General features: G+C 46.2%; 39 protein-coding genes and 1 pseudogene. 11 read left to right on the forward strand and 29 right to left on the reverse strand.

Features of this window, described 5'->3' with window-relative positions:
• The first annotated feature begins 403 nt into the window (after positions 1 to 403).
• Entirely contained in the window at positions 404 to 2827 is a 2424-nt protein-coding gene (locus ACRBG0_RS21100; RefSeq protein WP_431488832.1) for a T9SS type A sorting domain-containing protein, read from the forward strand.
• A gap of 710 nt (positions 2828 to 3537) precedes the next feature.
• Entirely contained in the window at positions 3538 to 5943 is a 2406-nt protein-coding gene (locus ACRBG0_RS21105) for a T9SS type A sorting domain-containing protein (RefSeq protein ID WP_431488833.1), read from the forward strand.
• A gap of 351 nt (positions 5944 to 6294) precedes the next feature.
• Here ACRBG0_RS21105 and ACRBG0_RS21110 read toward each other — a convergent pair whose 3' ends face one another.
• The 3 genes from ACRBG0_RS21110 to uvrA all read right to left on the reverse strand — a co-directional run bounded on the left by ACRBG0_RS21110 (position 6295) and on the right by uvrA (position 13963).
• Complete coding sequence (locus ACRBG0_RS21110) at positions 6295 to 9876, reverse strand: M1 family aminopeptidase (protein WP_431488834.1); 3582 nt, start codon at positions 9874 to 9876, stop codon at positions 6295 to 6297.
• A 12-nt stretch (positions 9877 to 9888) separates the two neighbouring features.
• A complete protein-coding gene (locus ACRBG0_RS21115) occupies positions 9889 to 10767 on the reverse strand; it encodes an ABC transporter ATP-binding protein (RefSeq protein ID WP_431488835.1) in 879 nt (292 codons plus the stop codon).
• A gap of 301 nt (positions 10768 to 11068) precedes the next feature.
• Positions 11069 to 13963 (reverse strand): excinuclease ABC subunit UvrA, encoded by a 2895-nt coding sequence (gene uvrA, locus ACRBG0_RS21120; protein ID WP_431488836.1) that lies wholly within the window; start codon positions 13961 to 13963, stop codon positions 11069 to 11071.
• Between the two features lie 258 nt (positions 13964 to 14221).
• Between uvrA and ACRBG0_RS21125 the strand changes: the two genes are divergently transcribed.
• Together ACRBG0_RS21125 and ACRBG0_RS21130 are read left to right on the forward strand one after the other, a co-directional pair.
• Positions 14222 to 14398 (forward strand): hypothetical protein, encoded by a 177-nt coding sequence (locus ACRBG0_RS21125; RefSeq protein WP_431488837.1) that lies wholly within the window; start codon positions 14222 to 14224, stop codon positions 14396 to 14398.
• Positions 14399 to 14451: 53 nt separating this feature from the next.
• Entirely contained in the window at positions 14452 to 15363 is a 912-nt protein-coding gene (locus ACRBG0_RS21130; RefSeq protein WP_431488838.1) for a hypothetical protein, read from the forward strand.
• Positions 15364 to 15424: 61 nt separating this feature from the next.
• Here the strand turns inward: ACRBG0_RS21130 and ACRBG0_RS21135 are convergent, their stop codons facing one another.
• From ACRBG0_RS21135 to ACRBG0_RS21155, 5 genes are all read right to left on the reverse strand, one after another.
• Positions 15425 to 16090, reverse strand: a complete 666-nt coding sequence (locus ACRBG0_RS21135; protein ID WP_431488839.1) for an NAD-dependent epimerase/dehydratase family protein — start codon at positions 16088 to 16090, stop codon at positions 15425 to 15427.
• Between the two features lie 24 nt (positions 16091 to 16114).
• Positions 16115 to 18379 (reverse strand): DUF5682 family protein, encoded by a 2265-nt coding sequence (locus tag ACRBG0_RS21140; protein WP_431488840.1) that lies wholly within the window; start codon positions 18377 to 18379, stop codon positions 16115 to 16117.
• Entirely contained in the window at positions 18372 to 19031 is a 660-nt protein-coding gene (locus ACRBG0_RS21145) for a CBS domain-containing protein (RefSeq protein ID WP_431488841.1), read from the reverse strand. The genes ACRBG0_RS21140 and ACRBG0_RS21145 overlap by 8 nt, the downstream gene beginning before the upstream one ends.
• A 21-nt stretch (positions 19032 to 19052) precedes the next feature.
• Complete coding sequence (locus ACRBG0_RS21150) at positions 19053 to 19865, reverse strand: TPR end-of-group domain-containing protein (protein WP_431488842.1); 813 nt, start codon at positions 19863 to 19865, stop codon at positions 19053 to 19055.
• A gap of 131 nt (positions 19866 to 19996) precedes the next feature.
• Positions 19997 to 22366 carry an amino acid permease gene (locus ACRBG0_RS21155; protein WP_431488843.1) on the reverse strand — a complete coding sequence of 790 codons (2370 nt, stop codon included), beginning with the start codon at positions 22364 to 22366 and terminating at the stop codon, positions 19997 to 19999.
• Positions 22367 to 22483: 117 nt separating this feature from the next.
• On the opposite strand from ACRBG0_RS21155, the gene ACRBG0_RS21160 reads away from it, so the two are divergent.
• Complete coding sequence (locus ACRBG0_RS21160) at positions 22484 to 23815, forward strand: flavin-containing monooxygenase (RefSeq protein ID WP_431488844.1); 1332 nt, start codon at positions 22484 to 22486, stop codon at positions 23813 to 23815.
• 308 nt (positions 23816 to 24123) lie between these two features.
• Here the strand turns inward: ACRBG0_RS21160 and ACRBG0_RS21165 are convergent, their stop codons facing one another.
• Positions 24124 to 24828, reverse strand: coding sequence for a glycoside hydrolase family 25 protein (locus tag ACRBG0_RS21165; protein WP_431488845.1), 705 nt, complete (start codon positions 24826 to 24828; stop codon positions 24124 to 24126).
• A gap of 221 nt (positions 24829 to 25049) precedes the next feature.
• Between ACRBG0_RS21165 and ACRBG0_RS21170 the strand changes: the two genes are divergently transcribed.
• Positions 25050 to 26234 (forward strand): aspartate aminotransferase family protein, encoded by a 1185-nt coding sequence (locus ACRBG0_RS21170; protein WP_431488846.1) that lies wholly within the window; start codon positions 25050 to 25052, stop codon positions 26232 to 26234.
• A gap of 525 nt (positions 26235 to 26759) precedes the next feature.
• Entirely contained in the window at positions 26760 to 28529 is a 1770-nt protein-coding gene (gene aspS / locus ACRBG0_RS21175; RefSeq protein ID WP_431488847.1) for an aspartate--tRNA ligase, read from the forward strand.
• Between the two features lie 112 nt (positions 28530 to 28641).
• Here aspS and ACRBG0_RS21180 read toward each other — a convergent pair whose 3' ends face one another.
• The 7 genes from ACRBG0_RS21180 to ACRBG0_RS21210 all read right to left on the reverse strand — a co-directional run bounded on the left by ACRBG0_RS21180 (position 28642) and on the right by ACRBG0_RS21210 (position 35221).
• On the reverse strand, positions 28642 to 28947 hold the full coding sequence (locus ACRBG0_RS21180) for a cytochrome P450 (RefSeq protein ID WP_431488875.1): 306 nt from the start codon (positions 28945 to 28947) through the stop codon (positions 28642 to 28644).
• Complete coding sequence (locus ACRBG0_RS21185) at positions 28929 to 29705, reverse strand: amidohydrolase (RefSeq protein ID WP_431488848.1); 777 nt, start codon at positions 29703 to 29705, stop codon at positions 28929 to 28931. Before ACRBG0_RS21185 ends, ACRBG0_RS21180 begins: the two co-directional genes overlap by 19 nt.
• A 93-nt stretch (positions 29706 to 29798) precedes the next feature.
• The gene (locus ACRBG0_RS21190) at positions 29799 to 30398 is read right to left on the reverse strand and encodes a 50S ribosomal protein L25 (RefSeq protein WP_431488849.1); all 600 of its coding nucleotides are present in this window, start codon (positions 30396 to 30398) and stop codon (positions 29799 to 29801) included.
• 115 nt (positions 30399 to 30513) lie between these two features.
• Positions 30514 to 31449: a ribose-phosphate pyrophosphokinase gene (locus tag ACRBG0_RS21195; RefSeq protein ID WP_431488876.1), complete on the reverse strand. Its 936-nt coding sequence runs from the start codon at positions 31447 to 31449 to the stop codon at positions 30514 to 30516.
• Between the two features lie 176 nt (positions 31450 to 31625).
• On the reverse strand, positions 31626 to 32438 hold the full coding sequence (locus ACRBG0_RS21200; RefSeq protein WP_431488850.1) for a pseudouridine synthase: 813 nt from the start codon (positions 32436 to 32438) through the stop codon (positions 31626 to 31628).
• A gap of 218 nt (positions 32439 to 32656) precedes the next feature.
• A complete protein-coding gene (locus ACRBG0_RS21205) occupies positions 32657 to 34183 on the reverse strand; it encodes a gliding motility-associated C-terminal domain-containing protein (RefSeq protein WP_431488851.1) in 1527 nt (508 codons plus the stop codon).
• A 54-nt stretch (positions 34184 to 34237) separates the two neighbouring features.
• Complete coding sequence (locus ACRBG0_RS21210) at positions 34238 to 35221, reverse strand: T9SS type A sorting domain-containing protein (protein WP_431488852.1); 984 nt, start codon at positions 35219 to 35221, stop codon at positions 34238 to 34240.
• A gap of 647 nt (positions 35222 to 35868) precedes the next feature.
• Here ACRBG0_RS21210 and ACRBG0_RS21215 point away from each other — a divergent pair.
• From ACRBG0_RS21215 to ACRBG0_RS21225, 3 genes and pseudogenes are all read left to right on the forward strand, one after another.
• On the forward strand, positions 35869 to 36193 hold a 325-nt coding region (locus tag ACRBG0_RS21215), incomplete at its 3' end, for a hypothetical protein (RefSeq protein WP_431488877.1).
• A 506-nt stretch (positions 36194 to 36699) separates the two neighbouring features.
• The coding region (locus tag ACRBG0_RS21220; RefSeq protein WP_431488878.1) for a CarD family transcriptional regulator at positions 36700 to 36908 on the forward strand (209 nt) is incomplete at its 3' end.
• Between the two features lie 2 nt (positions 36909 to 36910).
• Positions 36911 to 38749: pseudogene (locus ACRBG0_RS21225) on the forward strand (TRCF domain-containing protein); the annotation flags it as partial.
• A 145-nt stretch (positions 38750 to 38894) separates the two neighbouring features.
• Here the strand turns inward: ACRBG0_RS21225 and ACRBG0_RS21230 are convergent.
• The 6 genes from ACRBG0_RS21230 to ACRBG0_RS21255 all read right to left on the reverse strand — a co-directional run bounded on the left by ACRBG0_RS21230 (position 38895) and on the right by ACRBG0_RS21255 (position 49225).
• Entirely contained in the window at positions 38895 to 40031 is a 1137-nt protein-coding gene (locus tag ACRBG0_RS21230) for an NTP transferase domain-containing protein (protein ID WP_431488853.1), read from the reverse strand.
• 3 nt (positions 40032 to 40034) lie between these two features.
• A complete protein-coding gene (moaC, locus tag ACRBG0_RS21235) occupies positions 40035 to 40511 on the reverse strand; it encodes a cyclic pyranopterin monophosphate synthase MoaC (protein ID WP_431488854.1) in 477 nt (158 codons plus the stop codon).
• 13 nt (positions 40512 to 40524) lie between these two features.
• The gene (locus ACRBG0_RS21240) at positions 40525 to 41097 is read right to left on the reverse strand and encodes a Uma2 family endonuclease (protein ID WP_431488855.1); all 573 of its coding nucleotides are present in this window, start codon (positions 41095 to 41097) and stop codon (positions 40525 to 40527) included.
• 51 nt (positions 41098 to 41148) lie between these two features.
• Positions 41149 to 42147: a GTP 3',8-cyclase MoaA gene (gene moaA, locus ACRBG0_RS21245; protein WP_431488856.1), complete on the reverse strand. Its 999-nt coding sequence runs from the start codon at positions 42145 to 42147 to the stop codon at positions 41149 to 41151.
• Between the two features lie 8 nt (positions 42148 to 42155).
• Positions 42156 to 42521, reverse strand: a complete 366-nt coding sequence (locus ACRBG0_RS21250) for a DUF3127 domain-containing protein (RefSeq protein WP_026211430.1) — start codon at positions 42519 to 42521, stop codon at positions 42156 to 42158.
• Positions 42522 to 42724: 203 nt separating this feature from the next.
• The gene (locus tag ACRBG0_RS21255; RefSeq protein ID WP_431488857.1) at positions 42725 to 49225 is read right to left on the reverse strand and encodes a PKD domain-containing protein; all 6501 of its coding nucleotides are present in this window, start codon (positions 49223 to 49225) and stop codon (positions 42725 to 42727) included.
• A gap of 268 nt (positions 49226 to 49493) precedes the next feature.
• On the opposite strand from ACRBG0_RS21255, the gene mnmG reads away from it, so the two are divergent.
• A complete protein-coding gene (gene mnmG, locus ACRBG0_RS21260) occupies positions 49494 to 51359 on the forward strand; it encodes a tRNA uridine-5-carboxymethylaminomethyl(34) synthesis enzyme MnmG (RefSeq protein ID WP_431488858.1) in 1866 nt (621 codons plus the stop codon).
• A gap of 258 nt (positions 51360 to 51617) precedes the next feature.
• Here the strand turns inward: mnmG and ACRBG0_RS21265 are convergent, their stop codons facing one another.
• From ACRBG0_RS21265 to ACRBG0_RS21295, 7 genes are all read right to left on the reverse strand, one after another.
• Positions 51618 to 53021 (reverse strand): S41 family peptidase, encoded by a 1404-nt coding sequence (locus tag ACRBG0_RS21265; RefSeq protein WP_431488859.1) that lies wholly within the window; start codon positions 53019 to 53021, stop codon positions 51618 to 51620.
• 197 nt (positions 53022 to 53218) lie between these two features.
• The gene (locus ACRBG0_RS21270) at positions 53219 to 54037 is read right to left on the reverse strand and encodes a DUF2306 domain-containing protein (protein WP_431488860.1); all 819 of its coding nucleotides are present in this window, start codon (positions 54035 to 54037) and stop codon (positions 53219 to 53221) included.
• A gap of 171 nt (positions 54038 to 54208) precedes the next feature.
• Complete coding sequence (locus tag ACRBG0_RS21275) at positions 54209 to 55189, reverse strand: SDR family NAD(P)-dependent oxidoreductase (RefSeq protein ID WP_431488861.1); 981 nt, start codon at positions 55187 to 55189, stop codon at positions 54209 to 54211.
• A 100-nt stretch (positions 55190 to 55289) separates the two neighbouring features.
• Complete coding sequence (locus tag ACRBG0_RS21280) at positions 55290 to 55577, reverse strand: cupin domain-containing protein (protein ID WP_431488862.1); 288 nt, start codon at positions 55575 to 55577, stop codon at positions 55290 to 55292.
• Positions 55574 to 55975 (reverse strand): hypothetical protein, encoded by a 402-nt coding sequence (locus ACRBG0_RS21285; protein WP_431488863.1) that lies wholly within the window; start codon positions 55973 to 55975, stop codon positions 55574 to 55576. Before ACRBG0_RS21285 ends, ACRBG0_RS21280 begins: the two co-directional genes overlap by 4 nt.
• A 3-nt stretch (positions 55976 to 55978) precedes the next feature.
• On the reverse strand, positions 55979 to 56566 hold the full coding sequence (locus ACRBG0_RS21290; protein WP_431488864.1) for a TetR/AcrR family transcriptional regulator: 588 nt from the start codon (positions 56564 to 56566) through the stop codon (positions 55979 to 55981).
• Positions 56567 to 56687: 121 nt separating this feature from the next.
• Positions 56688 to 57353 (reverse strand): hypothetical protein, encoded by a 666-nt coding sequence (locus ACRBG0_RS21295; protein ID WP_431488865.1) that lies wholly within the window; start codon positions 57351 to 57353, stop codon positions 56688 to 56690.
• Between the last annotated feature and the right edge of the window lie 318 nt (positions 57354 to 57671).

The raw sequence follows: 57671 nt of genomic DNA on the forward strand, positions 1-57671 counted from the left end.
GCAAGAAACGAGGGTTCTTTACGCTAAGAAATTCGGTAAGCATATTTTTTTTTAAAAAAACTACCCTCCCCCCACTTACCTCATCCCTACTATCGGACATATACCGATATACAAAACGAAAAAGCCATGTTCTACACCACTTGTTTGTGTTTGCTTTTAGCTGGCTTCAAGCTACTAAATCGCTGTCTGGCTGTGCAGCGCGTGAAATAGTTCACTCACTATTCATAGAAGGTGGAGCGCATTACAGAAGTGCTATTCCTTGCCAAACTCCTATCCCACCTTCCTCCCTCGAGAGGGAGGACCGAGGAGGGAGCTAAAACCCATATTCAAAAAAATGGAGATCGCTGAAAATCCAGAACAGAGTAAGCATTGTACCCAGTTTATTTATCAAAAAATTTTGCTGATGAGAAATTCATTTTTACTAACATTCATCCTATCACTGCTACTCTACGGAAGTACGAGTACACTCTTCGCCCAAACCCAATCCGTAGCCATCGAAGGCGTTGGCGCGGCTTATGCCTTAGCGGAAAAGGATGGCCTTATTTACGTTAGTGGGCGCACAGCAAATGCAGTGTATCGTTTTGACCCTACCGCCACTATGCCTATGCTAGAGACGGTAGCTACCTTACCTATCAATGACGCTAATGATCCTTTTGGCTTGGCTTTCTACGGTGATGTATTGTACATAGGAACCCGCGAAAATGGTATTCATAAGATCGACCTTAGTAGTAGTATGCCAATGCTGGAGCAGGTGATCCCTCACCCGGGTGGGACCAGAATAATAGGTATGACCGTTGCTGGCGATGAGCTATTTTATGCCCCTCAGACCCTTGGTCGCATCGACAAAATTGACTTGACAGCTGCCACACCAAGTCCCGTCACCGTGGTCAGTGGCCTTTCGGGCCCAGCAGGGTTAGCAGTTAGGGGCAATCAAATGTACATTACAGAGACTAATGCCAATAGAGTTTCTTCCTTTAATTATCTGGAGGCGAACCCAACCGTTACTCCGGTAGCTAGTGTTCCTGGCCAACCTGTCGGCCTAAGTATTGATGGTAGTTTATTGTTCACTGCAGTAGTCGGCGGCCTGCGGCAAGTTAACTTAAACGACGCTATGCCTACATCGACTTCCGTACCAGGGGTTTCCTTAAGTGATCCTTGGGGTACCGTGGTCTACCAAGGTATCCTATACATCACCAATGACAATCGGGTATACAAAGTAGAAGGTTTACTCCCAACTTTTTCCCTGCCCGTTACTTGTGCTAATGAAGACATGGTCACCCTCGGCGGTGCCTCCCCCACCGGCGGCGTATACAGCGGCCCCGGCGTAACTGACAATGGCAACGGGGAAGACTTCACCTTTGACGTAGCTGGCCAGGGTACGGGTAGTTTTACCGTTACCTACACTATTGGCTCAAGCATGGCCAGCTCTACATTGGAAGTAGTAGCCGCCCCCACCGTCACCTTCTCTACCGGCGGCCTCAGCGTGCAAGTAGATGCTGGTGTGCAAACTGGCCTCAGCGGAGGTATGCCTGCGGGTGGTGTGTACAGCGGCAACGGCGTAACCGACGATGGCAACGGCATGACCTACAGCTTTGATCCCGCCGCAGCGGGTGAAGGTGAAAATGTGATCACTTATACTTATTCGGATGCGAATGGTTGTGGTGGTGAGCAAGGGGCTATCATTACGGTAACGGCACTAGCTGTACCCGGCGACCTTTGCGATGAGGCGATTGACATCTCTGCTCAATTCGGGCAAGCTTTCAATGAGCCACAAACGACTGGTTTATTCGACAACACCATGTTTACTACAGGTGCAGATGACCCCGCTGCTGGTTTCGATTGCTTCTACGGAGGTGATGCGCTACAAAACTCTGGCTGGTTTTCCTTCACAGGTGATGGCAATACCTACCAGGTACGCAACGTACAATGTACTGGCCCTAATGCCGACCTCGACCTTCAGGCAGTCGCCTATAGCGGCACCTGCGGTAACCTTACCACAGTAGCCTGTAATGACGACAACCCTGCCGGAGGAACGCTAACCTTCCTTTTAGAATTTGACACCCAAGAAGGCGTAGAATACCTGATCCTCGTAGATGGTTATGATGGAACGGTTGGAGAGTTTTGTATCGAGGTGACGAACCTGACAGACCCTCTTCTACCTGGTGAAATGTGTACCAATCCCATCGACATCAGTGCCTTGATAGGCCAAGCAGAGATGGTACCGCAGGTATCGGACACTTATGACAATGCGGAATACAACACCGATGATACCGATCTCCTACCTTCTTGTTTTTTCCAACTTCAAGACGGCACCGCGACTATGTACTATGCTTTCACTGGCGATGGTAATCGCTATACGATCAACAGCATCAACAACAGCAACCTGGATGCCCCACTAGCCGGGGTCTTGTTCACTGGCACTTGCGGGATGCTTACGGAAGTAGCTTGCGCTTATCAAGGGGGCGTTGCCAATTTTGGTATCGACATAGAGACGGAAGCAGGCGTCGATTACCTCTTGATGGTGACGGAAGATTTCCCTGAGTTATCGAATACTTTCAACCTCGAATTCACCAATCAGGGTACTACCGGTGTCACCGATATCGCAAATACCGCCCTGCGCGTCTTCCCTAACCCTACCAACGGTCTGGTACAACTGCCTCAAATCGACATGGAGCGCGTAGAAGCCTACGACGCTACCGGCCGCCTAGTCGTGAGCCAGCAGCAGCCCGGTACTAGTATCGACTTGGGTGCACAGCCTGCTGGCTTGTATATCCTGAAGATGTACGCTGGCCAGGAGGTGTACTCGGCGAAGGTCGTGAAGGAGTAAGCAGGGTGTAAGGGTTAGCGCTTTTTACACGCTTATCCATCCGAAATTTCCGGGACAACGCTTACCTTTTTACATGACCCTCCCTAACCCTCCCTGGAAGGGAGGGAACTGCACCTATCCTTACCCCCTCCCTTCTAGGGAGGGCCGGCGTGGGTCCTAAAGACCACAAGAAATTAGCTTTTTTTAAGGGAGAGTGCCCGTCGTCTTCGAGAGAAGCGGCGGGCTTTTTTGTTAATTCTAAAAAAAGCGAAGGGGTCTGCTACCACGAGCAACTATGCTCATAAATATTTGACAGCTTAGTGACCGTTCCCTCCGTAATGATCGATAAACCACTAAAACCCAGCCTCCCCCCTGAGAATGTCCAATTCCGTCAAGCCCTCCACTAAGAAACAAGAGATACTTGCGCTAAGAATTTCGGTAAGAATTTTTTTTAAAAAAACAGCTCCCGCACTTACCTCTACCACTCCACCTGACATATACCCACATACGAAACGCAAAAGCCATGATCTACACTACATTCTTGTGCCTGCTTTTAGTCTGCTCTGCAGTACTGCATCGGTACTTTTCAGTGCAGCAGTTTGGATGGCCTGGCAGGGAGGATTAGGGTGGGTCAAAATGGCTAGGGTGGATCCTGAAAACCCCTATTCAAAAAAATGGAGGAAGCTGAAAATCCAGAAAAGAGTAAGCATTGAACCCAATTAAAAATTTTTATGAAAAAGTTTTATCTTTTATTTTTACTGTGCTCCTTGAGCATGATGACTGCCAAGGCGCAGGTGACGGATATTCTAACAGGCTTAACCTTCCCCTATGATTGTGCCCTGTACGGAGACGATCTTTACATTGCAGAACTAGGAGCAGGTCGTATTGTCAAGATTGACATTACTGCTCCCGCTCCACCTGCTATTGAAGTAGTGCTGACTGGATTAAGCAGCCCAGCAGCCATGACCATCAGTGGAGACTTCCTCTATTACGGCGAAAGCGGAGCCGATAGAATTTCCAGGATTGATCTTACCCAGGCTACTCCAGTACCTGAAGTAGTGCTCAGTACAGGACTTGCCACCCCGAATGACCTTTTCGTTGATGGTGACTTTCTTTACATCACCGACGAGGGAGTAAATCAATTAATACGGGTAGACCTCACGGAAGCAACCCCTACGCCTGTTGTGATAGCGAGTGGATTATCTGCTCCTTTAGGCATAGCAAAATTTGGGGATGCCATCTATCTATCTGTATTTAGTAGTTCTTCGATCGTAAAGGTCGACATTACCCAAACACCTGCAGTGGTAACAACAGTAGCTACTGGCTTTACCCAGCCTGCTGGAATAACACTGGATGGTAGCTTCCTATATATTGCCGAAGGCGGTCAAGTTTCCAGAATTAACCTTAATGCTGATACGCCTACAGCTGAAGCAGTAGTAACGGAGGGCATCGTGGGTTCTCGCAATGTCGCGTTTGACGGTATAGATATGTATATCGCCCAGACGGGTGGTACCTTTGGAGCAACAGGTAAGGTTTCTAAACTGGCGATCGGCACCCCCGCATTTTCCAACCTACCTAATGTTTGTTCGGATGATATGCCGATGATGCTCGGCGGTGCTTCACCAAGTAGTGGTGTGTACTCCGGCCCTGGTGTAACCGACAATGGCGACGGCAGTACCTTCTCTTTCAACCCTACAGCAGCGGGAGGAGTAGGAACCTTTAACGTTACCTACACACTTGGTGGCGTGATGGCTAGTACTACACTTGAAGTCGTAGCCGCCCCCACCATCACCTTCTCCACCGGCGGTCTCAGCGTACAAGTAGATGCGGGTGTGCAAGCTGGCCTCAGTGGCGGTATGCCTGCGGGTGGTGTATACTCCGGCAACGGCGTCACCGACGACGGCAATGGCATGACCTACAGCTTTGACCCGGCAGCAGCGGGCGAAGGCGAAAATGTCATCACTTATACTTACGCAGATGCCAATGGTTGTGGTGGTGAGCAAGGGGCTGTTATTACAGTAACGGCACTAGCTGTACCCGGCGATCTTTGCGATGAGGCGATTGACATCTCTGCTCAGTTTGGCGGGCCTTACAATGAGCCGCAAACGACCAACATGTTCAACAATACCAACTTTACAACGGGTGCTGACGACCCTACGGCTGGCTTCGACTGCTTCTATGGAGGTGACCAGCTCCAAAACAGTGGCTGGTTCTCCTTCACGGGCGATGGCAACACCTACCAGGTACGCAATACCGTGTGCACCGGCCCTGGTGGAATAGACCTTCAGGCAGTGGTCTACAGCGGCAGCTGCGGCAATCTTACCACCGTAGCCTGTAATGATGACGATCCTGCTGGAGGCTTGGCCTTTTTCATGGAATTCGATACCGAAGAAGGCGTAGAATACCTGATCCTCGTAGATGGTTTTGATGGAACGGTTGGAGATTTTTGTTTAGAAGTAACCAATGTGACGGAGCCGCTGCCGGGGGATGAGTGTGCGGATGCAATTGATATTAACAACTTGTTTGGTCAAGCGCAGATGGTGCCGCAGTTGTCGGAGGAATATGATAATAACGGCTACAGCGTTTCGAGTACCGATCCCACATCTACTATCTGTGGAATAGGCTTTACAGAAGCCAGCCCCATTTGGTTTACGTTCATAGGAGATGGTAACCTCTACAATATTGCTAGTGTTGATGCCACCCTCAATCTTAATAATGTTCTCTATTCCGGCGAATGTGAAAGTCTCATTGAATTGAACTGTAATTTTCCTCCAGGGGACGACTTTGGATTTGATTGGCAAACCGAAGCTGGCGTAGAGTACTCTTTATTAGTTAATAATAGTGATTTCGGTGCAACAGGTACCTTCAATATCCAAATCACCAACCAAGGCTCCGTAGGCGTGACCAACATCTCAGAAACCGCCCTGAGCGTCTTCCCTAACCCTACCAATGGTCTGGTACAACTGCCTCAAATCGACATGGAGCGAGTAGAAGCCTACGACGCTACCGGCCGCTTGGTCGTAAGCCAGCAGCAGCCTGGCACCAGCATCGACTTGGGTGCGCAGCCGGCGGGCTTGTATATCTTGAAGATGTACGCTGGCCAGGAGGTGTACTCGGCGAAGGTCGTGAAGGAGTAAGCAGGGTGTAAGGGTTAGCGCTTTTTACACGCTTATCCATCCGAAATTTCCGGGACAACGCTTACCTTTTTACATGACCCTCCCTAACCCTCCCTGGAAGGGAGGGAACTGCACCTATCCTTACCCCCTCCCTTTCAGGGAGGGCCGGGGTGGGTCCTAAAGACCACAAGAAATTAGCTTTTTTTAAGGGAGAGTGCCCGTCGTCTTCGAGAGAAGCGGCGGGCTTTTTTGGGGAACTTAAGCAAAGGGATCTGCTGCCCCTTGCGGCCAACAAATCCCTCTACCTTATACCAAATACGGTCAGATTGAAAAGCCATCAACCATAGCACTTCCAAGCCAACCTGACCAAACCTACTCTACCACCACTGTTTTCACATTGTCATCATCGACACGGTCGATCAATAAACGCAGTGGGTCTATGGCCGCTTTGGCGGGAAGTTTATCTAGTGTGAAGCTCAACTCGCCTTCTTCCTGGGTGAGATAAATCCGCTGGCGCATAATCAGCTCCTCTTCGTCGCGATCGGCATAAAAACCAATGTCGATCCAGTCGTTGAGGGTAGCTTCATTAGTATTACCGGCGCCGTCTGCTTTTAGTTTCTTGGCTAAGAAATTGACGGTCACTTCGTATTTACCATTATCCAAAGCTTTGGCGGTTGCTTCTTCCATACGCAGGTCGTACAGCGTGATGTCTTCAAACCAATCGGCTATTAGATACTGTAAAGAGTCTGGCACCTGCGGTTCCAGGTAACGCATAAAGTCATAGGCTGTTGGGTAAGGAGGTTCCTTGTAACGGAACTCTTCCAGGAAGCCACGCAGGGCAGCGTTCACTTTGTCTTCGCCGATATAATCCTGCAGCGCATAGAGGATCACCGAACCTTTTCCGTAATGAATATGCCCTTGGTTTTCGACTTTCATCAGTGGTTGCTCCTGTTCTGTTTCGCGGCTACGGCCACGTAGATAACGTTGCAAATCATACTTGAGAAAGTCTTTCATTTGCACCTCATCTGTTCCTTGTTTCATTACCATCAGAGAAGAATACTCGGCAAAGCTTTCGCTCAACATCGTTGATCCTTTCATGTTGGCTCCGATCACCTGATGCGCCCAATATTGGTGGGCCATCTCGTGAGCAATTACAGCATCTACCACATTGTTCTTGTCCTCTCCTTCCAGGTCAATGATAAAGCCAAATGCTTCGGAATACGGCATGGTGCCGGGAAAAGCCTGGGCAAACGTAGCGTAACGAGGAAACTCGATAATCCGCGCTTGCTTGTGATAATACGGACCGAAATTTTCGGTGTAATACTTCATCGACTTTTCCAAGGCGTCCAGCATCCGTTCTACGTTTACACCATGATCGGGATGATAATAGACTTCGAGGTCAATGCCTTTCCATGGTCGGGTAGCCACCTGATAATCCGCAGAAATGAAAGAGTAGAAATTCTGCGAAGGGTGGTCTACTTTGTAGTGGTAGTGGGCACGCCCGTCTTTCACTTCTTTGCTCACCAAAGAGCCCGGTGCAATAGCAATCTGATCTTCGCTAGTCGAAATAAATGTTTCGACCATTACCCAATCGGAGGTGCCGTCGGTCAAATAATTGCTCATACAGAGGTCCGAACAGTTTTCCTGTAAATCAGGCATCCGCTGGCGTTCAGGCAGGTCGTATTTGCGCCGCTTGTTTTTATCGCCCAATTCAAAATTGGGGTCATAGCCCAAGGAAGGCAAAATGCTTCCATTGTTAAAGAATGTGCCGTTTTTCAAGACAGACATATTTGAAACCTCATTTTCAAACCCTTTAGGGGTGTAATCAAAACTAACCACCATCTCCATGCTGTCGCCGGCCTGTAGCGGTTGGTTCAATTTATAAATGAGGAAGCCCAATTCTTCGTCTTCAAAAACCAGTTCGCTATTGGGTATTTCGACCTGCTGGTGGTAGCTTTCCGACACCGTAAATATCAGTGAATCCAGTGCTACTTCATTTTTATTGGTCACCAAAAGTTCTGCCCGTCCATTGGTGGTTCGTGTCTCTGGGTAAATGTCAATAAAGTATTTGGTATCCAAAATACTAATGGTTGGAGCATCAAGGTATTTGCGGTACTGCTTTTCGTAGCTAACTTGTTGTAATTCCTGTTCATGAGAAGTTTTATACGGATTGAGCACTTGCGTATTGTAATACACAAATCCAGCCACTACAATAAAGGCTACACTAAAGAATCCCAACGCTCCATAATACCTACTGCCCAGTGCTTTACGCCCGGCAGCCAAACGATCTTTAACCGTTTTACTGGTGCCGCGTGGCCAAAGCAAGGCCGCTAATATGACGGTAAGGATACCAAACAGCACCCAATAACCATTGAACCAGAAACTTCCTGTCACACCTGGGCCAAACGCATTCATATCAGAATACATCGTGCTTGGGGTACCGCCGATACTCAGCATATTGGTCTCGATTTTCAAGACCAGATAAATGATATCCAACATAAACAACAATACCACAGAAGCAAAGTAGCCGAGGTACTTGTTATTGATAACAACTTGTATAAAGATCAGTAAACCTCCCCAAGTGAGATACACCAAAAAAGCACCTGTAAAAAAGTCCCGCAGGTAAACATTCAATTCAAAATTGGTATACCCATTAAACGCTTGGTATAGAATAGCCACTACCATCAAGGTAAGGTGCAGGATACTCGCCAGAGAAACCAGCGACAAGGTTTTCGCTACCAGTGAAATTACCGACCGGTGCGGCGTGCCATCTATCACTTCGTTGATGTGGTTATCCCGGTCACGCCAAACCAGCTCCCCGCTAAAGAACACCAGGATGATAAGTACAAAAAGCGAGGAAAGATTATTGACCTCGTCCAGCATTTTGTAGGTCACCGGAAAAGATTTCAACCCAAAATATTCAAATCCCCCCCAAAGGTTAGAAACCAATAAAATGAAGGAAAACAAAAGCAGGATCACAAAGGTACTGCTCTTGAACATCGATAGAAAGTTGATCTTAAAAAAGCTCCGGAAAGTCTGCCAGCCCGATATTTCTTCAATGGTTTCAGGTATCAAAGGCTGATAGATAATTTTTTTCTCTACCGTTGCCACTTTCTCTTTCTTAGCCTTCTTTTGCTTTTTTGCTTTAGTAGCAAAGGAGAACCCAAAGTAGGAAAGCGCCAAAACGGCCAACCCAATGCCCATCCACAACAAGCGATTGATCAGCAAGTGACCGCCAAAAGCAGGCCCTGTTACATTGCGTTCTGCTGGTGTAAAATACTGGGTGTCCAAATCGTAGGCTGAAATACCAAAAACATCCACTAAGGCTGCTGTTGCCTGGTTGTCAATGTCGCTAGTAAGGCTTAAAGAGATGATGTAGCCCACGATAATCAGCAGGGTTCCTACAAAAGAAATAATAGTACTCTTGAAGCGCGTGGCCAGCAAGAAAATGATCGTTCCTGCAAAGAACATATTGGGCACTACGAATAAAAAGTAGCTGCTAAAAAACGCTCCCCAGGGCGTAGGCCCAAGTCGTTCTGGGCCGACCCATTCAAAAATAGGTGCTAAAACCCCACCAACAACAACTCCCAGGTATACGCCTACCATCACGAGGGTAGACAGTAGCCAGGCGCCCATAAAGCGACCAAAAAAGTACCCCGCCTTGCTGAGTGGTGTACTAAAAAGGATTTCGCTAAACTGGTATTGATAATCACGCAGGGCCGCATTGTTGAAAAAAGCGGTCGCAAAAAGGAGTCCAAAAATATTGAGCACACTTACAAACACCCCAATCACCGCCGGAGCATTCTTGTGTACATCACCTACTGCGCCACCAATCATCACATTGTCGCTCACCACGGCAAAAAACACCAATAGCGCCACGATAAACATAAAAATATAAATCATCGGCCGCTTGAGCGCCGAAAAGACTTCTCGTTTGAAAAAAGTAAAAAACATAGTCTGGGGGATTTAGGCAACAGTGGCGTGAATAGTAGTAAAGAACACATCTTCCAGATTAGGGGCTACTTCTACAAAGCCATCACCTGGTTGCTGATCACTCAGTACATGAATCTGTGGCTGGCCTCCCACCATTTTATCAGAGATAATGGTATGCTGCGCAGCATAAGCTGCCTTCTCCGAACGGTCTATCGTCTTGCGCCATACCTTGCCTTCCAGCGAAGTGAGAGCATCAGTCGGGGTGCCTTTATACACAATTTGCCCTAGGTTCATAATTGCCATATCTGTACACAATTCCCGCACATCATCTACAATATGAGTAGACAAGATCACGATCACCTCTTCGCCTACTTCTGCCAACAAGTTATGAAAGCGGTTGCGTTCGCCGGGGTCAAGGCCCGCCGTGGGTTCATCTACGATAATCAGTTGCGGGTTGCCAATCAGTGCCTGCGCAATACCCACCCGCTGCTTCATCCCACCAGAGAATCCGCTTACTTTCTTGTTGCGCGCTTCATACAGGTTCACTTTTTGTAGCAAATACTCTACCAGATCCTTACGGGTATTTCCATTGCTGATGCCTTTCAAAGTCGCAATATGATCAAGCAACTGAGCAGCCGTAATCCGTGGATACACGCCAAACTCCTGTGGCAAATACCCCAGTACTTTACGCACCGATTGTGGATCGTTGAGGATATCAATATCGCCAAGAAAAGCCGTACCAGAATCAGCTTCCTGCAAGGTTGCCAGCGTTCGCATCAGCGACGATTTTCCTGCACCATTGGGGCCCAACAGGCCAAACATTCCTTTAGAGAGTTCCAAATCGACATCTACGAGCGCGCGCGTGCCATTAGGATAGGTTTTATTCAGGCCATTAATCTTAAGTAAGGACATTTATCAGTAGGTTTTCCAAAAAAAATGGGTGTGATAAGAGACAACACAAAAATAATGTGCCATCCAAGTTAAGGAAAACCTGCCGAGTAACGCTATCCTACTCCGGCATTCTAGACATACAGCCGCTATTCTTAGATAAGTTGAGGGAAATTAGCCACCATTCGAAAAATAGAAACGAAGCATATGCTCGCGTAAAACACGGCTTCCCGCTGACGTAGTCGGTGCTCCGCAAGCGCAGCGCAACACACCGAGCGTAGAAGAAAACACCAAGACATCCGAAGCTATAAAATCAAAAAAAACGCTACTGCTCCCCCGCTATCGTCTCCGCCAATTCAATTTTTAAATGATGCCCAGTGTGGCTCTTCTTGTTTTTAGCAATTTTTTCCGGGGTGCCGCTGGCCACTAAAGTCCCACCACGACGACCACCTTCCGGCCCCATGTCAATAATATGATCGGCGACCTTGATGACGTCGAGGTTGTGTTCGATAACAATTACCGTATTACCTTTATCTACCAGCTTCATCAGTACTTTCAGCAGGTAGCGAATATCTTCAAAGTGAAGACCAGTGGTTGGTTCATCCAGGATGTAAACCGTATTTCCAGTATCTCTTTTTGATAGTTCCTCCGCAAGTTTTACCCGCTGTGCTTCTCCGCCAGAAAGAGTAGTGGCCTGCTGGCCCAAGGTAATGTAACCCAAGCCTACCTCTTGCAAAGTTTTTAGCTTACGGAATATCTTTGGGATAGGCTGGAAAAACTCCACGGCTTCGTGTACCGGCATTTCGAGTACATCATTAATGGATTTTCCTTTGTAGATAATTTCCAGCGTTTCGCGGTTATAGCGACGGCCAAGGCAGGTTTCGCACTCTACGTAGACATCCGGAAGGAAGTTCATCTCTATTCGGCGCATTCCTGACCCCTGACAGGTTTCACACCGGCCACCTTTCACGTTAAAGGAAAAACGACCAGGCTTGTAGCCACGGATTTTGGCCTCCGGAAGGTTGGAGAACAAGCTACGAATATCAGTGAATACCCCCGTATAAGTGGCTGGATTGGAACGTGGTGTCCGCCCAATAGGAGATTGATCAATTTCAATCACCTTATCCACATGATCTAGGCCTTTGAAGGATTTATGAGGCAAGGGTGGCTTCAGGCTACGATAAAAATGCTGCCGCAAAATGGGGTACAGCGTTTCGTTGATCAAAGTAGATTTTCCACTACCTGATACGCCGGTCACACAAGTAAATGTGCCCAACGGTATTTTCACACTTACGTCTTGGAGGTTATTGCCACTAGCGCCTTTCAGCTCCATGAATTTCCCGGAACCTTTGCGGCGTTCCTCCGGCAGTTCGATATCTTTTTTGCGACTTAAATACTGAGCGGTTGTTGTTTTACCGGCGTTTACAATATCAGCAGGGAGGCCCTGGGCCACAAGGTCACCACCAAGTCGTCCGGCTCCCGGCCCCAGGTCGATAAGGTAATCAGAGGCCAGCATGATATCGCGGTCGTGTTCGACGACGAGCACGGTATTGCCAATGTCGGTTAATTCCCGAAGCGCTTCAATCAGGCGTTGGTTGTCACGTTGGTGCAGGCCAATACTCGGTTCGTCCAAAATATAGGTGATCCCCGTTAATTGCGAACCAATTTGAGTAGCCAAACGAATACGCTGTGCTTCTCCGCCGGAGAGTGTCCGGCCGGGGCGGTCAAGGCTGAGGTAGTCGAGTCCTACTTGCAGCAAAAACTCCAAGCGAAACCGAATTTCTTTGATGATATCACGAGCGATCAGCTTTTGGCGATCACTCAGGTGTTGGTCTACCGTTTCCATCCATTCGTTGAGGGCCACGAGGTCCAAAACGGCAAGATCAGAAATATTTTTTTCGTTGATTTTAAAGTGGAGGGCTTCTTTACGCAGTCGCTGTCCATTGCAGGTAGGGCAGGTGCTAATGGTCATAAAGTCCTCTGCCCAACGCCGGATCTTTTCCGACGTAGAGTTGTCATACCAGCGTTTCAGCATAGGCACAATACCCTCTTTGGCAAGGTTGTAAGACAAGTCGTGTGAGCTCTTGCTCTTCACGCGAAAGCTGTTGTCTCCTCCAGTCAAAATTGCCTTTAGGGCTTCCGCTGGAATGTCCTCGATAGGGGTAGCAAACGTAAAATTATGCTTCTTGGCAATGGCCCGCAGCTGCTTGAAGGTCATGTTATCCCTCACATCCCCAAAAGGCGCGATACCGGCATCATTGATGCTCTTGCTACGGTCCGGGATGACTTTGTCTTCGTCTACCTGATTCACCACACCCAAACCTTTACATTCCTGGCAGTAGCCATACGGTGAATTGAAAGAGAAGGTATTTGGCGAAGGTTCTTCGTAAGAAAGGCCACTATCAGCGTCCATTAAGCTACGGCTGAAAGCTACAACGGTATCGTCTTCATGATCGGCAATCATGACGAGGTCGCCGCCCATTTTAAGGGCTATTTGCAAGCTGTTGGCTAATCGTTCCCTACGTTCATCACTCACTTTAAGGCGATCAATCACCAATTCAATATCGTGTACTTTATAGCGGTCTACTTGCAAGCCTGGTGTGAGGTCGGTGATTTCTCCGTCGATCCGCATTTTGGTATACCCCTGCTTGCGCATCTGCTCAAAAAGCTCACGGTAATGTCCTTTACGGCCACGTACCAGTGGAGAGAGGACCGATATTTTACGATTCTCAAAATCAGAAAAAATCTGCTCCAGGATTTGCTCTTCGGTATAGCTCACCATCTTCTTGCCGGTCTCGTAACTGTAAGCTTCGCCGATCCGGGCGTAGAGCAAGCGGAGAAAATCATAAACTTCGGTTACCGTCCCCACAGTCGACCGCGGATTGCGGCCAGTGGTCTTTTGTTCGATACTGATCACGGGGCTCAGGCCGGTAATCTGTTCGACTTCAGGGCGCTCCATCTCACCAATAAATTGGCGGGCATAAGCCGAAAAGGTCTCCATGTAGCGGCGCTGTCCTTCGGCGTAGATGGTATCAAAAGCCAGCGACGATTTACCACTACCGCTGATGCCAGTAACAACCACGAGTTTGTCACGTGGGATAGCCACATTGATGTTTTTCAGGTTGTGCTCATTGGCACCGGTGACCTGAATGAAGTCTTCGTTGAATAATTCGTCGGAAATACCGACCTCTTCTGTAAGGGGTGATGCTGATTTAGCCATGTATCTAGCGCTTCAAATGAGCCCTGCTGTCTTTTTGTTACACATTGCAAACCACAAACCCTAGGTTGAGGTTTAGCAAACCGCTAAATTAGCGATATTATTCAGACAATCAATGATTGAGTAAACTATGATACCTGAAAATATGCAACTCGGAGACACAGAAACCATGATCCTCTCCGCCACCGTCATCCTTTTGCTACTAGCGTTGTTAATACTGAAGATCAGAAGTAATAAGCGTAATTTTTAAACGGAGGAAGGATGCGCAAAGGACGTTGGATTTTAATTGCACTCTTAATTTTTGGCGCGTTTACCGCTGGCTGGAAACGGGTTGAGCCTTTGTGGGATTCTGCCCGCCATGATCCGGCGCTGGGTATTATTTATCTAATTATCATTTTGTTGGTAGGGATGACTATTGCGCGGGTAGTGGGGGATTGAGTAATTATTAAGAACTTTTTATCGTAATTGTTGCGATAATTTAAAAATCAAGAATGCGTATTTTCTCATTTTTACTGATACTGTTTTGTGTAACTTCAACTAACGCACAAAGTGAAGGAACAGCTACTCAAATCCCAGGGACGAATTTTTATCTAGAAATCCCTGAAGCATACACACTTCTGGCAGAGAGTAATGGAATTACGGATGGTAATGTCACTGTAGGCATGCTCGAAATGGCAGATGTAAATTATGAAAATGAGAAAAGTGACTTTGATAATATTCAGAGTGATTACGCAGCAAAAGGAATTGAACTAAAAGAGAAGAGAGCCTTTAAATTTGGAAAATACGATGCTTTGTTTTTTGATTTAGCAACTACTCCTAAAATATACCAGGTCTTTTTTGGAGCGGAAAACTTTTGTGGCTTCTTCAATATCATCGTAAATAATGAACAAGATTTTGAACTCGCTCCGCTATTAAAAATGCTGTCATCGGTGAGTTACCGTCCATCCACATTGGATCCAATGGAAGAGCATGCTTTGTTTACGATAGGTACTGAAGAGCAAGGTTGGTCTTTTGCGAATTTTTCAATGAATAGCTTTGGATTTGAACACGAAGGAAGTGAGGACATGCTGTTGATTATGCAGCTCCCAGGGCAAGTTCTTTTACAGGCAAGACCACAGGATTTGCTCATTGAGATGAGAAATAAATTCCGCCTTAATGAGGAAATGACCATCAAAACAATGGACGAAGGGACTATTACCGTCGCTGGTGAAGAGGGATACTTTATGGAATTAGAAGTAACTACTAAAAGCGATGGCGATACAGGGTTGCTTTATTTATGTTGTTTCGGAAATAAAAACGCGGTTTTATTATTTCAAGGGATGGGAGATGCGATAGATAAATCTTCACTCGAACGGTATAAAAAACTACTGCCAACTATTACAATCAAGGGTTTAAGTGACTAATGCCCAGTTTTTTCCATCAATTCAAATTTCTATCTGCTATCGGGCTCATTCCTGTTTTCTTTTAATCATTTCCGGCCAGTTGATTAATATCTACACCTTCCAAATGCTTTAAATCCTGGTTTGCAGACACTGAATTTATCATCGCCTTACCAAACTTACTGCTAGTTGTAACAGACTTTATTTTTTTTAGCAAAGGATTTAAAGGCTTCATTAGGATATAGATGTATTTATACCAGCTGGCTCCTGAGCTTACTTCTCCTTCAGGGATAAGCGCTCCAAGTCTAAACATGTAAGCATCTTTAAATCCTTTGTTCAGGACATAGTTTTCTGTTTTTCCTTTCACCCTGGCCCACATCGTTTCTCCTTGTTCACTTGAGTCTGTACCCGTGCCAGACACATAATTAAAAACCATTTCAGGATTAGCAGAATGACACGCGTCAGCTAATGACTTTGTGATATCAAAAGTAAACGTGGTAAATTCTGCCTCGCTTTTACCTACAGATGTAACCCCCATGCAGTGAAAGCAAGCGTCAAAGCCTGAAAACTCATCGGCGATTTTACTAAAATCTGTAAAATCGGAATGGATTAATTCTTTAAGTTTTGGATGTGAAATCCCCAGTTCTCTACGATTAACGACAAGAACTTCTTTAACCTTGTCATTCACCAAGCACTCATTGAGTGTTGAACGACCAACCATTCCTGTAGAACCTGTTATTATTACTTTCATTTGAATTGTTTTTTCTTTATAAAATCACTCCATAATCCACCCCCGAATCGCCACCAACAAATCTTCCGCCAGCGGCGAAGCAACTACAGGGGGCGATTCTTGCCTTACCTTTTGCTCATCTTCCGGCTGATAGCCTTTTTGTACCAAGCCCAACATACGCTGCCGCTCGCCCGGACTAAACTGGGCGAACGTTCTCCGCAAGAGCGGCAGGAGAGGTTCCAATTCGTCCAACGGTAAGGCTTGCACCCAGCGGTCGACCAATTGCCACAGCGGCGGATGGTGCAGCAACAACAAACCACTGCCGTTTAAGAAGCCGGCCAGCCAATTGGTGACCTCCATGGGTTCGTTGCCCGGGGAAAGGGCGAAATCCAAACGCTGGCTGGTTTCTTCCAAATCCAGCCTTTCCTGATCGAATAGCAAGCGGGTAGCAAGTCCTTTCAACAGCGGTGCAATACCGGGAATATTGGCCAGTTTCTCTACCGCAGGCCACCAGTGATCATCGAGCAAAGGCAGTGCCAATTGACACAATCCACGGTGAGTCGCCAGAAAATCGCTCAACAATAATTGCGCAGCTTCTTCGTCAATATTCATGGCGGAAGCTGGCAGGGCTGCCGCTAATCTTGGCGCAATTTCTTCTACCAAAATAGCCAGCGCTGTCACATCCGTTTTACGGGCATCGCCGTACTGAATAATTTTGATGAGCGTGGGCAAGCCCGCTAGTAGCTCCTGCACATCTTTGGTCAGCGCTGATCGGTCGCGGAGTAGTTGGGTGACGACGTCTACGGCTGGGCGCAAATCGGCTTTTAGCCCCAACAGGACGGCTTGTGATAATTGCAGGATGTTAGCCGTTGGATCTTGTTGGCGCAGCTTGTTGTCGGCAGCTTCCGGCAGGGAATTGCCCCACATAGCTGCTTCCAGGATGCTCAAGCTAAACTCGGGTTGCCATTGGAGTAGCCAAAGTTCTTTGAAAGCACCGAGGTCGTTGGCGCTTACTTCTTGCTGGTGTCCCCAGCTAATATCAAGAATTTGTAAAGAATGCAGTAATTGGCTTTTTTGCAAATCATTGTCTTCCCGAAGGTCGATGCCCCCGCGCGGATTGGTTTTGGTTCCTTTGAGCCATTTTTCGCCAGTGATGCCCCAGTACTTGGTCAGGCGGGTTGTCTTTAAGCGTTGGGTGAGGTCTTTCTGAAGCGGAACGACAGAAGCATTCTCGGGCACTTGACCCACTTTTTCGCCCAGCATCAATACCTTTTCAATCAACTGTAGCCGCTCCTCGGATCCATGACAAAGAATACTGAGTGCGGCGGAATGCAAATCACCCAAATTGGGAATACGTTGCCCGCGCATACCCGCTAGTGTGTACGCCAGGTGCACGGCCTCCTGGGCATGTGCTGGCGAGGTATCCAAGCCTTCTTTGCGCAGCAGTTGGGCGGCCTTTACCATCCAGTGAATCGTCGCTTCCCGGTTGTAATCGTAAAGCAATTCATACCAGGCGGGTGATTTTACACCTGCGCCATAGCCGTTTTCCCGCGAAAGGCGGGGATAGCTCCAGGGAATCCAGGCGGCTTTTACCTTTACTTTCGGCAAACCACGGAGCACTTGGGTGTCGGCTGCTACTTTATACCTTGCCACATCGAGCAATGCCGGGCTATGCCATGCGCCACAAACGATAGCGACACGTTCGTAACCAGCGCGCATTGCTTTGCGGAGCGCTTTACGCATGAAAGCTTCTCGCAACAGTGTTTCTCGACTATTCTGGTGGGCTTCCGAGCGCAGCGTTGCGATGAGTTCATTGATGGCACTGAACAAAGCGAAGTCATCTGTTTCTTGTTCGAAAGTAAGGTCCCACCATTGTTCTCGATCAGTAAAACCAGCCAAACGAGCGACTTCCCCCAATGGGTCGCGTTGCCATGGATCGGCGACTTTTTCGCCAACTTCCAGTTGTTTTTGCTCTTTAAGTGCAAGCTGCGTGCCTACTGGTAAGTCTATAGCTTCGGAGGCGACGCCCGCCCTCGCAGCCCAGCGTAGTGCCTGCCATTCCGGTGAAAACCGGGCAAAAGGGTAATAATAAGCTTGCTGGATATTGTTTTGGTCATAGACCACCAATGCTATCGGAGGCTCCAGGGCCAGGTGCCCCATCTGTTCCAGTTCCTTCTGTGCATCAGCCGGGAACTCGACAAGTAGGCAGTCGGGTTGCCAACGCTCCAATGCTTGTAACAAACGCCGAGCAGAACCGGGGCCGTGATGGCGAATACCGAAAACTTGTAAGGAAGGTTTATTTTTAGACATTCAAATAGCTGATGAAGCTATCATAGCGCTCGCGCAGGCTGTCAAAGTATTCTACCTCGTTAAAGGTTGCTTTGATGACGAAATCGAAACGCTCAAAAGAAGCCAGAATATTGGTGATGTTTTGTTTGTTAACCTTGAGGGTCACTTCAATGCGGGGAGATTCCTGGAAGGTTTGCACATGAGCGCTCAGGATAACCGCATTTTCCGACTCGACGATCCGAGCCAACTGCGCCAGCGAATAATCCTGACGAACCATTTCCAACACGATAATGCCACCAGGTTCGCGGAAGGTGCCGTTCTCGGCAAAGTGGCGGAGCAAATCTTCGGCGGTAATGAGGCCAGCGTAGTGCCGTTTTTCATCAACAACAGGAATGGCGGTTAGTTGATGGTCAGCTACGAGCCGGATAATATCATAAAGATGATCTTTGGTACGCACAAAAGGGTGTTGCAAACTAAGGTTGTAACCGCCTACAGCTGCCTCTGCATCATTGTCAAGAATGTCATCTTCTGATAACAACCCCAGTAATTCATGCTGATTAACGATAGGCAGATGACGAACATAAAACTCGTTCATAATGCCTAGGGCTTCTTCCCCTGTATCAGAAGTACGGAGAGGAATAATAATGTCGGAGATAAGTTGTTCAGCAGTCATGTTCGTTGGGAGATTAAGCTTTTAACGCAATAGCTTTTCTTTTTGTACTTGAAATTCTTCTTCCGTCAACAATCCCTTTTCTTTGAGTTTTGCCAATTTTTGGAGTTGATCAAGTAAATCGCTCTGGGGAGCCTGCTTTGGAGCAGTCTGCTTATCCAATAGATTCTCCTGAGGAGTCTTTAGTTGCTTGGCAAGTCGAAAACCATTGGCTTCAAACGGTAAAAACTCAGGTTGAATCCGTAAAAAAGCGAGGTGGTCACGGGTTTTAATAACTTCCGTATCATCAAACCCAAGGGCTACGGCCCGGTCGAGGTGATAAAACGCTTTGTCTTTGTGTTCCATCAAGGAATGAGCACAAGCGAGGTTGAAATGAACCGCAATATTTTTAGGGTCGATTTTTAGTGCCTTGTTGAAATCGATAATAGCTCCCTCGTAATCGTAGTCTTTAAATTTGGCCTTTCCCTCTTTAAGGTGCGGGTTCTTTTTGGGAGACGAACTGCGCTTGGGAGCTACTTGCTCGTATCGACGACTATTACGATCTTCATAACGTTGGTTTCGGTTTTGTTTACGTCGTTCATTGCGGTTTTTGAACGAGCCCTGATTTCCTTCAAGGTGCTTGTTGTATTTTGCATTAAAAGCTCCTTGATCCATCGAAAAAAGGGCTATCGCGTCAATCAAGCCGATAAACAGAAAGAACCATAAGCCGGTAACAAGGAAGATGGGGAGTAATATTATATAGCCGATGCCCAATCCTACCTGCCCAAGGTAAAATCGGTGCAATCCCATGTAGCCTGCAACCAGGGCCAGAATACCGGCCACTGTTTTATTTTTCATAATAATTTATCGTGCACTGTTAATCATATCGGTACGTGCTGTGCAAGATGTAGAAAAAATCTACATTACCCAAATAGGAAGCCGACATATTCGATAGATCTAGCCAAGGGGTAGACCAAGAAGAGGTAGTGCTATTTTATTTCCTTCTGTTCTACGGCATTAACAAATAAAATGTTACCAATGTTGCTGTAACCCATAAAAACATCTTTGCCATTGTGTTTTACGGCTTCTTCTCTGAAACCAAGAATGGTCAGGTCTGCATCTCGTGATTTTTCATTGACAATACTGACGGTATCCAGATTGGGGTTCCGCGCAATGATTTGGATGTTTTGAGTAGATATTGGTAGCTGCCCGGCCTCAATCAATTGGTATAAATGTTGGCGTTCAACTTCACAGGTGTCTTGAGGGTAGAGCGCAAATATTTTTATTTCTGCTTCTCCCCAATCTTTATGCCCAAGTAAGACGTAAGCCAGCAAAATCATCAAGTTGGCGTTGTCGAAATCTTTACTGGTAAGCCAAATATGGATATCTTTCTTAAGACCAAATCCTCGCTCAGAACTCGCCAGTATAGCCACGTCAAAGTCAACAGAACGAATGAGTTTGAAGTTATCAACAATATCTTCCAGGTCGGTAGGTGCGTGCTTCGAAAACTCTAACAGTAGCAGGTTGTTTTCGGTGCCGGCAATCCCAGGTAATTGGATAACCTGAGCAACACTAGAGGTGTAGGATGGGCTGATGAGGGTATCTACATAAATATTACTGGAACTGGCCTCTCCCATCCGGATGAGGCGCTCTTTGATATCTTTTGCTTCCTGGTTGGTTTGCCGAGACAAGTAGCCTTTGATCTGGTGAATGTAAGTACCAAAACCATACTTCTGAGCAATCCAACGAAGCATATCGAATGCCCCCAGTCGTTGGAAAGAATCACTGGTAAGGGCTACGGCAGAAGGTCGCCAGTTCCCCTTTTCTTTATCAGCTTTTTGCAAAAACACCTGAAGCCTTCTACTCAATTGAAAAATTACTCCCTGGAAAATTACAGCAATACTCCTTTTGTCGGGGTTAAAAGAGGAGATCAGGAAATACAAGCCAATAATAAAAACAACAGCTAATAAAGCGTACGTCGTATTCATGAAAAACATCAAACCAAAACAAGCAATGGCACCAAACAAGGAGATGAACCACTTGGAGCGAAACTTGGGCCGGTAACTCGGGTCGGCTGCAAAGTGGTTTAAAAAAGAAATCAAACATAGCGACCCGTAAGTAACCATAAAAAACATCGAAATAACTTCTGCGACACTATCAATCGCCCCCATAGAAATAAAAATGAGCGCGATGACTACCGTGATGACAGAAGCATTGTAGGGCTCGTCGTTTTTACCTTTACCTACCGATATCCAGCGGTTGAGTGCTGGTGTGGGGAATATTTTGTCTCGGGCAATCGCCTGCAAAGTACGTGGTGCAACCATGATAGATCCGAGTGCGGAAGAAATCGTTGCAGCAGCTAACCCTACCGGAATAAGCCACCACCCTTGAATGGCAATATCAGCCATCACCAACTTGGAGGTGTCGGCTAAATCCTCAGGACTTGCAGAGACCGCTAATTTATAAGCAATCAAAAAGTAGACGAACATACCGCCAATAGTAGCTGCCAGTGTTCCAAGGGGAATAGAACGACCAGGGTCGCGTAAATCTCCAGAAAGCCCTACTCCCGCTGTCATACCCGTAAAGGCAGGAAATATGATGGCAAATACGGTAAAGAAACCAAGAGAAAGCCCTTGGGAATTAGGGGCTGCTGGAGTCGTTTGGTTCCTGATTACAGGAACTTCTTTAAACATACTAGCGCTGTCTTCTACCACAGGAGGAGGGAGAGCGATAACCGTCGTATCATCATTTGTTGCGGTATTGTAAACGGTCGCCAGCGGGTCAAATCGGTTATTGGCTTCATAATCAGTAGTTCCTGCAAAAAAAGCAATCATACTAATCGCCAGTGTTGCTACAACGACGTAAAGCGCTTTTACACCCAGGTCTGCACCTTTAGTCAATACAATCATTGTGAGTATCAGGAGCGCGGGTACACTGATGAGTTGTTTTTGTTCTAACAGCCATATTCCCCACGCTGGAATCTGAAAACTAGTGATTAGCCAGTCAATACCTGTGCTGAAAGCCTCTGTAAAAGCCATGATATAAAACGCTACACTGATAGCTTGAGAGAGGTATAGCGCTAGCCCAATAGTAGACCCAATGACCAGCCCAAAAGAGCGAGAAATAATGTAATACTCTCCTCCACCTTCTACTTTTTGGTTAGTGGCTATTTCTGCGATAGCCATTGCGGTGGGGATAGTTACAGCATGACCAATGAAGATAATAGCGAGCGTACCAACAAAACCTACGCTACCTACGGCGAAGCCAAAGCGTAAAAACATGATGGCTCCAAGAATGGTAGAAATGGCCGTAAAAAATACTGGCCCTGTACCGAATTTTTGCTTTAACTGATCATTCATTATGGCAAGGTAATGATATGTGTGATTCTTTTTAAATCAAAGCTTTGAAGCTTGATTGTAAACCAATATCTAATCTACGTTTTTATATTAGCGTAACACTTAGCAATAAAAAAAGAAATGAAAAAATCAACGCGCGTAGCAGTTATAGGAGCGGGCTGTTCTGGTATTACGGCAGTGAAAAACCTGTTACAAGCAGGTATAAAAGATGTGGTTTGTTACGAACAAAATGCTGAAGTTGGGGGGAATTGGATTTACTCACCACAGCTTTCTCACTCTAGTGTGTGTGAAACAACACATATTATTTCTTCGAAAACACTGTCTGCTTATGTAGATTATCCGATGCCGGAAGATTACCCCGATTACCCTTCTCACGAACAGGTGTTGGCTTATTTTCAGTCCTATGCTCGGCACTTTAATCTATATCCTCATATTCAATTTAATAGTAGGATCACGGAGGCTGTACTTTTGGAAAACCAGCAATGGAAGCTGCAAATCAATGGAGAAGAAACCCAGATTTTCGATTTTTTGCTGGTTGCAAATGGTCACCACAATGTACCCCGTCACCCTGAAGGAGTAGAAGAAGCGTTTTCTGGCGAATACTTACACGCTCATGCATATAAAACCAATGAGCCTTTTAAAGACAAGCGGGTTTTAGTCATCGGTTCCGGCAATTCTGGCTGTGATTGTGCCGTAGAGATTAGCCGTGTGGCTAAGCAATCAGCGATCAGTATCCGCCGGGCACAATACATCATTCCGAAGTTTTTTTTGGGCAAACCCACAGACACCTTTAATAAAATTATTACCTACCTGCCCAAGCCGTTGGGCAACCTGATACGAAGCCTTACGCTGAAGTTGATGGTCGGGAATTACGAGAGCTATAACCTTCCAAAGCCAGATTTTCCGGTCACAGCAGCTCACCCTACACTCAATTCAGAGTTATTGTACAAAATTCGCCATGGGAAAGTGCATCCCCGTTCAGGGATAACAAAAATTGAAGGCAAAGAAATTACTTTCAATGATGGTAAAAAAGAGGAGTACGACACGGTCTTAGCGGCAACGGGTTATAAAATAACGCTACCGTTTTTCAAAAAAGACTTTATCAATTACGAAGAGGCTGATCGCGTTCCACTCTACCTGCGTATGTTTCATCAAGACTATCCCAGCTTGGTCTTTATTGGCTTGTTTCAGCCACAAGGCGCTATTTGGCCACTCAGTGATTTACAGGCAAAGTTGGCAGCGAACTATATTATGGAGCGTTGGCAAAGACCAGCAGACCTTGGAGCATTGGCAGAAAAAGACAGTGATTTTATAGCTAAAGAATTTACACGCAACCAGCGGCATACCATCGAAGTACACTATCAGCGTTTTCGCAAGCAGCTTTTACGGCAAATCCCCACATCAGCTCCAGACTGGACCGGGCAAAAAAAAGCTGTGCTCCATAACGCATGAACACAGCAAAAAGGGCTACAGTATAGGATAAAAGCTTAAAGCATCGTCAAGTTTAGCTCGACTTATTTCTTATAATGCAAAGAACGTTAGAGGATGTGAAGTAAAGATTAAACACAGATTAAGTATTACCTATCTTAAAAAGGGCCAGTATATTGTTTGAGAAACAATATGCTGGCCCTGAAGTAAATCTATTCATACACACAAAAGAATAGTGTAAAGAATGGAAAAATGAATACAGCAAGAAATCAAGGATTAACACTACAAAGATGCAGTGAGTGGGTGAAGCCAGCCTTAAGGGAAGATTAACTTTAGTTTAAACTTAGAACAGTATGCTGACCAAAGGAAAGTTGGTCTAACTCCTGCCAGCTACCAGCAAAGACATTGAAATCAACATAGCCATTGATACCCATGATTTTGCCTCGGTTGCCGTATTGCCAAAACTGCCATTCGCGGCCACAGGCCAGTACGGGTTTTTCCTCACTGTAACGCGCTATCCAGAGCGGATACTCATCAAAATGGCCAGCAAGGTGTTTGTTGTAAAATTTGAGATTGGTATAGAGAATGGGGCGCACGCCGTAATATTCATAAATCGTATCCAACCATGTCTTTAAGGAAACAAGAAGTAGTGCAGGGTGGCTGTCGTCTAGTACCTCAATGTCTAAAACAGGGGGCATATCGCCATCTTGTAGTTCTACCTGGTCGATAAAATGCTGAGCCTGTGCTAGTGGATCGGTGGTGGGGCGAAAAAAATGATAAGCACCACGGCGCAGACCCGCCTCTCGAATTGCCGCCCAGTTTTCTTGGAAAAGGGTATCTAAATGCGTGGACCCTTCCGTCGCTTTTACAAAAGCAAAATGAATATCTTGCTGAGCAACCTGTGGCCAATCGATAGCCAATTGATAACGAGAAACATCAATACCTTGAATAGCAAAATCTACCCTGCGAACGGTGTCACCCTGGCAGGCAACCAGAATAAAAACAATAGTAATAATTGGAAGTAGTGACCTTAACACGAGTAGATAATTGAAGAATGTTTTTTATTGAATTCGCCCTCCATTAATCCAATAACGCTCAATATTACGGAAAAGATGCCTTTAGATTGGTTCTTTTTCCCGTTTATTATTTGGTGGCGATCAAAAGGAGAGATGCTGTATACTGGCCGACTTATTTAGAATAATACTAAGCCAGCGATTGTACCTTTGCAGCGTCATTAACTAATTTCTAGAACCGTATTATGCCCAATTTACGCCAGCTTTTTCTTGCACACGTTGCCCAAACCAGTGATTTCCCCCTCGGCCTTGAGATTGCCTCAAGCGAAGGTATGTATCTCTACGACAGACAAGGCAAGGCTTATTTAGACCTGATTGCAGGCATTGGCGTGAGCAGCCTCGGCCATCGGCACCCCAAGGTCGTTAATGCAGCTAAGGCTCAATTGGATAAATACCTGCATACCATTGTCTATGGTGAGTTTGTCCTTGCTCCGCAGGTACAATTGGCCAGCCTGATCGCCAAACAACTTCCGGCTCCGCTAGACAGTGTTTACTTTACCAATAGTGGCACCGAAGCTACAGAAGGCGCCATGAAGTTAGCCAAGCGCTATACTGGCCGGCACGAGTTTGTCTCCGCTACGCATTCCTACCACGGTAGCTCTCAGGGAGCTGCCAGTTTGATGTGGCCCAAAGATTTTACCCAGGCTTTTCACCCCTTATTGCCAGGAATAAAACATATCGAGTTTAACTCCGACGCTTGCTTGTCCAAAATTACGACCAAAACGGCAGCTGTAATCCTGGAGACCGTCCAGGCAGAGTGGGGACTGCGCCGCCCGCGCAAAGCTTGGTTGCAGGCCGTTCGACAGCGCTGCAACGAAGTCGGGGCACTCCTGATTCTCGATGAAATACAAGCCGGCTACGGTCGTACCGGTACCCTCTGGGCTTTTGAGCAATACGGAGTCGTTCCCGATATACTTCTGATCGCTAAAGGCATGGGGGGCGGCATGCCCATCGGGGCTTTTGTTGCGCCCAAAGCCATAATGCACACCCTGGCCAGCGACCCTATCCTTGGTCACATTACTACCTTTGGCGGCCACCCTGTTTCCACGGCTGCCGGGCTGGCTACCTTGCAAGCTATCCTCGAAGAAAACCTGATTGCCCAAGTGCCTGCAAAAGAGCAATTGTTTTTAGAACTATTGCAGCACCCCCGTATTGTAGAGGTGCGTAGCGCCGGACTGTGGCTCGCTGTTGAGCTGGCCAGCTTCAACGAGGTGCAAACCGTTATCAAGCACTGCCTCGAAAATGGGCTGATCACCGATTGGTTTCTCTTCAATGACCGGAGTCTGCGCATCGCCCCGCCGTTGATCATTACCGAAGAAGAGATTCGTAAAGCTTGTGCAATTGTATTAAAAGGAATTGAGCAGTTGTGATATACGAACTCAGTAGCAGAGGTAATAGATCCGGCACTAAGTGGTTTGGGACATTTTCACTTAGTAACGGGTATAGCTTTATGGGCCCTCCCCCGCAGTGGCGGGGGCGTTACGTTACGTAGCTCGCTACTCGCTCGGCCCTCAGGAAACCTGAGGTCTGGCCCTTTCAGGGCCACTACTTCACATCACTAGGCCGAGAACAGGATTGTTGACATAAAACTCTGTGTAAACGAGTATTTTTTAGAATAAAGGCTAGTGAAGAAAACAAAAACAAGGTGCTATTGATAAAGATAGCAGGAGTCCTTTTTCTTTTATTAGGTTCGATATCTCTAATAGAGGGGCTGATATAAAATGCGCCCTTATGTTTTTCATATTAATTAAGACCTTCTACATATCTCCTGCCGCTGTAAATAAACCAAAAGACATACCGCCAGAGCCCGGAACTATTCTTACTTTTGCGGTCTTTAAACTTATGACTTTACATTAATGCTGGCCACAAAATTGTCAGCAGCAAAAATATAACTCATGTATCGTACACACAATTGCGGCGAACTCCGCATGTCTGATGTAGGACAAGAAGTAACCCTTAGCGGCTGGGTACAGGTAGGCCGCGATTTCGGAGCCCTTACTTTTGTCGATTTACGAGATCGCTATGGTATCACCCAATTGGTATTTGATAGTGAGGATGATGCAGCTTTGTGTGAGCAAGCCCGTAAGCTGGGCCGTGAGTTTGTAATTACGGCCAGCGGCCTGGTGCGCGAGCGTACCAACAAAAATGCTAACCGAAGCACCGGCGACATTGAGATCGAAGTAAAGTCGATGTCTATCCTGAACAGCTCTAAAGTTCCTCCTTTTACCATTGAAGAAGAAACAGACGGTGGCGACGACCTGCGGATGAAGTATCGTTACCTCGACTTGCGTCGCAGGCCACTGCAGAGTAATATCATCTTCCGGAGCAAGCTGGCCCTGGAGACCCGAAAATTCCTCGATAGCCAAAATTTCGTAGAGGTAGAAACGCCTTTCCTGATCAAAAGTACACCAGAAGGTGCCCGCGATTTTGTGGTGCCTAGCCGGATGAATCAGGGAGAGTTTTATGCTTTGCCACAGAGCCCGCAAACCTTCAAGCAGATCTTGATGGTCGGTGGCTTTGATCGCTATTTCCAGATCGTTAAGTGTTTCCGTGACGAAGACCTTCGGGCAGACCGCCAGCCGGAATTTACGCAGATTGACTGCGAGATGGCCTTTGTAACCCAAGAAGAGGTACTTGCCACTTTTGAAGGGCTTACCAAGCACTTATTCAAGCACACACTGGGCGTAGATTTACCTGATTTCCCACACATGACTTACGATGAAGCCATGCGTCGTTATGGAATCGACAAGCCAGATGTCCGCTTTGATATGGAACTGACGGACCTCAATGACGTTGCTCAAAATAAAGGCTTCGCTATTTTCGATAGTGCGGAGTTGGTGGTAGGTATCTGTGCCAAAGGACAGGCGGGTTACTCGCGTAAGCAGTTGGATGCCCTAACCAAGTGGGTCAAGCGCCCACAGATTGGTGCCAAAGGCTTGGTATACGTCAAGTGCAACGAGGATGGAACGTTCAAGTCATCTGTTGATAAGTTCTACAGCCAAGAAGACCTGAAGGCATGGGCTGATAAATTCGGTGCGGAAGCCGGAGATCTACTCCTTGTTCTCAGCGGTGAAGAAGAGAAAACGCGCAAACAAATGGGAGAGCTCCGCCTGGAAATGGGCCGCGAGTTGAACCTGATGACGCCGGGTGTTTTCAAGCCTTTATGGGTAGTAGATTTCCCACTCTTGGAGTGGGACGAAGATGCAGAGCGTTTTCACGCAATGCACCACCCTTTCACCAGCCCAAAGAAAGCAGACATGGAGCGCATGCTCAATGGTGACCACGAAACCATGAAAGCCTTGCGTGCTGATGCTTACGATCTAGTTATCAATGGTTCGGAAATTGGTGGTGGTTCTATTCGTATCCACGACCGGGCGCTACAGGAGAAAAACTTCAAGCTACTTGGGTTTACCCAGGAAGAGGCCGAAGAACAGTTTGGCTTCTTGATGGGCGCCTTCGAATATGGTGCTCCTCCTCACGGAGGTATTGCCTTTGGCTTCGATCGTTTGTGTGCTGTTATGAACGGACAAAGTTCTATCCGCGACTTCATCGCCTTCCCGAAAAACAATCAGGGGCGCGATATGATGATCGATGCACCTTCCGGTGTAGCCAAAGAGCAGTTAGATGAACTGGGCTTGGCGCTAAACTTGAAAGAGAAAGCTTAGTAGAAGCTAAGCTGATTAGTATTAAAAAACCCGTGATTTCACTAATAGAAATCACGGGTTTTCGTTTTTAACGATAAGTTTTGCAGTTGGTCAGCACGGATTTTGATGATAATCAAAATTTGGAATGACTCATGTTAGTACCAAGCCTGATCTTTAGATTTTCAGGATGCATGGTAAATGCAAATCCCTCCTTTACCTCTTCTGGTTTGCCCATCAAAGAAATATCAAAATTACAACACAAGGCCGAGACAACGGCCACCATTTCATAAGTCGCCAAATGCTTGCCGGGGCAAAATCGAGGTCCACCTCCAAAAGCACGAATCAGCTCTGGCGTGTGTTGGTAATGAGCTGGGCAGCCACCTTTAACCTTTGTCAGAAACCTGTAGCAAAGGTAGCTGCTTAGGCATGGATGGTAAATTCATCCTGGTCTGGTAAAAAAGCTAGTTTCTCTCGAAAGTTTGTTTGCTCCTCTTTTCTAATTACAAACTGTTCTACCATTTCTCGGGGAGGGAGATGGTGCCGGATTTTTCCATCGTAATCTATCAGGCAGGAGTCGCCGGCGTAATAGGCGCCATTCCCATCTGTTCCTACCCGATTAAGGCCAATGGTGTACACTTGGTTTTCGATGGCTCTTGCTTGCAGAAGTGTGCGCCAAGCCAGGCCTCGCTTATCAGGAAAATTGGCAACATATAATAAGAGGTCATAATCAGATTTGTTGCGGCTCCAGACAGGAAAACGTAGATCATAACAGATCAGTGGCATGATTTTCCACCCCTTGTATGTAACAAGGAGCTGGTCTTGCCCAGGCGTATAGACTTTTTCTTCTCCAGCAAGAGTAAAAAGGTGGCGTTTATCATAGCTAAGTATTTCCCCTTCTGGAAATACCCACAATAAACGATTGTAATAATTGCCGTTTTCCTCAATGATAATACTCCCTGTAATCGCAACCTGCAAGTCAGCAGCTTGTTGCCGAAGCCACGTGACCGTCTCTCCCTCCATGGTTTCGGCAAGCTTGGACGGCTCCATACTGAATCCCGTCGTGAACATCTCTGGTAAGACAACTAGGTCTGTGTCAGGGGCAATGGACTGTAGAAGGTGGGTGAATTTCCTACGATTATCTGGTGCTCTTTCCCAGACAAGATCAGCTTGCAGTAATGCTATTTTTAAATGTTCCATATCTCCTGTGTTCTACCAACAAAAAAGCGAGCATACCTTTAATGGGGTATACTCGCTTTTGATATTTTGTGCCATTAACTGGCATATATATGTCTAAGCATCTGTAGCGGCAGCAGCTTTCTTCTCTGCAGTCGCAGCAGAACGAAGTGCACGAGGTACTTCAATGATACCTACAGGAGCTCCAGCAGGGCTCATGATCTCTACTCCGTCAACAGGATTGATATCACGAACACGAATAGATTGTCCTAGCTCTAAAGAAGAGATATTGACCGTTAATTCGTTAACCATCTTCTCAGGAGTGGTCTTAACTTTGATCCGACGCATCAAACGAAGTAACTTACCACCAGCACGCATACCAGGAGCAGTACCTTCAAAACGTACAGGAATCTCGAGTTTTACAGAATGGCCATCTACCAACTTAAGAAAATCCAAGTGGACGATATCGTCAGTAACAGCATCAAACTGAATATCTTTGATAATAGCACGGTGAGTGGTACCGTCTATTTCTACCTCAGCTACTTTGAACTTAGGCGTATAGATAAGTGACTTAACAGCTTTTTGCGTAGTTGCAAAATGGATAGTCTTGTCTTTGCTGTAGAGTACAGCAGGGACTTGTCCAGCATTACGAATCGCTTTGGTAGATTTTTTACCAACGTCCGTTCTTATTTGTCCTGAAACAGTTACTGCTTCCATGATAGTTATTCTTTTCAATTAACGGCCTTCGTAATGAGAGGCTCCAAAAAGGCACGCAAAGATAGGTAAATCCTAGAAAGTGTGTTAGTTATAGCATACTTTTTTTAAAAAATCCTTACTGCTCTACAAATAATGCTGAAATCGAGCGGTGTTCGTGGGTATTTCGAATAGCTCTCGCAAAGAGTTTAGCTGTAGAAAGTACCTTGATTCTGCTTGATTCTTGTGTTAATGGAATGGTATCACAAACCAATAGTTCTTCTAACACAGAGTTCTCTACATTTTCATAAGCCTTACCACTGAGTACAGGGTGGGTACACAGTGCACGCACGCTTTTGGCACCTTTCTTCATAATAATATCTGCTGCCCGGCAAAGCGTTCCTGCTGTATCAACCAAGTCGTCTACCAGAATAACATCGGCATCTTTTACTTCACCAATGACGGTCATCTCAGCAATTTCATTAGCACGCTTGCGGTATTTGTCACAAATAACGAGCGGGCGATTGAAATGCTTGGCGTAAGTTCTGGCTCTTTTTACTCCTCCAACATCAGGGGATGCAAAAATGACATTGGTCAAATCAAGGTTTTCCTGAAGGTAAGGCAGATAAATAGCCTCGCTCTTTAGGTGATCTACAGGAATATCAAAAAATCCCTGAATCTGGTCGGCGTGCAAATCCATCGTCATGATACGATCAGCACCAGCAGCTTGCAGTAAATTGGCAATAAGTTTTGCTGAGATCGGCACCCGTGGCTTGTCTTTACGATCTTGGCGAGCGTAACCAAAGTAAGGGATCACAGCCGTAATGTAACCGGCAGAAGCTCGCTTAGCAGCATCAATAGCCAATAGAAGCTCTATCAGATTTTCGTGCGGCTGGCAAGTAGAGGTGATAAAGAAAACGAAACCACCGCGCACCGATTCATTGATTACAGGCTGCATCTCGCCATCACTGAAACGTTTGATGATAAGGTCACCCAATGGCTGGCCATAATAATCGGCGATTTTTTCGCCAAGGTAACGGGAGTTGGTAGTGGTAAGGATTTTTACGTCAACCATCGTGTTAAATTGAGGCTCGTGATTTTTTGCTGAATTCAATCTCATAGCTATAGGTGTACCTGAACAATAAAAAGAGGCACCAATCACTAGAAAAAAGTGTGGCACTTGTAGATTATCAAAGCTGTATTCAGGGAACTACCCGCAAAGGTAGGAATAATAAGAGCGTTCACGAGGAATTACTTGATAAAATGCTTCAACATCGTAATTTCCTGAGTAGTCAGATAGCGGAAATAAGAACGAGGCAGGTCTTTCTTGGTTAACCCCGCCAAATAAGGGCGATCTAGCTTGACAACCTGGTAGCCCAGGTGTTCGAAAATTCGACGAACAATACGGTTGCGCCCCAGATGGATTTCGAGACTGACCACCTCTTTGTTGTCGGGTTGAAGATAATTGACCCAATCTACACTCACAGGGCCGTCTTCCAGGGTTAATCCTGCCGCAATTTTTTCCAAATCTTCAGGGGAGACAGGCTTGTCTAAAGTGGCTTCATAAACCTTGGGCACTTCATGGCTGGGGTGCATCATTTTTTTAGCCAGCTGGCCATCATTGGTCAGGAGTAAAAGGCCTGTAGTATCTTTATCCAAGCGACCCACCGGATAGATACGCTGCTTAACGGCACCCGCCAGCACATCCATAACGGTTTTGCGACCGTGTTCATCGGATAAAGTGGTGATCACACCGCTGGGTTTATTCAGCAGGATATATACGAGTTCTTCTTCTGGCTGTATCTCTTTTCCACGAAAAGTGACAACATCTCCTTCCTGAATCTGATAAGCCGGGTTGATTTCCAGCACATCGTTGACCTTCACCAGGCCGTCTTTTACGTACTCGCCTGCCTGCCTACGGCTACAGATACCGCTGTGGGCAATATACTTGTTCAGCCGCATACCGATAATCTCGGCCGGGTCACGCTGTATCTTTGGTGCAGGACCTGCATTACGGGCACGACTTTGTCGAAAACGAGGATTATTACCAGGACCCTTACTCATAGTTATTAGCTTGTTGGGGCAAAGATACGTTCTTGAAAGGACAGTTGATCTATACTTCGGCAAGCTTAGATTTGTCAAAAATTGACAACGCTATTTTTTTGACTAGTAAGGCAAAAAAACGTAGCCATAGCCTGAGCTCAGGCGAGGCTTTTTAACGCAGCTAGCCGAGAAAAGAGCAAGACAAAATTCACAAATTTAGGGTTGGCGAAGTATAACCGCTAATAAATCAGCATCACATCGCCAGAAAGACTGGTTTTTCCACCATTTTCCTGTCCTGTATCGTATTCCAGCGACCATAAAAAGACGCCTTGGTCTGCTATTTTGTTTTTCACCTTTCCATCCCAAGCTTCATCAGGGTTCTCTGTTTGGAAAACAAGCTGCCCCCAACGATCAAAAACTTGAAACTGGTAACTTATAGCTGGCCACGGGCTATTGATAAAAGGCCGGAGTTGGTCATTGACACCATCCAGGTTGGGCGAAAAAGCGTTGGGTACGAAAATCTTTGTTTCACAAGCCAGTAATTCCGCTTGCAAGGTCATCGGGAAAGCAAAGCAAGAAGTGGTCGCCCAAATCTCGTAAACAGCAGAGTTGTCTAATATACGAGTAGCCCCCGAGTAGCCATCCGCCCAGTCGAACGAGAGGTCGTTGCGCAGTACTTCAGGCGTGTAATCAAGGAGGTTGATGTTGGCGGGGCCTTCATCTGTACAAATTACGATGTTCTCAGCAATGCTTTCCGGCATTTCTTCTGTATACATCACTGCGCTGCAAAACTCATCAATAGAAATATTCAAGGTGATAGGAATGGTTATGCAAGGTAGTATCATGTCTACCTGATAAACACCTGGTCTGCGAATTACCCTTCGGGCCAAGGTGCAGCCATCTTCCCAAAGGAAGCTTGCGTAATCGAAATAAATATTGGAGACGACGCCTTGCAAATCTACCCACCCGCCATTGTCGCAAATGTTTCTGTCTGCTTCGATTTCTGTCGGCATTTCTGCCAATTGTACGGCATCCAGGCTGTAGCCAAACAGATAAACAGCACCAGGCTCCCCTTCTGCTACACAACCATTGTTGGCGGGTACTTGAAAGTTGCTACCCATAACACCGATATGTGTTTCGCCGCCAGAAGCAATAAAACAATTGGAAAAAAGATACCACTGGTTATTATAGAAATTTTCTTCTACCGTCGAAGTAGAATCGACTAAAACGAGATTGGCATTTGAGGAGATCCCCGTCGTTACATCCAGGATGTCACTTTCTCTGCGGACCTGAATTTTTTCCGACCCAACATATACTTCCATAAAACGAGGAGGTAGCGTCTGGCAAGCATTACCGGGATGCTGGCCCGCAATTCTTTCATTTTGAAAAAGTGCTGCCATCTGAAAAAAGTAAGGAACACCGGCCTGTAGAGGTTCCGTCAATTCAATACCTACCCCCTCAGAGGCAATATAACCGTTACGCGTCATCACGCCTTCCAGCGAAATATACCCTACGCCGGAGTAGGCCTCTGTAGCTGGGTTAATAAAAAACACGGATTCCGCAATGGCAGGATCCAACGGACAATCCTCGTGGAGCCAGTAAGCGTCGGCACCACTACAAGCATACCAGGTGGCAGTTTCCGTGATACTATTAATGTTATTGGTAGGGCAATCAATGATTTCAAAATCACCGTTAGGAACCAGGTTCTGAGCGTTAATCGTGAAGGCTAAAGTGAACAACAATAAGGTATACAGCCAGTATTTCATTAGAAAACGGTATTGGGAGATTACTCAACCAATAAAGGTAGTATCTTTTGGGTGCTAATACACGATCATTTTTTGCCATTGCTGAAGACCTTTGCTGTCTCGAATATTAACGAGGTAAGTTCCTTTTTGTAAGGAGATAGGGTTACTCATTAGCGCTATTGATTTACCCGACCATACTAATTGGCCATTAGCCAAATAGATGCTGACAGGAAGTGATGTACCTGTATCCCCTATGCGTAAGGGGTATCCTTGGCGAATAGGATTAGGGAAGATGGAAATAGCTTTTTGGGTAATTACATCCCCTGTTGGCGTTAGGGTCTCTGAAACCTGAGCCGCAATAGAAAGGCAATTACGAGGGTCGTCATTTTCGTAACTACAGCCACTCGTCTCATCCCGACTATAAAGCACTTCTTCATTGGTATTCAAGCACTCCACGTAAACGTAGTTTTCACAAACATCATCGACAGAGGAAACACAATCCAGGCCTTTAAAGGGATGGGTAATGTCACCAATACCTTCTACCCAAACCGTTTGGTAATAATCATAATAGGAAAAAACATCATCAGGGTCACCTATTTCGTAACCCACACTAAGATAACGTCGCTCTACCCCGCCGTAGCAGCGCGTACCTGTTTCCGTTACATGGTAAGTAATGCGGTTGTCGCTCAAAGCGGATTCGTCATAAATATCAACACTGTCACCGACACTAAGAGAAAAGTCGTACAACAAATATTCAGATTGGTTGCAATCCAGTGTTTTGCGGAAATAGATCTGTTCGCCGCTGTTACGATAATAGCCTCTTAAAAAAGGAGTAGGATAGTATTCTCTTTGGACAAAAATGGGAACCCAAGTTGTGCTACAACTATCAATAGCCGTTTCCGTATACCAAACGTTATGATTGAGCACATTTTCCTGTAGAAAGTGATCTAACACTTGCCATACAGGATTTTGGGTAGCTGTAGGAAAACTGTTTTGTGCTTCAAGAATAAGACCATTTGAGAAGAAAAGGACGAGTAAGAGAGCGTAACGGTATATCATGATTTTGGGATTTTGAGCGCCTAACTCAAAATTAAGAATATTTTATAATTTGTTCAATCTCAGAGAGGAGTAAACGCTAAATTTGGCATCCACCCAACCTATTCCCCTTTCCCTTGTTTCCAAACCGTATCTTTACATTTTCAAATTAACACAGGCCATTCTTAGTGGGGAATTTAGAAGACTTACTCCAACGGTACCGAAATGATGATCGTTTAAAGCAACTGCTCACTGCACTGGGTGGCGGGGCGGAAGGTGACCAGCCACGCATACAGCTTACAGGACTGCGAGGTAGCCTGAGTAGCTTCGTGATCAGTGCCGCGTATAAAGAAGCTAACCAGCATCACTTGGTCGTTGCAAATGATAAGGAAGAAGCGGCCTATTTGCAAAATACGGTAGCTGGCCTTTTGGAGCCGAAGCCCGTCCGATTTTTCCCTGATTCGTTTAAGCGTCCGTTGTATTTTGATGTATTAGAGACCAATCACGTTCTCCAACGTACCGAAACGGTCAATAACCTCTCGCAATCCAAGGCAAAAGGCGAAATTGTCGTCACTTACCCGGAAGCACTTTTTGAAAAAGTCGTTGCGCCGGAGGTGCTCAATGCCAACCGGATCAACATTGTCGTTGGTGAATTGGTGGATGTGAATACGATGATAGAGCTATTGACGGAATACGGCTTTAGTCGCGAAGATTTTGTCTACGAACCAGGGCAGTTTAGTATCCGTGGAGGAATCATCGATATCTTTTCTTATGGTAATGATTATCCCTATCGAATCGAGCTTTTTGATGAAGAAGTAGAGACCATCCGTACCTTCAACCCACTGGATCAGCTATCGGTACGCACGATCAAGCAAGTCTCGATTGTGCCAAACATCAATACCAAATTTAGCCAAGATCAGAAGGTTCCTTTGTTTCAGGTATTACCGCCAAATACGGTTATCTGGATTGCGGATTTACAATTGCTACTGGATAGGCNNCTGCAAGCTTGTTTTGAAAAAGCGGAAGAATTTGCGAAATCCATTACGATTCTTGATGAAGGCGATTTGGCCGAAATTTTCCGAGATCGAGCGTTTATCCACCCAGGCGAAGTAGTGGCTGATGTGGCTGATCATCCGATCATTCTATTTACAGACCACACCCAACCGATTCCCGTTCAGCAAAAGATACATTTTGATGCACGCCCGCAACCCAGTTTTAATAAGAATTTTGACCTGCTGATCAAAGACCTGCATAGTAATACAGGTGAACGGCGCGAAAATTTTCTTTTTACTGATAACCCTAAGCAGATAGAACGATTTTATGCCATTTTCAATGATTTGAATGCGCATGTGCAGTTCCATCCCATCATTAAAGCAGTCCACGAAGGGTTTGTAGATATAGATTTAGGGGTAGCGTGTTATACGGATCACCAGATATTTGAACGTTTCCACCGCTACAAACTCAAGCGCGGTTTTACCAAAGACCAGGCACTGAACCTCAAAATGCTGCGGGAGCTGGAGCCGGGAGACTTTGTGGTGCATATCGATCACGGTATTGGGCGTTTCAGTGGCTTGGAAAAATTGGATGTAAACGGCAAGAGTCAGGAATCGGTACGTATTGTTTACAAAAACAATGACCTGCTTTATGTGGGGATCAACTCCCTGCATAAGCTTTCCCGTCATTCGGGTAAAGACAGTGCGCCACCTCGCCTNNGCGCGCACCAAGAAGAAAGTTAAAGACATTGCAGCATCGCTGATTAAGCTTTACGCAAAACGTAAGGCCAGTCCCGGGTTTGCGTTTCCACAAGATGGCTATCTGCAGAATGAACTTGAGGCCAGCTTCATGTACGAAGATACGCCCGACCAGTTTACGGCCACACAGGATGTGAAAGAGGATATGATGAAGGCCTACCCCATGGATCGCCTGATCTGTGGCGATGTGGGTTTCGGTAAAACTGAAATTGCGGTAAGAGCAGCATTTAAAGCCGTGGTCGGCGGCAAGCAAGTAGCCATTTTGGTTCCAACGACCATCCTTGCCTTGCAACATTATCGAACGTTCAAAGAACGATTGGAAGAATTTGGTGCGAACGTTGATTACGTCAACCGTTTCCGAACCACCGCCGAGCGCAACAAGGTTTTCAAGGCTACCGAAGCTGGTGAAGTTGATGTATTGATAGGCACGCACGCCTTACTCAATAAAAAACTCAAGTTCAAAGATCTTGGTCTTTTGGTTATTGATGAAGAACAAAAGTTTGGTGTTGCTGCCAAAGAAAAACTTCGTAGCATCAAGGTCAATGTCGATACGCTGACCTTAACAGCAACGCCTATTCCACGGACACTTCAGTTTAGTCTGCTCTCTGCTCGTGATTTGTCGATCATCAGAACGGCCCCGCCAAATCGTCGACCTATTCACACGGAAGTGAGGGTTTTCAAAGAGGAAATGATAAAAGACGCGATCTACTATGAAGTACAACGTGGTGGGCAGGTCTTTTTTGTTCACAACAGGGTCAAAAGCTTGGCCGATATGGGTGCTTTGATACGCCGACTGTGCCCTGATGTAGATATAGCGGTAGCCCACGGGCAAATGGAACCCAAAGAGCTGGAACGGGTACTGATCGACTTTATCGACCGTCGCCACGAGGTGCTCATTTGTACAAATATTATCGAAACAGGATTGGATATTCCGAATGCGAATACCATGATCATCAACAATGCTCACCAATTTGGACTCAGTGATTTGCACCAGCTGCGAGGCCGGGTAGGGCGTTCCAATCAGAAGGCTTTCTGTTACTTGATGGGCCCGCCTATGAGCGTACTCACGCCGGAAGCACGCCGTCGTTTGCGAACATTGGAAGAATTCAACGAGCTCGGTAGCGGGTTCAATATCGCCATGCGCGACCTCGATATACGTGGTGCAGGTAATTTGTTGGGCGGTGAGCAAAGTGGTTTCATCTCAGATATTGGCTACGAAACCTACCAGCGCGTGCTGGACGATGCCGTGCGGGAATTGAAAGAAAAAGAATTCCAAGACCTCTTCCGAGAAGATTTGGAGAAAAAGAACGACTTCGTCCGTGATGTCCAGATCGATACGGATGTGGAGATGTTGATTCCGGATGCTTACATCACTAACATCCAGGAGCGACTAAATCTCTACACCAAGCTGGATGCCATTGAGACAGAGGAAGAGTTGACCAAGTTTGCCGCCTCGCTTCGAGATCGTTTCGGTCCCGTTCCGTCACAGGTCGATGAATTGTTCGATGGTCTGCGCTTGCGCTGGGAATGTAAGAAGCTCGGTTTTGAGCGAATCATTCTTAAGGGAGGCAAACTACGCGCCTACTTTGTAGAAGACCCGCAGAGCATTTATTTCGAAACCAAGCGCTTCAATAATATACTGCAACTGATCACCACTGAAGGTAAGCTACGAGGTCTCAATCTCAAGCAAGCTGCTCGTTACCTTATCATGAGCAAACAGAACGTAAACACCCTGAGCGAAGCCAAGGATGTACTACAAGGTATTCTGAAGAAAGTGGAAGCCACCGAAGCGCAAGGCTAGTATTAAGGGGGGCGACCTGTGTCGGGTGTCGGGTGTCGGGTGTCGGGTAAATTCATGAATTTACCTTATACTGTCTGCTTCTTATAATTCCTGATATGATTCAAAAAAGGAACCTCACTTTGGTGTCTTAAGTGGTTCAAAAAAACTATTGATTCAAGGTTTTCTCCACCTCTTCCCGCTCTTCCGGCGAATTGGCATTTAGTAAAACATGAGGATTTGGAGCATCCAATAGTTTAATATCCGAGTTGATGAGCACCTTGCGCGGGCAACTGTATCCTTGGGTGAGGAACTGTAACAAAACCGGGTAAGCACGCGGTTCCCATATCGTGACCAGCGGATCGGGCCAGCCCGTTTCTGGATTGTGGAAAGCCGTCGCTAATTTTGAAGGATCACGATGCTGGAGCAAAAATTTCAAGGCTTCTTGGTCGAGTAAAGGGAGGTCGCAAGCTACTACCAGCCATGCCGCTTCTGGCTGTTTGCGAAAAGCGGAAAGTATAGCACCATAAGGCCCAAGGCCCGTAAAAGTATCCCGAATAACGGCCGTTTCTTCCGGCGCTTCTTGTCCTTCCCGCAAAGAATAATAAACCGCTTGACAAATACCGCTGAGCTGTTGTGCAAGATGCTCCCGCTGAGGTAGCTCATGGTAAGTAATTTGCCCTTTATCGATGCCCATGCGCTGGCTTTTACCACCTGCCAAAACGAGCCCATTGATCGGGGCGCGTGCTGCTGTCAGTTGAGCACGGAGCCACTGGATGATGCCATTGATATCGCCAAGGGGCATCATGAATGGTCGTTGCTCCCCAAGGTGTTCCAATAGGAAATCGTAAGGTTTTTCCTGCCCGGGAGTGGTCAGAATAAGCGCAACATCCGTCAGGCGATCCAGTTTTCGGCTGAGGCTTTCTTCCTTCTTTGGGTCGAGAATGACGATCTGCTTTTTAGCTAAAAAGTGGTTGCCATTGACGAGCACCCCATCCACCGCATTGAAAAGCGGGCGGCGGTGAAATTTATTCAAATCATCAGTCAGATCATAGCGATGATAATTGATCTTATCGGTATACACCAGCGCACTGCCGCTTACGGGCATGGTCTCCGCTTGGTCACCTGCAGCGTGATCGGCATCCACGTAAGCGAGGCGATAGTGCATCTGTAAAGCCTCAATGAGTTTAGCGCTCAGCTGCTGAATCGTGCCACATGGAGCACCAATAAATCCCCATTCGCTACGGTGGAATTCGCCGTAAGCAGGACGTGTAAGTTTGGCGTGTTTTTGGTGAGTTTTGGGCATGATCTAAGCAGATTGATAATCAGACTTCCCTCCCGTCTTCTCCAACAAGCGGGTAGATTTTATCACAATATCGTGGCTGAAAGCTTTACACATATCGTAGATCGTCAGTGCAGCTACACTGGCACCGGTGAGGGCTTCCATTTCTACACCGGTTTTGCCGGAAAGGCGAGCAGTACAAGTAATAACAACTTCCTTCGCGTCATTAATATTAATATCAACGCCCACTTTTTCCAAAGCCAAAGGATGGCAGAGCGGGATCAGTTCGCTGGTCTTTTTGGCACCCATGATTCCGGCTAATATAGCTGTCTGAAAAACAGGACCTTTCTTGGTTTGAATATCCTTGTTTTCGAGCTTGCTCATGATTTCGTCTCCGAGAACGACGATGGCTTGTGCTACTGCTGTACGGCGCGTAACATTCTTGTTGCCAACATCGACCATGGATGGATTACCAGCAGCATCAAGGTGGGTGAAAGAGGACATGTATTGGAAAGAATTAGAGCCAGGGGAATAATTTACTGATAACAACTATACCAAGCAAAGGGTGCTCAAACTGATCGTTTAAGGTAAAGGTTTTGCGTTGTTGATAGGCATCATTTGCTGGTATTGCATAATGGTGTAAGGCTTGTTTTGACAAATCCACCAGCCAAAATTCTTTGATACCAAACCGGGCATAGAGAGGAGCCTTAATCTCTTGGTCTTTTTGGAGAGAGGAGTCTGCAACTTCAATCAGGAATTCAATATCGTCAGGGCCGGGAAGGTGACTGGCATAGAAATCTGCACGCCGCTTAACGACCGCAATATCTGGTTCTGGTTCAGAATGATCATCCATTTTTATAGGGTCCTGTACCCTGATAATGAAATCGGATCGTAGTTGCTGGCTCAACCAATCATTCAAAAAACTAACACAAGCGGCATGGAATTTTCCTACAGGACTCATTTTTACAATTTGACCGTGAAGTAATTCGACGTGAGCGTCTTCTTCTATAATTCCTGCTGTTACCATTTGCTGAAACTCTGAAACCGTCCATTTATAAAGGTCGGTCAGAGCGACGGTTGTTTGTTTCATTAGCAATGTCTTTATTCCTAAATATAACAATAAGTACGAAAAGAAAGTTGGTTACCCCCCAATCGTGGCCATGCTTTCCCGAGCATTGGGGTCATTGTTTTGGCGGCCTTCTGCTTCCCAGCCGTCTTTGGCCCGGTGTTGGAGTGCAGAGGTGAAGGCATCTGCCAATTGATCATTAGTAGCACCCGCCCGCATGAGATCGCGAATACTGAGCACTCCCTGGTCGTAAAGGCATGTTTTTAGCAGACCTTTCGGCGTGACTCGGATACGGTTGCAACTGCCGCAAAAAGTGCGAGAATAGGCAGCGATGACCCCCACCGTACCTTGGTGACCAGGTATACGGTAATTATAAGAAGTACTGCCAGGAGGGTCGGTCAGTTTTTCCAAAGCAGGGTAAGCAGAACGAATATGTTCCGTTATTCTACGATGATCCCAGGGCAGTTTTTGATAATGAGCGGTGTCGCCATTAAAGGGCATCTCTTCGATAAAGCGGACGCTGACGGGGTATTTCTTGGTGAGCGCTACCATGGGCAAAATATCTTCAATATTCTGCTGGTCCATCACAACGGCATTCAGTTTGGTATCAATGCCGTGTGCTACAAGTGCTTCGAAGGTGCGCCAAACTTCCGGCAGACTATCCCGCCGAGTAATCTCGTGAAAACGCTGCCGGTCTAAAGTGTCAATACTAAGGTTGACGGAATGAATACCGATTTGTTTGAGTTCCGGAACATGCTGTTCGGTAAGTGTACCGTTGGTGGTGAGGTTGATCTGCTTCAGGCCATCGATCTTGCTGATGGTCCGTAAAAAAGGCATGAAATCTTTGCGCAAAAAAGGTTCACCACCCGTTAAACGTATTTTTTCAATCCCCAGAGGTACAAGTACTTGTACTACACGAAGCATTTCTTCGTAAGAGAGAAGCTGTGTCCGGGCAACATAATTGATACCTTCCTCCGGCATGCAATAAAAGCAGCGAAGGTTGCAACGATCAGTAACTGCTAAGCGCAGGTAATTGATCTGCCGGCTATGGTTATCAAACAGTTGCCCGGGCATAGATTAGATTAGAATGGCAAATCATCATCCGCTGCTACAGTAGGTTCGTCACCTGCGGCAGGGAAGAAGTTTTCTTCACCAGCTGATGCAGACGGTGCTGTGGCTGCGGCAGGTGCTTCAATACGCCAAGCATTAAGATTGGTGAAGTATTTCTCGTTCCATTCCCGTCCACGAAGGTCGAAATGTACTTTGATTTCCTGACCTTCTTCATAAGGATCAAGTAAAGCACAACGGTCTTGTGTCAGCTGTAATTTAATGTATTGAGGGTAATTTCCACTTTCCATCAACACCACGAATTCCCGTGCCTGAAAGCTGTCTGTTTTGTTTTCAGTTGGGTATTTCTTGTGGAGTTTTCCGGTTAATTCATAAGACATATCGATAATAATATTTAGTTTCAATTGAGGAAGCCAAAGGCTTAAAAATAAGGCATGGTTTACCTTAATCTCCAAAGGTAAAAAAAGCGGATGAAAAGCTACTGCTTCCATCCGCTAAATAAGGATTTACTACTCGTCTTTTAAAAAGGAACGAAAATGTGCGTTGCTTGGCCCGGAAATAGATCCGGGCCATAGCAACACACTTAGCGAACCAATATAACTTCACCTTGCTGGACAACATCTACTACTTGTCCACACAAGTTTATTTTTGCTTTTAATTGCCAGATGTAAACACCCTGCGCTGCGCGACGCCCATTGTTGACACCATCCCATTCGTCATCACCTTGCTGGGCATCAAAAATCATGCTGCCCCAACGATCAAAAATCTGAAAGTCGATATCATCAATCTGCACATCTTGGCCAGGATAAACCTTAAAGGTGTCGTTGGCTCCATCATTATTAGGAGAGAATGCATTCGGAACATAAATAAGCGAGCCTTCTGGTGATTTTTCTGCTTCTATCGTCACAGGCAGACTTACTGTTTCACAGCCATTACTTACCTCCAGGTACAATGTCCCCGGAGTGCTTACTTGCCGGCCAAGGGTCGTAATGCCGTCGCTCCACTGGAAAAGAAGGAAGCCATCGTCACCGCTTACTATTTCCGGCAGTAATTGAACGGCTGCACTATCACACGGCAGTATCATGTCAGAGACATTGACAACAAGACTAGGGGATGCATCCACCGCAAAGCTTTCAAGGTATTGGCAACCATTGGCGTCTTCGACAATAAGGTCATAAGCACCAGCTTCAAGATTCGTAAATGCAGCTTGAGCTTGGAAGTCACCATCGTCAAGTGCATAAACAAAAGGTGCAGCGCCACTGTTCGGTGCCACCGTGAGGGTGCCCGTTGGTAGCCCTTGGCAACTTTCTTCTGTACTCAGGGCAAAGCTTGCTTCGGGAGAAGCCACCACCTGAAGCTGAACAATAGAATCACAACCTACACTATTAGTGAAGGTGATGAGTTCGTCGGTACCGATGGGGTATTCTACTCCAGCATAGCTGTAGGTTTCTCCGGCACAAATCTCTACGCCGAAAATTTCGGAAGTACTTGGTGATTCCACCACCTGAAGCTGAACGATAGAATCACAACCTACACTGTTGGTGAAGGTGATGAGTTCGTCAGTACCGATGGGGTATTCCGCTCCAGCATAGCTGTAGGTTTCTCCGGCACAAACCTCTACGCCGAAAACTTCGGAAGTGCTTGGTAGCGCTGTTACAGTAAAGGTAAACGTAGAATCGCAACCCTGAGCAGAGGTAGTTTGAACGGTATTGCTACTACCTATGGCATAAGGCTGGCCTTGGAATATGTAATCCTCACCCGGACAAATACTGGCAACGAAGGAGGTGTCAAAATTGCAATCTTGTATCAATAACCAGTTAATAACAACCTCCTGATCACACCCCATAAAAGTAGTGTCAATAGACGCTATTTGCGGCACCCAGCTTGCAGGGACGGTCATTTCGTCAATCGAGAGGGTATAGTCATCTTCAGGAACATTCACGAATCCATAAGTACCATCAAGTGGGGTAATAATGGCATCTTGTAGCCCCATATTACCGGATAATTCAACTTCAATGTCGCCCGCTAAGCTATCTGCTGCGTCGATCATGTCGTTGTTATTCATATCGTAGTAAACATTGCCAAATAATGTACCAAAACCAGGAAGAAGATCAATGTTTAAAGGATTACTTGTTTGTACACAGCCATTGATATCCTCCATCTCCAAAGTGTAACTACCGCTTTGATCTACAATCAAATTAGGGATCGTTCCATCAGGAGCTGGAATCAAGGTGCCATCCAGGTACCATTGGTAGCTGATAACGTCAGGTATCGTTGGCAAACAAAGGGTATCTGGCGCACAGCGCGTATGACAACCATTAGGTACCAAGCTAATGTCTGGCCCCTCTAGCACTTCGGTGACTTCGCTTTCATTGCGGCAGCCATAAATATTGACGGAAGTAACATAGTATTCGCCAGCTTGATCTGTGGTGATACTCGATCCAGTGTCACCACTACTCCAGAAGTAGATAACGTTGGCCTGAGGGTTGCTAACAGAAATGGTAGCGGCAGTGCCTGCACAAAGTGCATCGTTGCCTGCGTCCAAAACAGGAACATCTGGTGTTGGATGAACAATGATCACAAATCCTTCGGTAGCACTACAACCGGTGCTGGTGTCCGTAACATCCATAGTGATGAGGTATTCACCAGCGGCAAGTAAGTTGCCACGATCTTCGGTGTATTCCGTATCAATACCTGTATCTCCATTTGACCATTGGTAGCTATAGCCCGCAGTCTCTTCTGTTTCCAGGAAAATGTCTTCACCAAAACATACGTACAAGGTATCGTAAGTAAAGGCCGTAGGTTGATTAAAATCATTATAAGTGACAGAGCGGATCGGGCTTTGTGGCGCCGGAATAATATCTACCAAAACAGGCTGAGGACTGTAAGTACAACCATCGTCATCGGTAAGTACTACACTATAAGCTGCGGCTTCGTCTACTGTAATTGCTTGAGTATCTTCGTTGGTAGACCACACCCATGAGGTAGCGCCGTTTCCTGGTGCGTTTAGGATAAGTTCGTCCCCTTCACACAAGGTCGAAGTGCCCGGTGGGTCAATCTCCCCGCTTAGGGTGTTGGGTATGATCGCAATGGTACGATCAAAGGTGTTGACACAGCCATAAATGCTGGTTGCTTCCAAGGTTACCATGTAATTGCCTGGAGTGGCAAAAAGATGATAAGAGTCAAATAAGGTAGAGGTGTTAGCATCACCACTGCTGGCTTCACCAAAATTCCACATTACTTCAGAGACAGTGGCTTCTACATCAGCATTGAATTCGATGGCTGTTAACGCACAACTCACATCAGGTTCCAAGAAATTGGTAAATGGCAAGGGGTAGATACTGACCGTTTTGGTAATGGTCGTACTACAGCCCTGATCGGTTGTAGTGGTTAAACTCACTTGATAGTCACCACCACCGCTGAAGATATGTATCGGGTCTTTATCAGTAGAGGTATTATCTATGCCACTAGTAGGGTCGCCAAAGTCCCAACTCCAGCTAGTAATGATCGCTAAATCCAGAAAAGTAGTAAGATCATAAAACTGAACGGGTGCACCTGGACAAACGCCATCGTACTCAAAGTCAGCGACGGCAAAAACAGTATCCGGAAGGATTTCCCGACATAATACCGAACCACCCATTCCATCGTCATAGAGTGCTCCCATTAGTACCCGATAGAAACCAGGCTTGGTGTACTGGTGGGTCACGTTGACACCTGAACCACTATTAGCAGCACCACTGTCTGGATCATCGAAGTTCCAGAAAACACTACCAGGAATACTCCCCATGGCAATCGCCGTGTAAGCGCGGTCGTCACAAGAGCCGTTGTCCATTGAAGTAAACGTGTGGCCTGGGTTATTACAGCCGGCACCACCACCTGTACAACGAATGTCTGTACAGTTATCTTCTACACTAATGGTATTAGAAGAAAAAGCACACCCGTTTTCATCAATGATGTCTACATGGTAGGCTCCAAAAGCAGTGGCGGTGTAGTTAGAGCCGGTTTCTCCGGCAAGGGGCGCTCCATTTTGGTACCATTGGTAGGTGTAACCATCCTCGGTATTTACTGCATATAAGCGACTTAATGGAGGAACGTTACAGAAAAGCGTAAAGTCAGGCGTACTGATGCTAATATTAGATTCCGGGAATTCGTAAATTTGGAAGGTTGTACGTCCTACACAACCGATGGCGTCAGTTACTTCTAGTCGGTAATAGCCTCCCGACAGGTCTGGTGTTGGACTAGTAGAGAGCTCCAAACCTTCCGCATCTTGCCAAGAGTAGGTGGCAAAAGCAGCCGTTGTACTTACCGGGGCTGTAACACCAGGACAAATGGAAGCCGGATGGTTAACGACCGGCTGAGGGGGCGCGTTTACGGTTACCATAAAGGTTTCCTGTTGTCCACAAATGTCGAGGGTTACGGTTGCTGGTCCGGCACTATGCCAAAGGATTTCAACATCTGCGGCACTGGGGTCACCGGTAATGGTGCCGGCACTTGCGGGCTGAATAGCCCAATCGTAAAATACATCACCAGTTTGGTCGCTGGTATAAGCTGCCAACTGATCCATACATACCTGGTCATCTCCGCTGATGGCAAAACTACTTACAGCACCAATAGAGAGAGAGGTTGCCGCAGAAGCACAAAATAATGGAGGAGAAAGGCGGATAACACTCAGTTCATAAGGCCCTCCTGCATTCCAAATCACAGCAATAGAAGCTCCTTCTCTGTTGGTTATTGTACCTGCGTTATTGATCGTCCAGCGATAGCGTTCTCCGTCGATGGGGTTCGCTATATTATAGGTATAGGCAATGCCTGCACAAATTTCTGTTTGTCCGTTGATGGTAGCAACTGCCGCTGGTTGAGCAATTACTTTTACGGCCATTTCTGCCAAAAGTGTACAGTAGTCAGCAGGGTTTTGGGGCGTAGCCATCAACGTGAAATCACCAGCGCCAAAATCCCAGTCGACAGGGAAAGAACTTCCCGCGCCAGGACTCGTCCAGACAGTGGTACCATCGGAGGCAAGGACACTGAAGTTAGCAGGGAAACCCACATTGGTTTGAGTATTGATCACAGCATAGTCTGTACTGCTATTTTCACAAACCTCTATTTCACCCGTAAGGTAAAATTCAGGGCGTACAAACACATCCATCTGGGCACTGCCGCCACATTCGAGATAACAATTTGTATAGTCGACACTTACGGTTTGTGCACCAGTAGGGATTGGCCCATCAGACCATTCGATGGTTACACTGGGCGTGCCTTGCCCGTCAATAATCGTTCCAAACGAAGTGACACTCCAGTTGAATTCCGTGCCTTCAAAAGGAGGGACGGTGTATACGGTTTGATCGCCTCGGCAAACTTGTGCTGGGCCTTCAATCGTAGTGCTACTGGAAATAATGGGGACTTGGAGATAAGCGGCCTCGGTACAGTCACTGAGGTCGGGGCAGCCATCTGTTTGTAATGTAATTTCGCCAATAGGGCCAGCGCCCCATTGGATCGTGATAAAATCATCCGCTGGTCCGCCACCGTCGAGAATACTGCCATTGGCGCTGATGGTCCAGTCGTAACTACTACAACCAGTATTGGCAGTATAAGTGACGGAAGTGCCTTCACAAATAGTGGCAACACAGTCTACAAAGGGCGCGTCATTGCCTTCTACGATGACGGTAAGTCTGCTGGTATCTGCACATTCACAGCCAGCGCTGGTGATAAGCTCGACCTCGAAGGTACCCGCAGCGTTGTAGGTGTGTTGTGGGTTGGGGAGCGAGGAGCCGCCACCATCGCCAAAATCCCACAGGTAAGCATCGGCTTCTGTAGCTTCGCTGGTAAAGAACACGGTTTGGCCTTCGCAAATCTCCAACAAGCCATTGGAACTTACAGGAGGCTGGGTAGTGAAATCGGCTGGCGGTGGAGGGATAACATCGAAACAAACATCAACGCTGGAAAAAACATCACAACCGTTATCACTGAAATACCAATAGGAGAAGGTTGCCCGGCCGGGGCCTTCTTCGTCCCAAAGGATAGAAATCGTACTGGAAGGAGGTGAGCCAATGATGACTGCGCCGGTGTTGCCGTCAAAGGGGACTACGTTGCCGTTGCCGTCAACTATTTCAATAGGGGAAGGCGTTCCTGAAAAACTTAAAGAAGAGGAAGTGTTTCCCATTACTGTGAAACAAAACTCTAACAAAGTGCTGTTGTCACTAAGCGTGACTCCGTTGGCAAGAAGATCGTTCCAGTTAAGGGTAATCGATCCTGGAAAAGGGTTGCCAACAGAAGACGAATTGAAAGCTAGGAGGTTGTTGTTGAAATTTTGGGCGCTTCCAAATTGAAGAATAGAAGCATTGTAATTAATGCTAAGTGACACCCCCTGGATATTGTCAAAATTATTGACCGTCAAAGGCACACAAACCGTCTGCCCTGGCGATGCATACACTTCGGCAAGATTGAAATTACTATCATCAGTATTCACCGTAGGAATGATGGTACCATTAGTAACCGACCACTGCCCCTGACTGAGGTCTACTTGGCTAGTGCTCCCATTTGGGGTCGAGACAAGGATGTTGTCCATGCTGAGGGTAGAGGTCGAACCTACGCATACTTCATAACACTCCTCCAGGCCACCTGGTAGGTTGATGGCAAAAGAATCTTGTTCGCAATCGGTAATATGCTGGCCATAGGCTTCCCCGAAGGGGTCGAAGAAATCTTCTACATAAAAATTGGTTTGCCCGGCAGCTATCACATCCATTCCTCCAGGCCCACTTACAACCAGGTAAACAGTGTACACACCGGGAGGTAGCGGTATATTGATTGGTCCGTTACATAAATCGAAGGTAAACAACCCAATTCCTTCCTGTTCGCTCCATAAGATGCCATTATCCGGAGAGGTACCATCATAGATAGACCAATGGTAACTAAGGTTGGGGTCTTGAGGGAACTCTACAAACCACTGTCCACACTGGTCGGGACAAAGGAACTCATCACCGTATACAAAGGCAGTTTCTTGTGCTTGCAGGCTACTTAAAGGAAGTGCTACAAAGAGCGTAAAGATGGTTAGTATAGATAATAAATGTCGGTGCATGGGATTCATAATGTTGAGGGGTTAGTGATTTTTGACAATAAAGTACCTAGCCTTGCTGATGTGCAAAGGTAGCTTGTACTAATCCCAAAACGTGTTGATTAAGCAGGAAATATGGGAGCTGTTGTTGCTCCGGTTACAGCACTAAGACCCAATGAGTCTTTTAATCGCTGCCTGAATGAGAAAAAAGGGCGAACGAAAAAGGGGGTGATACTGTTGATATTTAGTACTTTTGCGCCGATTTTACTGGGCTTTGGCCGGTAAATAAAAAACAAAATTTATGTTTCCGGAGTATGATGTCATCGTGGTTGGAGCAGGGCATGCGGGATGCGAAGCAGCAGTAGCCGCCGCCAATATGGGCGCGCGCGTAATGCTGGCGACGATGAATATGAATACCATTGCCCAAATGTCGTGCAATCCTGCTATGGGCGGAGTGGCCAAAGGGCAGATTGTGCGTGAAATTGATGCACTGGGTGGCTATTCAGGTATTGTCACCGACCATACGGCAGTGCAGTTCCGGATGCTTAACAAATCCAAAGGCCCTGCCATGTGGAGTCCACGTGCCCAGAGTGATCGGATGTTGTTTGCAGGCAAGTGGCGCGAAATGCTGGAAGCTCACGAGAATATCGATTTTTGGCAAGAGATGGTCACCGGTATCGTGGTTAAAGGCGAGCGAGTAGTAGGTGTGCGTACCGGAATTGGGCTGGAAATACCTGGCAAAGCGGTGGTGTTGACGAATGGTACTTTCCTAAACGGATTGATCCACATCGGCGAAAAACAATTTGGCGGCGGTCGTGCCGGCGAACGCGCTTCTACCGGAATTACAGAACAATTACGAGAGCTTGGCTTTGAAGCTGGCCGCATGAAAACGGGTACCCCTCCACGGATTGATGGCCGCAGCCTGGATTACTCCAAAATGGAAGTTCAGCTCGGTGATGAAAACCCCGTAGGTTTTAGCTACACAGATACGCCAACGCTGACCAAGCAGTTGCCTTGTCACATTACTTATACCAGCAAAGAAGTACACGAAACCTTGAAAACGGGCTTTGATCGTTCGCCCATGTTCAATGGCCGTATCCGTGGCCTGGGCCCACGCTATTGCCCCTCGATTGAAGATAAAATCGACCGCTTCGCGGATCGTGATCGCCACCAGCTATTTGTAGAACCAGAAGGTTGGAGTACTTGTGAAATTTACGTCAATGGCTTCAGCTCTTCGCTGCCAGAGGATGTGCAGTACAGTGCTTTACGCAAAGTACCTGGCTTTGAAAACATGAAGATGTTTCGGCCCGGTTACGCCATCGAGTACGACTTTTTTCAGCCCACACAGCTGCGTGCATCTTTGGAAACTCGCCTCGTGAAGAATCTCTTTTTTGCAGGCCAGATCAATGGAACCACAGGCTACGAAGAAGCAGGCAGCCAAGGCTTAATGGCCGGCATCAATGCCTACCTGGCAGTGAAAGACGAAGAGCCTTTTGTACTAAAACGCTCGGATGCCTACATCGGCGTTTTGATTGATGATTTGATCAATAAAGGCACGGAAGAACCTTACCGGATGTTTACCTCGCGTGCTGAATACCGTATTTTGCTACGGCAAGATAATGCCGATCTGCGCCTCACGCCACTGGCAGCCAAAATTGGCATGAACCACCTAGAGGAGCGCATGGAAAGGGTGACGCACAAACAAGAAGCTACCGCAGCCATTGAAAAATTGTTAAGTAACTACAGCATTGTACCGGAATTGATCAACCCATATCTGGAAAGTATCGGTTCTTCACCGCTGAAGCAAAGCGTAAAATTGAATACGGTGCTGCTGCGCCCCAATGTATCGCTGGTAGATATTTGCGCCAATGTTCCCGCTTTCGCGCAGGAGCTGGAGCAATACGACAGCGAATCCCGCGAGCTGGCAGAGATCAACATGAAGTACGAGGGGTACATTCGCCGCGAGCAGGAGATGGTCGACAAAATGAACCGCCTGGAATCGGTGCGCTTATACGAAAATATCGACTACCATACGCTTTCCTCTCTCAGCAAGGAAGCCCGTACCAAGCTCACCCAACTCAAGCCACGCACCATCGGTCAAGCCAGTCGTATCAGCGGGGTTAGCCCCTCCGATATTTCGGTGTTGCTGGTGCACATGGGGCGGTAGTTTTTAAGTCGGAAGTATTAGGATAACCGTAGACAAGAGGGTAGGGAATGATACTTCCACCCTTCCTGGGTTAAAATAATTGCATTACAACATGGACTACGTGTAAGGTCACCCCTTCGAGAGTAGCACTTATTTAGCACTCAACACAGCTAAAAACCAACAACTTGCAAACCTTACTTCACACCAAACAAGCGCTAATTCCGAAAGGATGAACAAACACTAGACTGCAACGGCAGCCATCAAAAATCTGGAACTGTTTTACTCTTTCTCTTCGCTCAGCTGCTGCTTTACATTTGCTAAATTCTTCTCAAACAATTCGAGGTCTCTGTCCTGGTTTTCTTTCGCGATATCGACGGCCCTTTGATAATTTTTAAGGGAAGCGGCTAGATCGCCACGCATCATCAATGCCTCTCCATAACTATCGAATACATTGGCGGAATTGGGGTGAAGAAGTGTGTTTGCTCTAAATATAGATTCCGCTATTAGAGGCTTTTTATACTCTAGCAAATATTCGTAGCCCATTATATTTATATCTCCTTCGCCTAAGAGGCCAACCTCTCGACAAATCGTTAACTGCTCAAGAATTTCTTCTTCTGATTGGCCTGCCGTGTAATGGTCAAGTTTGCTATTTAAATCAGCAAATAGCTGCTGATATTTTTCCTTGGTTTCAGCTCGGTAGGCTTCGGCTGCTGCTTGTGCTAGTTCGTGTGTTTTAGCTAAAGCTTCCTCAGGTGTCGTTACAATTTCGGGGACTACGCCCACTCCTTCCCAATTTGTTTTGGTAATAGGGTTAATGGCTCTGCCGACGGGAATGAAAACGTTCAAATTATCATTAATTCTCCTGGTTCCTCCGGGATTAGCGCCGCCTCCGGTGGTTTGGCCTACCAGCGTTGCCCTTTTTTGGGTCTGCATATTGTAGGAAAACTCCTCGGCACCGGAGAATGTCCTATCACTTGTTATAATAAACAGGGGTACTTCGGGCATTTTAGTACCGCCCACTTCTTCTAAGCTCCAGAACTCTTCCGTTTCATCTCCTTGTCGCCAGTACAGGCTATTTAGATGCACTTTTTGATCAAAGAAATAGCTGCATAAATACTGGACCATCCGCGGGCTACCTCCTCCATTTTTGCTAAGGTCAAAGATAACGGCATCCGTTCTTGCCATTAACTGCATTGCAGCATCAGCACTCGCTTGTGCATTTTCTAAGCCCGCAAAACCTCTTAGATCCAGGTAACCTACATTGCCTTCCAGGATTTCAACATTATTAAATCCATAGCTTCCCCTTCGAGACCTTTCTAGGCGATCAAGGCGTTCTTCGATCCTTCTTTCGGGGGTATTGGGTTGGGCTTCATAAGGTGGGTTGACCCTAATGCGCATATGCTTATCGTGGTTGATCTCTTGCACAGAGGTCGTCAAAGCTGCCGCAAATGATTCATCATCGGTGAATTGATCGAAATGGCCTGCTTTCCATTGGGCAAGGAGGTGTTCTTCCGTTTTTTTGGCCACTTCCGGGAACACGTAAAAATCATTCATTAAGCGAGAAAGGTGTTGGATAGCTTGTTCTTTGTACTTTTCCGTAAGCGATAATTCTTGAGCCGTGGAGATGCTCATTTGGAAAAACAACACGACTAATAGTAAAGACAGTCTGGATACAATTTTCATTTTATGTCGGATAATTGGTGAAGTTTAAAGTTACAAAATAAGCAAAGCCAAAGCCCTACTTACTAGAGGAGTAAAAGCTTATTGGGAAATTCCCCCAGATGAAACTCCCTGGCAAACATACAAGATGCTTACAGGCGTCTTTATGGTGTAAAACAAGTGGTGATAAGTAATAACAGCAAAGGAATACGATAAGACTATTATCCCCCCAATAACTCCAATACCGAAGGTGCCCAAAGTTTGGCGGTAAAATAATAGGTTGCCAATACAAGAAAGGCCGTTGCCAAAAAGGTTAATATAGTAGCTCCAATTTTCACAGCATCAGACTGCAAAGCTCCTCGGCGACCAATAAAAATTTCAGCGACTAGCAAATTGGGAAGGTAGAACCAGAAATCCATGAAGTAATCAAAAGGGCCACGAAACGCTGAAGTATGGCCCAGGCCATCGGTAAAAAGGAACCAAAAACCATAGTCCATTCGGTACAGCCAGGAACCAATGGCCAAGGCGAACAAGCGAATAGCCCAGGCTCGGTGTTGTTCAAAACGAGCCATCCGAGCGTAGCGAATGGTCTGTACTGCCGCCACAAACATGAGGATGCCATACAGCGCAAACGCAACGTTCATGACAGTCCCCCCAATCGTATCCTTGACCAAAATAAAGACCAACCCACCGATAGCAGTAAGCATGGCCGAAATAACGTAAAGTCGCCCCAGCCAGCGGTGTACCGCCAGATAGCGCACCCTTATACGGTCAATCAACTGGATACAGCCCAGCACTAATAGAATGCCGCCCGCCGCAAAGTGAAGCCCGATGCCCAGCGTAGCCAGGCGAGTGGAAGTATCAAATAAGCCGGGGAGGACTTTGTTCCATAACTGTGTTTCCTCCAGCAATAACGCGGCGAAGTAAAATAGAAGAATATAAAGCCCAAAAAAGGTAGCGCTGAGCCATACCGTACCCACCAGTAATTTGGTAGCAAGGCGAAAAATTTGATCTGTGCGGGAAGTAGGGGTGGAGAGCATTGGTAAAAAGAATAAGAGCGTGTTTTGTTATCACCGCTAATTTAGCTTTTCACATAGGTTAAATGCAGCAAAACACCAATAAAATGAATTTTACTTGACAGAACACAAATCAAACTGATGCAACAGGATTGACACGGTTTATTTTTCCCTGAAATCGGTTGGTTTTTCCACCTAAATTTCAAACTTCCCTACCGCCTTTTCACATCCTTCCCAATTGATTTTGATATTTGATTCATCAAACAAGAGGTCTTCGGGTGTTAATCGTTCAGGGAAACCATTCCATCCGTCCCCGGAAGGGCCAAAGAAATCGCCTGATTTCGCCCCGGGGTCCATTGCTGCTCGGATAATCCCCGTAGCTCCATCTTCTGCCGATTGTGCCATGTTCATAAACTCGGCATTAGCATCCATGCCACCAACCGCTGCACTTGTTGTAGCCAGTTCTGTTTTAGCTAAACCAGGATGTGCTAATAGTGGAATAACATTTGAAATATTGGCAGCCTCCAACTTATTCTTGAGTCCATACGTAAAAGCGGCGTTGGCCAATTTGGTCTGATGGTAACGCCCCCATCTTGGGCCTCGGAAACTGAAGTTTTCTTCTTCCGTACCATCACCTCCTAGCTGGCCACCTTTTTTCTCAAAGTACTCGCTGGCCAGCGGTGGGCCCAACCGTGCCATAGAAGAATGGTTCACGATCCGACCTTCGTCGCTTTTTCTGAGCAAAGGGAATAATTCTTTCGTGAGGAGGAAATGGGAAATGGCATTCGTTTGCATCTGTACATCATAACCATCCGGCGTTGCCTGATCGCGAAGGGCCATGACGCCTGCATTATTGATCAACACATCTACTACGTCGTAGTTGGATTTAATGGATTCTACCGCATTATTTACGCTTTCAAAACGCTGTAAGTCGCAAGTGACTTGCTCAAATTTGCCGCCAGGAACATCAGCTTTCAGTTGATTGAGCGCCTTTTCAGCGCGTTCGCTTTCGCGGTTCAGAAGGACAACGGTAGCTCCTTTCTTTGCTATTTCTTTTGCACATACATAACCGGTGCCACTCGTTGTGCCAGTGATCACGACAACTTTTCCAGTCATGTCTTGTGCATGATTTTCTAATACGCTAGCTAGGTGCTTGGTTGGTATTTGATTTGACATATTGCTTATTCTCTATTTTAGAGATCAAACAGGTACGGCTATCAGATGGTTTAGTTTGCAGTATATATCTGTGAGCATTCATAACTTCATTGGGTGTTTGTTATTTCAACAATACTAACTGGGACATCGTCTGAGCAACAAGCCAATGCTTTACATTAGGTACAATATTCACATAATCACCAGTGCGCAATTCAATTCTCTTGGCTGTTTCATCTTCGTAAATTACATGACCAGTAATGCAAAGTAAAAGGGCTGGCGTTTTGGTAATATGCTCTTTGAGAACACTATTCTCTTTAAGTTGAATGGCCGTTGCTGTACCCATTTCTCCCTTGAATAAACTTAGGGCAGAAACTGCTTTGGTTTGATTGTGCAGGTCTTTTAAGTTCATTGGAAATAAGTATTGTAGATTTGGAATGATTCCTTTAATTGGGCGATTATCTCGTCCGCTTCTTGTTGGTTCTTTGCCTTACTCAGAGCATCTACCAGCTGAATGTGTGGGTGCAGCCATTTATGTAATTCGTCATGGCTTTCTCCATTCATGGTACAGCTTTTTATCAGGCCATCGTTTTGTTCCTTTAGCCGCTTGGCCAAGGTTGCATAATCATTGCTGTCAGATTCATTTAGCATCTTTTCAGCATCCAGAATATAAGGTGTCATTTCTGCATTCACTTCCCATTTTTGGCCATTATTGAGTGTTATAACTGCATTCTCGCTGTCATTGCTATTCATGCAGCTTGTGGCAAATAGTATTACAAAAACAACTATTGATAACGTGTAAAATCTCATTGCTTATTTTTTTATAATGCTTAATAACGATTGAATTATTTCCTCTCCTTTCTGAAGAATATCAAATTGAAAATTTGCTACTCTCCACTTGTACATCTGCAGTCGCATTGATCCCATTATGATGTGCATGATGTTATCAGCGGATATCGCATTAGTGAATAATTTGTTTTCCTGACCTTCGAGTATAATTGGCTTCAGGTGCTTCATTTTCACCTGCATTATTTTAGAAATCGACTCATTTACAGACTGGCTTTCTTCCATCAACCCATCAGAAAAAACAGCCACAACGAAGTGGGGATTGCTATCAAAGAATGCAAACTGGTTCTGAAAAAGTGTAATAAACTTCTCTTCCGTTTTTCGCTCAATGCTTAATATTTCGGTATAGCGTTCATCCATATTAGATGCTAGAAAATCAAGCATCGCCAGGATGATTTTCTCCTTACTGGCAAAATGCCTATAAACAGCACTTTCAGAAAATTGCATCTCTCTAGCCAGGTTCTTAATGGTCAGCCCTCCTACACCAGCACTGGTCAGAATTTTGCCCGCAGCTCCAATGATTTCGAATTGTCTATCTGTAATTGTATTGGTCACCTTAAAAATTTCGTGTTTGTGAATGTTCACTCACATAAATATATCTGATTTTCACCTTCACTTCCAAATTTTGGCTGTGAAAAATTATTTATTCATAGTTGTAGAGAAATGTAAGAGAAAGCTACTCCCCAATTGCTGCGCTCAATTTACGCATCAGCGAATTCACCGCAGCTTCCAGTCGCTTGCGTTCAGCGATATCCGGGGCCAACAATTTATTGAAGAGGTAACCGACATTATTGAACGTAATCGCATCTGGGAAGGGGGGCGATAAAGGAACCAGATCGCCACTGGTGAGCAACATTGCATCAGCACCCGATCCGGTAGCTGCATCAGCATATCCCATTCTCAACAGCACGAAATCATCAGGCAGAGTGATGCTCGGGTCAATGTTTAATGCTGTATCATAAAAATAACCGGAGGTTTGCTCCTTTTGAAGAATTGCCAATGCCGTATCAGGCATAAAGTAGAGTGGGCCAAGGTCATAAATCGCGCCAAATATTTTCACAAGGAGTGCTGCTTGGTCTTCTGTTTCTTCAATAGTGGTTGCCAGACGAGCCTTTAGTCGACTACGATTTTGTGCGGTTAAATCCCCTGTCTCCAAGACCTCTTTCATTGCTGCTATCTTGCGAGAATTGGTTGGTATTTCAACAATAAGGCCATCCATTTTCAAGGTAAAAGCTACCTGTTCAGCCAATGCTTCTCTTGCAGCTTTTTCTGCCTGTCGATCCTGGGAAAATACGGTACAAACAACCGAAACTACCAACGCTAAGGTCAAGAAATGTCTCATTAAGGAGGGGTTTGATTTTTGTGACGGAATAATTTAGCTCCGTCAAATTGCTAAGAACTTAGTTTTCTTAAGCTGCTTGCTGCAAAAATAGGGGCTTGCCCAGCACAATCCCCCTTATTGGCTCTAAATGTGGCAAAAATTAGCCATTTTTGTAATCCTTTAGTCTTTTAAATTGCGCAAAAAAATAAATCGAGCCTTCTTTTTGGGTTTTCCAAACAGCTAATGCACTTAAAGTGAATCGCTTAATTATCTTTTTGAAAAACGTCGACTCTATTTATTTTTGTGCTGTTCCTTATAGTGAACTTTTATATAGTATTA

It is taken from the genome of Lewinella sp. (assembly GCF_050633125.1).
Lineage (GTDB): Bacteria > Bacteroidota > Bacteroidia > Chitinophagales > Saprospiraceae > Lewinella.

What these genes read in the sequence shown, in the direction of transcription:
- ACRBG0_RS21100 (WP_431488832.1), top strand. Translation starts at nt 404, where the DNA reads ATGAGAAATTCATTTTTACTAACATTCATCCTATCACTGCTACTCTAC.
- ACRBG0_RS21105 (WP_431488833.1), top strand. Translation starts at nt 3,538, where the DNA reads ATGAAAAAGTTTTATCTTTTATTTTTACTGTGCTCCTTGAGCATGATG.
- ACRBG0_RS21110 (WP_431488834.1), bottom strand. Translation starts at nt 9,876, where the DNA reads ATGTTTTTTACTTTTTTCAAACGAGAAGTCTTTTCGGCGCTCAAGCGG.
- ACRBG0_RS21115 (WP_431488835.1), bottom strand. Translation starts at nt 10,767, where the DNA reads ATGTCCTTACTTAAGATTAATGGCCTGAATAAAACCTATCCTAATGGC.
- uvrA (WP_431488836.1), bottom strand. Translation starts at nt 13,963, where the DNA reads ATGGCTAAATCAGCATCACCCCTTACAGAAGAGGTCGGTATTTCCGAC.
- ACRBG0_RS21125 (WP_431488837.1), top strand. Translation starts at nt 14,222, where the DNA reads ATGCGCAAAGGACGTTGGATTTTAATTGCACTCTTAATTTTTGGCGCG.
- ACRBG0_RS21130 (WP_431488838.1), top strand. Translation starts at nt 14,452, where the DNA reads ATGCGTATTTTCTCATTTTTACTGATACTGTTTTGTGTAACTTCAACT.
- ACRBG0_RS21135 (WP_431488839.1), bottom strand. Translation starts at nt 16,090, where the DNA reads ATGAAAGTAATAATAACAGGTTCTACAGGAATGGTTGGTCGTTCAACA.
- ACRBG0_RS21140 (WP_431488840.1), bottom strand. Translation starts at nt 18,379, where the DNA reads ATGTCTAAAAATAAACCTTCCTTACAAGTTTTCGGTATTCGCCATCAC.
- ACRBG0_RS21145 (WP_431488841.1), bottom strand. Translation starts at nt 19,031, where the DNA reads ATGACTGCTGAACAACTTATCTCCGACATTATTATTCCTCTCCGTACT.
- ACRBG0_RS21150 (WP_431488842.1), bottom strand. Translation starts at nt 19,865, where the DNA reads ATGAAAAATAAAACAGTGGCCGGTATTCTGGCCCTGGTTGCAGGCTAC.
- ACRBG0_RS21155 (WP_431488843.1), bottom strand. Translation starts at nt 22,366, where the DNA reads ATGAATGATCAGTTAAAGCAAAAATTCGGTACAGGGCCAGTATTTTTT.
- ACRBG0_RS21160 (WP_431488844.1), top strand. Translation starts at nt 22,484, where the DNA reads ATGAAAAAATCAACGCGCGTAGCAGTTATAGGAGCGGGCTGTTCTGGT.
- ACRBG0_RS21170 (WP_431488846.1), top strand. Translation starts at nt 25,050, where the DNA reads ATGCCCAATTTACGCCAGCTTTTTCTTGCACACGTTGCCCAAACCAGT.
- aspS (WP_431488847.1), top strand. Translation starts at nt 26,760, where the DNA reads ATGTATCGTACACACAATTGCGGCGAACTCCGCATGTCTGATGTAGGA.
- ACRBG0_RS21185 (WP_431488848.1), bottom strand. Translation starts at nt 29,705, where the DNA reads ATGGAACATTTAAAAATAGCATTACTGCAAGCTGATCTTGTCTGGGAA.
- ACRBG0_RS21190 (WP_431488849.1), bottom strand. Translation starts at nt 30,398, where the DNA reads ATGGAAGCAGTAACTGTTTCAGGACAAATAAGAACGGACGTTGGTAAA.
- ACRBG0_RS21195 (WP_431488876.1), bottom strand. Translation starts at nt 31,449, where the DNA reads ATGGTTGACGTAAAAATCCTTACCACTACCAACTCCCGTTACCTTGGC.
- ACRBG0_RS21200 (WP_431488850.1), bottom strand. Translation starts at nt 32,438, where the DNA reads ATGAGTAAGGGTCCTGGTAATAATCCTCGTTTTCGACAAAGTCGTGCC.
- ACRBG0_RS21205 (WP_431488851.1), bottom strand. Translation starts at nt 34,183, where the DNA reads ATGAAATACTGGCTGTATACCTTATTGTTGTTCACTTTAGCCTTCACG.
- ACRBG0_RS21210 (WP_431488852.1), bottom strand. Translation starts at nt 35,221, where the DNA reads ATGATATACCGTTACGCTCTCTTACTCGTCCTTTTCTTCTCAAATGGT.
- ACRBG0_RS21230 (WP_431488853.1), bottom strand. Translation starts at nt 40,031, where the DNA reads ATGCCCAAAACTCACCAAAAACACGCCAAACTTACACGTCCTGCTTAC.
- moaC (WP_431488854.1), bottom strand. Translation starts at nt 40,511, where the DNA reads ATGTCCTCTTTCACCCACCTTGATGCTGCTGGTAATCCATCCATGGTC.
- ACRBG0_RS21240 (WP_431488855.1), bottom strand. Translation starts at nt 41,097, where the DNA reads ATGAAACAAACAACCGTCGCTCTGACCGACCTTTATAAATGGACGGTT.
- moaA (WP_431488856.1), bottom strand. Translation starts at nt 42,147, where the DNA reads ATGCCCGGGCAACTGTTTGATAACCATAGCCGGCAGATCAATTACCTG.
- ACRBG0_RS21250 (WP_026211430.1), bottom strand. Translation starts at nt 42,521, where the DNA reads ATGTCTTATGAATTAACCGGAAAACTCCACAAGAAATACCCAACTGAA.
- ACRBG0_RS21255 (WP_431488857.1), bottom strand. Translation starts at nt 49,225, where the DNA reads ATGAATCCCATGCACCGACATTTATTATCTATACTAACCATCTTTACG.
- mnmG (WP_431488858.1), top strand. Translation starts at nt 49,494, where the DNA reads ATGTTTCCGGAGTATGATGTCATCGTGGTTGGAGCAGGGCATGCGGGA.
- ACRBG0_RS21265 (WP_431488859.1), bottom strand. Translation starts at nt 53,021, where the DNA reads ATGAAAATTGTATCCAGACTGTCTTTACTATTAGTCGTGTTGTTTTTC.
- ACRBG0_RS21270 (WP_431488860.1), bottom strand. Translation starts at nt 54,037, where the DNA reads ATGCTCTCCACCCCTACTTCCCGCACAGATCAAATTTTTCGCCTTGCT.
- ACRBG0_RS21275 (WP_431488861.1), bottom strand. Translation starts at nt 55,189, where the DNA reads ATGTCAAATCAAATACCAACCAAGCACCTAGCTAGCGTATTAGAAAAT.
- ACRBG0_RS21280 (WP_431488862.1), bottom strand. Translation starts at nt 55,577, where the DNA reads ATGAACTTAAAAGACCTGCACAATCAAACCAAAGCAGTTTCTGCCCTA.
- ACRBG0_RS21285 (WP_431488863.1), bottom strand. Translation starts at nt 55,975, where the DNA reads ATGAGATTTTACACGTTATCAATAGTTGTTTTTGTAATACTATTTGCC.
- ACRBG0_RS21295 (WP_431488865.1), bottom strand. Translation starts at nt 57,353, where the DNA reads ATGAGACATTTCTTGACCTTAGCGTTGGTAGTTTCGGTTGTTTGTACC.